This window comes from Actinomadura barringtoniae (genome assembly GCF_017573505.1).
Lineage (GTDB): Bacteria > Actinomycetota > Actinomycetes > Streptosporangiales > Streptosporangiaceae > Spirillospora > Spirillospora barringtoniae.
Genome location: NZ_JAGEOJ010000019.1, coordinates 1 through 56,028 on the forward strand (window position 1 = coordinate 1; position 56,028 = coordinate 56,028).

Genomic DNA, 56,028 nt, shown 5'->3' on the forward strand with positions numbered 1-56,028 from the left:
CTGGAGGCCAACTTCATCAACGGCATCAAGCACCTGTCCTACACGTACTGACAGCGGCTCCCACACGTACTGAAAGCGGCGCATCTTGCTACGACTCGAGCGATGGAGCGACGGAGACCTCGACCTTCTGCGGCAGAAGAACGCGCCGGAGATGAGGGAGCACCTGGGCGGCCCGGAGACCGAGGAGGCCGTGCTCAAGCGGCATCGGCGCTACCTGGAGGACGGCGATCCGCAGGTCGGGCTGATGTTCGCGATCGTGCTCGACACGGGGGAACGGGCCGGCACGATCGGCTACTGGGAACGCCCGTGGCGGGACGAGCTCGTCTACGAGACCGGGTGGGGCGTCCTGCCGGCGTACCAGGGGCGCGGCCTCGCCAGCGCCGCCGCGCAGGCGGTGATCGAGGTCGCGCGGGAGCAGCGGCGGCTGCGCTACCTGCACGCGTTCCCGTCGGTCGACCATCCCGCCTCGAACGCGGTCTGCAAGAAGGCGGGCTTCACGCTTCTGGGCGAGACGGATTTCGAGTATCCGCCGGGGACCCTCATGCGCAGCAACGACTGGCGTCTAGAACTGCACCCGACTTTCGGAGCGCGAAAGGCTACCTAGGTCGCTAGCGGTCACGGCTGAATCCGACAGGATTGTGGCCATGACCTGGCTACACCGCCGCGTCCGTGCTCAGGCGGCGCCCGGCGCCGGCGAGGCCTTCGCGCGGCCACGCGACGTCGTCGATCGCTAGCCACGGCGTGGCGGCCAGCGCCGTCGGCGTGAGCCCGGTGAACGTCTTGACCTCGCGGTGCAGGTGCGACTGGTCGACGTAGCCGCTCAAGATGGCGGCGCTCGCGGCGCTGTGCCCGCCCGCCAGGAGATGGGCGGCGTGGTCGAAGCGCACCAGCTGGGCGGCGCGCTTGGGCGTGATGCCGAGCTGGGAACGGAAGCGCGACCACAGCCGCTTGCGGCTCCAGCCGACCTCGTCCGCCATGCCCTCGACCCGTACCCGCCCGCGGCTGGCGAACGTCCGCCGCCACGTGTGCGCGACCTCCGGATCGACGTCCCGGCGACCACCCATCCGCGTGCCGAGGATCTCCGCCGCGATGGCGAACCGTTCATCCCAGGTAGCGGCGGCGCGCAGCCGGTCCTCGACCTGCCCGGCGTCGCGGCCCCAGACGTCCTCCAGCATCGCGATCTGCCCGCTGAGCTCGCTCGACGCACCGAACACCGCCGCCGCCACGACCGGCTGCAGCCGGATCTGGAGGTACGCGCCGACCCCTTGACCGGCGGCCCGGAGATCGCCGGGAAGGAGCCCGATGACGACACTCCCGCCTTCACGCCGACCCTGGGCGTCGTAGACGGCGCATTCCGCCTCGCCCAAGCCGATCAGCAGCGTCACGGAGGGGTGGGCGACCATGGCCATGTCGATCGACGCGGTGGCACGGTGCCGGAACCCGGCCATGCTGATTCCCGGCAGCCGATCCGCTGGGCGGGGGACCGCGACGTCCATCCACGCCCAGTCAGGTGGGTTCCCGGCGGGCAACACCCGTTCAGTCTACGAAGGGCCTCGTCCAGTCTACGGAGCGCCTCGTCGGCTCGCCGCGGTGAAGGCCAGCAGCAGGTCGCCGGTCTTCTCGGGCGCTTCGAGCATCGGCACGTGCCCGACGCCGGGCAGCATCTCCACCCGCGCGTTCGGCACCGCCTCGTAGCGGCGCGCGGACGCCGGGTCCCAGCGGGGATCGGCCGCCCCGAAGAGCACGAGCAGCCGCAGCTTGAGCGCGGCGAGACGATCGGGCAGGCTCCGCTCTTCGAGGTACGCGCCGTTCTCGCGCAGCACGGCCCGCACGCCCCGGTACGTGATGCCCTGGAGCCCGGCGACCATCTCGTCCGGGATCTCCACTGCGCGCTCGCAGGTCGCGCTGATCCCGCGGCGGATCATCGAGTCCGAACGGATCGACCACAGCAGCGGCCCCAGCGGCGGCGCCAGCAGGACCTTCAGCAGCAGCGGCTCCGGAAGCAACGCGTCCAGGCTCGGGCCACTGCTGATCAGCGCCATCGACGCCACCAGGTCAGGGCGCCCCTCGGCCAGCGCGGTCGCGACATAACCACCGCTGGAGTGCCCGACCACGCCCACCGGACCGGCGCCGAGGCCGTCCAGCAGGTCGGCCACCCGGCCGGCCTGGTCCGGCACGGCGTACGACGACGGCTCGGGCGACTTGCCGCAGCCCGGAAGGTCGACCCAGATGACGTGGTGATGCTCGGCGAGCGCCGGGACCACCGGGTTCCAGAAGGCCCCCGAGGCCCCCGATCCGTGGATGAGCAGCAGGGGCGGCGCCTGCCGTGACCCGGCACGGGCCACGTGCATCCCGTGCGACTGCTGGACGTCGTTCTCAGTCATGCCAGGAGCATGCACGGCCTGCCTCCCCTCGGTCTTGGACGAATGTTCCCGTCAGGCCCGATGGGCGGTTCAGCCCTGGTGGGCGGTCGCCAGCCGCACCGCGAAGGCCAGCAGCAGCGCCCCGGTCACCCGCTCGATACGGGCCTTGACCCGCGGGCGGCGCAGGAAGCGGCCGAGCCGGTCGATGGCCGAGATGTAGAGCCCGAACCACGCCACGTACAGCACCGCGAAGACGGCCGACAGCGACATCGCCTGCACCCACGCGGTCCGCGCGGGGTCGAGGAACTGCGGCAGGAACGTGACGAAGAACAGCGCGACCTTCGGGTTCAGCGCGTTCGACAGGAACCCCTGCCGCAGCGCGGCGGCCCGCCGCAGCACCGCGCGTTCGGCGGGCGCCTCCGCTCCGTCCCGCCCCTCGCGCCGCGAACGGGCCGCCGCGCGCAGCGCCTGCACGCCCATCCACACCAGGTAGACCGCGCCGACGATCTTCATGGCGGTGAACGCGTTGGCCGAGGCCAGGAGCACGGCAGACAGCCCGAAGGCCGCCGCCGTCGCGTGCACGGACAGGCCGAGCGCGCCGCCCAGCATGGTCATCAGCCCCGCCCGCCTGCCGCCCATCAGCGCGCTCTTGGTGATCAGCGCCTGGTCCGGCCCGGGGATCATGATCAGGACGAGCGAGGCGAGGATGAAGGTCATCATGGTCGGTCTCCGTTCCGTTCACATGTGGTGTCGTGAACGATGATGCGGACCCGCCAGCCTTCGGGTCTAGCGCACGTTTTCGCCGCTTTTTCGTCGAAGAAAACGAATGATCAAAACGGGGTGGGCCTCCGCGCGGTGCTGGTGTGCGCGGAGGCCCGGTCGGAGGGGCCGGTCGGAGGGGCCGGTCAGGCTTGGCCGGGGGCGGCGGGGCGCGTGCTGCGGGACTTGATCAGGGAACGGCCCAGGTCGGACGGCTTGGACGTCGAGGACTTCAGGGCATCGGCCGAGGTCGAGGTCGAGGTCGGGACGGGGACGCCTTGGCATTCGCCGTTGTCGGGCTTGCCGGAGGCGAAGTAGGCCGCGATCCTCGGGGCGCAGTCGGAGGGCATGCCGGCGACCGAGCCGTGGATGTCGTCATCGACGGTGAGCACCGAGCCACCGACGGCCGCCCGCATTTGCAGCGACCACGGATACGGGGAGGGGACCTCGTAGCGGTGCGCCGACATGACCAGCGGGGCGTCGCTGTGGCGGAGCCGTACGGGCTGGGCCGGGAGGGGCCAGCCCGCGCAGTCGTTGAGGGGCTGCCGGAGCTCGCCGGTGACGGGGTCGCGCTTCACGCCCTTCTGATACGCGGCCCAGAACGTGGCGAAGTCGCGCGGTCCGGTGTCCTCGTTGCAGAAGACCGCGTGGTTCATCGTCGGGTTGAACTGCTCCGGCAGGTCGGCCGGGGGCTCGCCGCCGTCGTCGGACCCGCCCGAGAAGACCTCCTTGACCAGCGGCGGGGCGGGCTCGCCGCTCTTGGCGGTCTGCAACTCCTTGAGCAGGCCGGCCGAGAGGGGCCAGTTGAGGCTGGGCTGGGCGGCGATCTGGGACATCAGGAAACCGTCGAAGGTCACGTCGGGAAGGTCGGAGAACGTCTTGGGATGCGCGACGAACTCCTGCTTCATCGCCGCGATCGAGGACTGGACCTCCCGTTGCGTGGAGCCGAAGCCGTAGGTGCCGTCGCGGGCGCCCATCCACGCGGCGAACCTGCCCCAGTCCAGGGTGGTCGCCCTGGAACGGCCGTCCTGGAAGGCGTCGAGGCGGAAGTCGGGGATCGCCGTGCTGTCCAGCCACATCAGCTGCACGCGGTTCGGATACAGGTTGCGGTAGAGCGCGCCCAGCCAGGTGCCCCACGAGATCCCGAGGAAGCTCAACTTCTTCTCGCCCAGCCCGGCACTCACCCGGTCCAGGTCACGGGCGACGTTGGCGGTCGTCAGCCGGCCGAGGAACGCCGGGTCGTAGTCGCCGCACGCCTTGTTCGTCTGGACCGTCCAGTCGTAGGCGGCCTTGGCGGCGGCCTCGGTGACCGGCGAGCCGAGTTCGGGGCCTCGGCCGGCCTTCGGGCAGTTCACCTTGGTGCTGTAGCCGACGCCGCGCGGGTCGAAGCCGATCAGGTCGTACCGCTGGTTGACCTTGGCGCCGGTGCCGTTCTCATGGTCCAGAACGAGCTGGATCGGCATCAGGTAGCCGCTGCCGCCGGGCCCGCCCGGGTTGACCGCCAGGCTGCCGAGCCGGTGCCCGCGGTCGGTGGCCTTCAGCCGGGTCACCGCGATGGTGATCTGCCGCCCGGACGGCTGCCGGTAGTCGAGGGGAACGCTCACCGTCCCGCATTCCATCCGGGCCAGCAGCTTTCTCAGCTCGGCTTGCTGTTCGGGAGGCGCGAGCCGCTTCAGCGTCTCGCCGGAGTAGTTCGGACAGGTGCGCCAGGCGACGCCCGAGGCCCGTTCCGCCGCTGCGGCGGGCACCATCGCGGTCGTGCCGGCGGCGGCCGCGACGGCCGCCAGCCCGGCGATCACTCGTGATCGAGTCATGCCGGCCATGCTCGCGAGCGCCGTGTTACGCGGGCATAACCACCGCGGGGCTTCTAGGTCCGGACGATGCTCAGGAAGGCGTCCAGGACGGGGGAGTGGTCGCCGTCGCCGTGGAACGAGAGGACGAGGGGCGGGAGGCTGATGCGGGGCTCGATGTCCAGGACGCGGACGTCGGGGCGGATCACGCGGCGGACGCAGACGGGGGCCAGGCCGATGCCGACGCCGCAGGCGGCGAGCCCGGCGATGGTGTGGACGTCGCGGGCGTAGATGATCCGGCCGGGTTGGAGGTTCGGGAGCGTCGTCGCCGAGACCGGCTCCTCTTCCGAGGGGGCGGTGATCAGGGTGAGGCCGCGCAGGCGTTCGCGGGCGAGGGCGCCGGTGCCCGCGAGCGGGTGATTGCGGGAGACCAGCGCGACCAGGTCGTCCTGGCCGACGATGATCGAGCGCAGTTGCTCGGCGCCCAGGCCCTGCGGCGCGCCCCTGGTGACGATGACGTCGAGCGCGCCCTTGGTGATCGCGGCGACGCACTCGGCGGTCGAACGTTCCTCCAGACGCAGCCGGACACGCGGCCGTTCGGCGCCGAAGCGCCCGAGCAGGGCCGGGAGCAGGTCGATCAGCGCCGACGCCACGAAACCGAGCCGCAGCTCGCCGGACTCGCCGCGCGCCGCCCGCCCGACGTCGCCCTGAACGGCGTCCAGCTCGGCGATGACCGTGCGGGCCCTGGCCAGCAGCGCCTCACCGGCCGCCGTGGGGAAGACGCCGCGGCCGGTACGCCGGAACAGCAGCGCCCCGACCTCCCGTTCCAGATCGGCGATCTGCTTCGACAGCGGCGGTTGCGCGATGCCCAGCGAGGCGGCCGCCCGGCCGAAATGGCCGTGCTCCGCGAGCGCCAGCGCGTACCGGAGATGCCTGGCTTCCATACCTCCAAGGTATGAGAACAGCCCCTGTGGAATCTCGGAGATATCAAGACTCGTCGGCTCTGCTGAACTTGAGCACATGACGGCCGATGCCGGAGTCGCGCAGGTGAACTGCAGGGGGGTGCGGCTCACGGCCGGCGTCACGGCGAGGTGGACGATCTCGAGGGGCTCGGGGGGTCCCTCCTGATCGTTCACCTCGTCGCCTGAACGCGGCACCTACCTGAGGGAGCTCGCCCGTCTCCTGGCCCGTCTAGGCCGGACCCCCGTCCGGGAGCCGGAAGCGGGACCGGAACCGGAAGCAGGTCGTAGGGGAGTCGCGTCACTCAGCGTGACCAAGGTCGCCGGATTCACCCGTGGAGGAGGATGCTCGGCCTTGCCTTCGCGCGGAGCGTGACCGGCATGCCAGAGAGCACTCACTACGACGTCATCGTCATCGGAAGCGGGGCGGGGGGTGGGACGCTCGTCCACCGGCTGGCACCATCCGGGCGGCGGGTGCTGCTACTGGAGCGGGGCGGATACCTGCCCCGCGAACGGGACAACTGGGATTCCACCGCGGTCTTCGTCCGCGGCGACTACCGGGCTCCCGAGTTCTGGTTCGACAAGCACGGCGACAGGTTCCCTCCCGAGGTGAACTACTACGTCGGCGGCAACACCAAGTTCTACGGCGCCGCGCTGTTCCGGCTGCGCCCGCAGGACTTCGGGGAGGTACGCCACCACGGCGGAGTGTCCCCGGCCTGGCCGCTGTCCTACGACGACCTGGAGCCGTACTACACCGAGGCGGAACGGCTCTATCTCGTCCACGGGCGGCGCGGCGAGGACCCGGCCGAGGGGCCGGCGAGCGCGGAGTACGCCCATCCGCCGGTACGGCACGAGCCCCGCATCCAGCAGCTCAGCGACGACCTGGAGAAACTCGGTCTCAGACCGTTCCACCTGCCCATCGGGGTCAACCTCGACCAGGACGCCGAGGGCAAGGCCGTCCACACCAGCGTGTGCATCCGGTGCGACCGGGTCGACGGTTTTCCCTGCCTGGTGAACGGCAAGTCCGACGCGCAGGTGATCTGCGTCGACCCGGCGCTCGCCCACGACAACGTCGAGCTCATCACCCACGCCCACGTTCAGCGGCTCGAGACCGACGGGACCGGCCGCACCGTCACCGGCGTGGTCACCACGCTCGGTGACGGATCGACGGCCACGTTCACCGCCGACATCGTCGTGGTGGCGTGCGGCGCGGTGAACTCCGCCGTGCTGCTGCTGCGTTCGGCGAACGACCGGCACCCGAACGGCCTGGCCAACGGCTCCGACGTGGTCGGCCGCCACTACATGCGCCACAACAACCTGGCGCTCATGGCGGTGTCCAGGCAGCCCAACCCGACCAGGTTCCAGAAGACCCTGGCCGTCCACGACTGGTACTTCGGCGCGGACGACTGGGACCACCCGCTCGGGGGGATCCAGATGCTGGGCAAGTCCGACGCCGAGCAGATCAAGGGCGAGGCGCCGCGCTGGGCGGGCGCGGGCCTGGCGCCGAAGATGCCGTTCGAGACGATGGCGCACCACGCCGTCGACTTCTGGCTGTGCGCCGAGGACCTCCCCGACCCCGCCAACCGCGTCACCCTCGACGGGGACGGCGGCATCCACCTGACGCTGGACGAGAAGAACAACATCGAGCCGCTGAACCGGCTGCGGCACAAGCTGCAGGGCATGCTCGACCACCTCGGCATGCACCCGCACCTGCTCGACCACAGCCTCTACCTGCACAAGATGATGCCGATCGGGGCCACCGCGCACCAGGCCGGGACGGTCAGGTTCGGCACCGACCCGGCGACGTCGGCGCTGGACACCGACTGCAAGGCGCATGAGCTCGACAACCTGTACGTGGTCGACACCAGCTTCTTCCCGAGCGTCGGTGCGGTGAACCCGTCGCTGACCGCCATCGCCAACGCGCTGCGCGTCGGCGACCACATCATCGAACGCCTCGGCGGGCCGCTCGGCGGGCACCTCGAAGAAGGACGCCTCGGCGGACGGTTGAGCGGAGGGCCCGGAGGGGCGCCATGACCGCCCACGTCGTGGTCGTCGGCGGCGGGTTCGCCGGGGTGGCGTGCGCGCGGCGGCTGGCGCGGGACGGGAACGACGACGTCCGCGTCACGCTCATCGACAAGAACGGCTACCACCAGTTCCAGCCGCTGCTCTACCAGGTGGCAACGGCGGAGCTGGCACGCCGCGACATGTCCTTCGACCTGGCGGCGATCTTCGATGGCGACGACGCCGTGCAGGTGCGCACCGGCGAGGTGACCGATGTCGACCTGGAGACCCGGACGGTCACGCTCGCGGGCGGCGGCACGGTCACCGGCGACGTGCTCGTCATGGCGGCGGGCGCGGCACCGAACTTCTTCCATACGCCCGGCGCGGCCGAGCACGCCTACCCGCTCTACAGCGTCGACAACGCCGAACGGATCCGCGAGACGGTTCTGCGGCTCTTCGCGGAGGCCGCGGCCAAGCCGGAGCTGATCGCCGAGGGAGCCCTCACCTTCGTCGTCGTCGGCGCGGGCCCCACCGGGGTCGAGACGGCGGGCGCGCTCGCCGAACTGGTGCACGACGTCATGCCGCACGTGCACGACACCCTGGTGGCCGGCGCGGCGAAGGTGATCCTCGTCGACCTGGGGCACACCGTGCTCCCCGCGTTCTCCGACGAGGCGCACGACTACGCGGCCAAGCAGCTGCGGCATCGCGGCGTGGAGCTGCGGCTGGGACAGGCCGTGAGGGAGATCGGCCCGGGCCACGTCACGCTCGGCGACGGAACGACGATCAAGACGCAGCTCGTGGTGTGGGGCGGCGGGATCAGCGCGGCGCCGCTCGCCGCGCGGTGCGGCGGGCTCACCCGCGGCCGCGGCGGGCGCATCGACGTGGCGGCCGACCTGACCGTCTCGGGATTCCCCGGCGTGTACGCGGTGGGCGACGTCGCCAACATCCCGTTCGGCGACGAACCCGCCCTGCCGCAGCTCGGCAGCGTGGCCGCGCAGAGCGGCGCGTGGGCGGCGCGCAACATCCTCGCGGACCTGCGCGGCGGGCAGGGCGGCGGGCAACGCGAGTCGTTCCACTACCGGGACAAGGGGATCATGGCGATGATCGGCCGCCGCGCCGCGGTCGCCGAGATCGGCCCGCACCGGCACGAGCTGCACGGCCGGATGGCGTTCGCCGCCTGGCTCGGCGTGCACGCGCAGCTGCTCGCGAACGCGCGCGCCGAGGTAGGCGCCCTGGACGCCTGGGCCGAGGACTTCTACCTGCGCCCGCACCACCGGTCCGCCCACCTGCTCGACCCGGAGGCGGCCGGCACACCGCGCATCAACTGGAACGGCTGACGGAGGGGCTGACCATGCCGACCTCACAGACCGACCCGCGCCCGGCCGACGTGCTCGTGGTGTTCGGGATCACCGGCGACCTCGCCCGCGTGATGACGTTCCGCTCGCTCTACCGGCTGGAGCGGCGCGGGCTACTGGCCTGCCCGATCGTGGGGGTCGCGGTCGACGACTGGAGCGACGAGCGGCTGCGCGAGCACGCCCGCACCGTGATCGAGGAGACCGGCGAGCAGGTGGACAAGGCGGTGTTCGACCGGTTCGCCGCGAGGCTGTCGTACGTGGCGGGCGACTTCTCCGACGCCGCCACCTACCGGCGGGTCGGCGCGGCGATCAGGGACGCCGGGATCACCGATCCGGTCGCGCCCGTCTTCTACCTGGAGATCCCGCCGTTCCTCTTCGGCACGGTGGTGGAGGGGCTGGCCAAGGCAGGGCTCACCAGGAACGCCCGGGTGATCGTGGAGAAGCCGTTCGGCCACGACATGGCCTCGGCCCGCGCGCTGGCCGCCGAGCTGCACGAGCACATCGACGAGTCGCAGCTGTACCGGATCGACCACTTCCTCGGGAAGATGGGCCTGGAGGAGCTGCTCTACCTGCGGTTCGCCAACACGATGCTGGAACCGCTGTGGAACCGGAACTACGTCGACTGTGTCCAGATCACGATGGCCGAGAGCTTCGGCATCGCCGACCGCGGGCACTTCTACGACCCGGTCGGAGCGCTGCGCGACGTCGTCGTCAACCACCTGATGCAGGTGCTGTCGGCCGGGGCGATGGAGCCGCCCGCCGGGCGCGACCCGACCGCGATCAAGGACGCGCAGATCGCGCTGTGGCGGGCGGTGGTCGACGCGGACCCGGTCTCCTACATCCGGGGCCAGCACGACGGTTACCTGGACGTCGCGGGCGTGGCCCCCGGCTCGACCACCGAGACGTACGCGGCGCTGCGCCTGGAGATCGACAACTGGCGCTGGTCGGGCGTGCCGTTCTACATCCGCACCGGCAAGCTGCTGCCCGACACCCAGACCGAGTTCCGGATGGTGTTCCGCCGGGCGCCGAGCCTGGGCTTCCACTTCCGGAGTGAACGGCCGGCCGTGCCGAACCAGCTCGTGATCAAGCTCGATCCGTCCACCGGCATCCGCTTCGAGCTCGACGCCCGGCGGGCGGACGCGCCCGAGCCCGAGCAGATCACGCTCGCCATGGAGTTCTCGCAGGAGGGCGGGGAGGCGCCCACGCCGTACGAGACGCTGCTGTGGGCGGCGATGGCGGGCCGCAGCATCCGCTTCACCCGGCAGGACGGCGTGGAGGAGACCTGGCGGATCATGCAGCCGCTGCTCGACGCGCCGCCGCCGGTCCATCCGTACGCGCCCGGATCGTGGGGCCCGGACGCGGCCGCCGCGCTGGTCGCCGAGCACGGCGGCTGGCACGGATCCTCCTCACCCGGTGAGCCATGACGGAGAAGCAGACGCCGGCGGCGGGCGCGCCGAGCCCGCCCTCGGCCGTTCCGCGGCGCGCGGGCCTGGTCCTGACGTCGCTCATCCTGGTCGCGGCGGTCGCCAACCTGAACCTCGCCGTCGCCAACGTCGCGCTGCCCGACATCGGGAAGGCGTTCGACTCCTCGCAGACGACCCTCGACCTGGTGGCCGTCGGCTACTCGCTGGGACTGGCCTGTTCGGTCCTCTACCTGGGCGCGGTCGGCGACCGCTACGGCCGCAAGCTGATGCTCGTCCTCGGCGTCTCGCTGTCGATCCCGGTCTGCGTGCTCGCCGCGTACGCCCCGTCGGACGAGGTGCTGTTCGCCGCCCGGTTCCTCGGCGGCCTCGCGGCGGGCATGGCCTACCCGACGACGCTCGCGCTGATCACGGCGCTGTGGTCGGGCCCGGGCCGGACCCGGTGCATCGCGCTGTGGTCGGGCGTCGGCGGCGCGATCGCCGCGCTCGGGCCGCTGATCTCCGGCGGGCTGCTGCAGCACTTCTGGTGGGGCTCGGTCTTCCTGGTCACGCTGCCGCTCGCGCTGGTGGCCCTGGTGATGTCGGTGCTGTACGTGCCGAGTCACGTGAACGAGACGACCGGCTCGGTGGACCACCTCGGCGGCGGCCTGTCGGTCCTGCTCGTGGCCGGGGTGGTGCTGTGCATCAACTTCGCGGCCGTGCCGGGCAAGCTGACCCTCGTCCTGTCGCTGGCGGTGATCGCGATCGCGGCCGGTGCCGCCTTCGTCGTCCGGCAGCGCCGCGCCGCCGAGCCGCTGTACGACCTGCGGGTGGCCGGGCGGCGCGTCTTCTGGGTGGCCGCCTGCGCGGGCATCATCGTGTTCGGCTCGCTCATGGCCGCGATGTTCGTGGGGCAGCAGTTCCTGCAGAACGTGCTCGGCTACTCGACGTTCGAGGCCGGGCTGGCGATCCTGCCGGGCGCCGCGCTGATGGTGCTGGTCGCGCCCAGTTCCGCCAAGCTCGTGGACGTCCACGGCGCCCGGGCGACGCTGCTGGTCGGGTACGGCTTCTGCCTGCTCGGCTTCGTCGCGATGCTCCTGCTGTGGAAGGAGGGCATCGCGTACTGGAAGGTCGGCCTCGGCTACGCGCTGATCGGCGCGGGCGTGGGCTTCGCGGGCACCCCGGCCTCGCACTCGCTGACCGGCTCGGTGCCGGTGAAGCGTGCTGGCATGGCGTCCGGGACGGCCGACCTGCAACGCGACCTCGGCGGCGCGATCATGCAGTCGATCCTCGGCGCCATGCTCACCGCCGGTTACACCTCGGCCATGGCGAGCGCTGTGGCCGCCTCACCCGACAAGCAGCAGGTCACCGACGACGTGCAGGCCCAGCTGGAGAAGTCCTTCACCGGAGCCGACCAGGTCGCCGCGCGCTACCCGCAGTACGCCGGTCAGATCACCGCCGCGGCCAAGAAGTCGTTCGAGGACGGCGACCAGTGGGCCTACCTGGCCGGGATCGTCGCGATCCTGCTCGGCGCCGTGCTGGTCTTCTTCCTGTTCCCGCGCAAGGCGGAGGAGGACGAACTGCTCGCCCGCTACCACGCCGAGGACACCGCATGACCGAACTCGACCTGGCGCGCCTCCAGTTCGCCACCACGACCATCTACCACTTCCTGTTCGTCCCGCTGACGATCGGGCTCGCGTTCCTGGTGGCGCTGCTGCAGACCGCGTGGACCCGGCGCGGCGACGAGGTCTACCTGCGGCTGACCAAGTTCTTCGGCACGCTGCTGGTCATCAACATCGCCATCGGCGTCGTCACCGGGCTGGTGCAGGAGTTTCAGTTCGGGATGAACTGGTCGGCCTACTCGCGGTACGTCGGCGACGTGTTCGGCGCGCCGCTGGCGATCGAAGGCCTCGCGGCCTTCTTCCTGGAGTCGACGTTCCTCGGCCTGTGGGTCTTCGGCTGGGGACGGCTGTCCAAGCGCGTGCACCTGCTGACCATCTGGGCGGTCGCGATCGGCACCGTGCTGTCGGCGGCGTTCATCATGGCCGCCAACTCCTGGATGCAGCATCCCGTCGGCTACACCCAGCGGAACGGCAGGGCGCAGCTCTCCGACTTCTGCGCGGTGATGTCGAACCCGGTGTTCGGCTGGGGGTTCGTGCACGTGCTGCTCGCCTCGCTGATCACGGGCGGGGCGGTGATGCTCGCGGTGTCGGCCTGGCATCTGAAGCGCGACTCGCACACCGAGGTCTTCCACAGGACGGCCAAGCTGTCGATCATCGTGCTGCTGCCGGCGACGCTGCTCGCCATGATGGTCGGCAGCCAGCTCGGCGTGATCGAGGACCGGTACCAGCCGATGAAGATCGCCGCCGCGGAGGCGCAGTGGGAGACCTGCCAGCCCTGCTCGTTCTCGGCGTTCCAGATCGGTGGGGGCACCCGCGACGAGAACCCGAACAAGGTCATCGCCGTTCCGCACCTCCTGTCGGTGCTCGCGACCGGCACGTGGAACGGCAAGGTCCAGGGGCTCAACCAGGTCAACGCCCAGTACCAGCAGCAGTACGGCCCCGGCGACTACGTGCCCAACGTCTTCATCCAGTACTGGTCGATGCGCGTCATGGCCTACCTGGCGACGCTGGTGCTCCTGCAGTCGCTGTGGGGCGTCTGGCTGCTCTGGCGCGGCAGGCTGCGGTCCGCCAAGTGGTTCCTGCGGATCGCGGTCTGGACGGTCGTGCTGCCGTTCGCCATGAACACCGCGGGCTGGCTCCTCACCGAGAACGGCCGCCAGCCGTGGATCGTGCAGGGACTCCAGCTGACCAAGGCCGGGGTGTCGCCGTCGGTCGGCGCGGCGACCGTGGCGACCAGCCTCGGCGTGTTCGTGGTGCTGTACGCCGTGCTCGGCGTCGTCGACGGGGCCCTCATGGTCCGCTACGCGCGGATCGAGCCGGCCCCCGCGCCGCCGGTCGGCGAGGACGGGCGGGAGACCCCCGCGATGACGTACTAGGCGCCGTGTAAGGCGCCGCGCTGGGAGCTGGCGATGGGGTTGGCGGACTTCTGGTTCTTCGTGATCGCCGTGCTGTGGACGGGGTTCTTCGTCCTGGAGGGCTTCGACTTCGGCGTCGGGATGCTGTTCGGCGTGGTCGGGCGGACCGACGCCGAACGTCGGGTCGCGATCAACAGCATCGGGCCCGTGTGGGACGGGAACGAGGTGTGGCTGATCGTCGCGGGCGCCGGGATGTTCTCCGCGTTCCCCGGCTGGTACGCGACCATGTTCTCCGCGTTCTACCTGCCGCTGGTGCTGCTGCTGGTCGCGCTCATCGTGCGCGGCCTGTCGTTCGAATACCGGGGCAAGCACGGCGGGGCGCGGTGGCGCCGCGTCTGGGACTGGCTGAGGGTAGGCGGCAGCCTGCTCGCTCCGCTGCTGATCGGGGTGGCGCTCGGCGGCCTGCCGTCGGGCGTCCCGATCGGCTCCGACCATGAGTACGCGGGGAACTTCGCCGACCTGCTCACCCCCTACGGCCTGTACGTGGGGTGCCTGCTCGTGCTGCTGTGCGCGCTGCACGGTGCCGTCTTCCTCACGATGAAGACGGACGGGGAGGTGCGTCGGCGGTCGGAGGAGCTGGCTCGCAGGCTCGCGCCCATCGGCGCGCTCGCCATGCTGGCCTTCGTGATCTGGACGCTGGCCGCGATGGACAACCGGGTCATCGCCGTGGTGATCGAGGTCGCGGCGGTGCTCGCGGCGGGCGGCGTCCTGTGGTTCGTACGCGCCGGAAGCTCCGGCCGCGCGTTCGCCCTGACCGCGGTGACGCTGGCCGGGGTCGTACTGACGATCTTCATCGACCTCTACCCGCACGTCATGGTGTCGAGCACGAACTCCGCCTACGACCTCACCGTGGGCAACACCTCGTCGGCGTCGTACGCGCTGACGGTCATGACGATCGTGCTCGCGGTCCTGCTGCCGGTGGTGCTGGTGTACCAGGGGTGGAGCTATTACGTGTTCCGCAGCCGGATCACGGTCGACGACCTGGAGCAACAGGAGGCGGAGCAGGACGCACCGCAGGTCGAGACTCCGACCGGCGACTGACGCCGTGCGTTCGCTGGATCGGCGGCTGCTGCGGCGGGCGCGCGGAGCCTTCGTCGCCCTCGGGGCGGACGTCGCGTTCGGCGTGCTCGCCGCCCTGGCCGTGCTCGCGCAGGCCGTGCTCATCGCGACGATCGTGGCCGACGCCTTCGCAGGACGCTCACCTGGCGGTGCGCTGCTCCTCCTGCTGGTGGTGGTCGTGGCGGGCCGTTCTGGGCTTTCGACGGCGATCGAGGCGGTGGGGCGCCGGGCGGCGGGGCGGGTCATGTCGGACCTGCGGATGGATCTGATTCGCCGGCGGCTGCGCGCGCCGGACATGGCGGCGCCGGCGGATGAGGCGGGCGAGGAGGGCGAGGCGGGCGAGGTGGCTACGGCGGCCGTGCAGGGCGTCGATGCCCTTGAGAGCTACTTCGCCCGCTACCTGCCGCAGCTGGCGCTGGCCGTGCTCGTCCCGGTGACCGTCCTGACGTGCACGGCCCTCGTCGATCCCGTGTCGGCCGTGATCATGCTGGTGACGCTGCCGCTGATCCCGATCTTCATGGTGCTGATCGGCCAGGTCACCGAGGCGCGCACGCGAGAGCGATGGCAGGCGCTGGCACGCCTGTCCAACCATTTCCTGGACGTGGTGCGGGGACTGCCGACGCTGCGCGCCTGGGGGCGCGGCGCGGCACAGGCCGAACGGATCGCCGCGACGAGCGAGGAGTACCGCGCCACCACGATGCGGGTGCTGCGGCTGTCGTTCCTGTCCGGCGCCGTCCTCGACTTCCTGGCCACCATCGCGACGGCGCTGGTCGCCGTCTCGCTCGGCATCCGGCTGGTCGACGGCACCGTGACCCTGCGTGCGGCGCTGATCGTTCTGCTGCTCACCCCGGAGCTGTACGCGCCGCTGCGGGCGCTGGCGGCGCAGTACCACGCCGCCGCCGACGGACTGGCCGCCGCGCAGCGGATCATCGACCTGATCGATGCCGACCCGGCCCGCCCGGAGGCCGGGCGGCTGCCCTGCCCGCCCTGCCTACCGTGGCGGGCCGTACGCCTGAACGGGGTGACGGTGCGCCATCGATCAAGGCCCGTCCTCGACCGGCTCGACCTGGAGATCGGACGCGGCGAGATCGTGGCGCTCGTCGGCCCCAGCGGCGCGGGCAAGAGCACCGTCGCGGCACTGCTCCTCGGCCTCCGCCGCCCCGACGCGGGCACCATCACCGTCGACTCCCGCACGCTCGACTCCCTGGACCCGGCCGCGTGGCGGCGGCAGATCGGATGGCTCCCGCAACGCCCGACCCTGTTCCGGGGCACCGTCCACGACAACATCACGATGGGCGCCCGGGTCCAGGTCGAGGCGGCGGCCGCGCTGACCGGAGCGGACGACTTCGTCCGCGACCTGCGGCACGGCTACGACACGGTCGTCGGGCCGGGCGGGCGCGGCCTGTCGGCGGGGGAGACGCGGCGGATCGCCCTGGCCCGCGCCCTGGCCAGGCAGGACACGAGGCTGCTGATCCTCGACGAGCCGACCGCCCACCTGGACTCCGGCGCCGCGCGCCGCGTGCTCGAAGCGATCAAGCAGGCCGCCCCCGGACGGGCCGTGCTGCTGATCGAGCACCATCCGGACGCCGCCGCGATCGCCGACCGGATCGTCCGCGTCGAGAACGGGAAGAACGGGAAGCCGGTGCCGACGTGAGGACGCTGCGCGCGCTCTTCCGGCTGATCCGGCCGCCGCTCGGCAGGACCGCCCTGTCGACCGTGCTGGGATCGCTGACCGTGCTGACCGGGATCGGGCTGATGACCACGGCCGGATACCTGATCTCGCGGGCCGCCGAACACCCGCCGATCCTCTCCCTGACGGTGGCCATCGTCGCGGTGCGCGCGTTCGGGATCAGCCGTCCCGTCGTGCGCTATCTCGAACGGCTGTCGTCGCACGACCTGGCCTTCCGGGTGCTCGCGCGGATCCGGGTGGCCTTCTACCGGAGGCTGGAGCCGCTGGTCCCGGCCCGGGCGGGGGAGTACCGGCACGGCGACCTGCTCGCCCGGATGGTCGGCGACGTCGATGCGATGCGCGATCTGCTGCTCCGGGGGATCTCACCCGTGCTGGTATGGGCGGTGACCGGTACGGCGGCGGTCGCGTTCGCGGCGTTCCTGCTGCCCGCCGCCGGGCTGGTCCTGGCGATCGGGCTTCTCGTCGCGGGACTGGGTGTGCCCGCGTTCGCGGCGATCGCCGGACGGCACACGGGCGACCGCCAGGTCCGGGCTCGTGCCGAGCTCACGGCGGAGCTGGTCGACGCGCTGCGCGGCGCTCCCGAACTGGTCGTGTACGGCGCGGACGAGGCGGCTCTCGGCAGGATCCGGCGGCTCGACGCGGATCTGGTCGCGCTCGCGCGCCGGGACGCCCGCGTGGCCGGCCTGGTCGAGGGCCTGGGCACGCTGGTGGCCGGGCTGACGGTGGCGCGCGTGCTCGCGGTCTCGGCGTCCGCGAGCACAGCGGGTCACCTGGACCGCGTGCTGGTCGCGGCGCTGGCGCTCCTGGCCATGGCCTCGTTCGAGGCGGCGGCACCGCTGCCCGCCGCCGCCCTCACCCTCGACGCGACGCTCGCCGCCGGGCGCCGCCTCCTGGCCATCATGGAACGCCGCCCCGCGGTCGCCGATCCGGACACGCCCGTCGCCGTCCCGGCCGGAGACCGGACCGTCGCGCTCGATCACGTGACGACGACGGCGGCCGAGCCCGACGACGAATGGGGCCTGCACGACATCGGACTCCGGCTGCCACAGGGGCAGCGGATGGCGCTTGTCGGGCACTCGGGCGCGGGCAAGAGCACGGTCGCCGCCCTGCTGGTGCGGTTCATCGACCCCGACCCCGACGCCGGACGGGTGACCCTTGGCGGCACCGACCTGCGCGCACTCCGGCAGCAGGACGTACGCGCGTCGATCTCGCTCGACGACCAGGACGCCTACCTGTTCGCCACCACCATCAAGGAGAACGTCCGGCTGGCCCGGCCCGACGCCGACGACGAGGCGATCCGGGACGCGCTGCGGCGCGCCCGCGTCTGGGACTGGGTGGCGTCGCTGCCGGACGGCTGGGACACCCTCGTCGGAGAGGATGGCACGCGCGTGTCCGGCGGCGAGCGGCGCCGCATCGCGCTGGCCCGCGCCTTCCTGGCCGACGCCCCGGTCCTGGTGCTGGACGAGCCCACCGCCCACCTGGACGCCCGTACCGCCGACGCGATCGTCGCCGACGTGCTGGCCTCCGCCTCCGGTGAGGCCCGTTCCGTCCTGCTGATCACTCACCGCGTGGTGGACGCCGGCGAGGTTGACGCGATCGTGCGCCTGCACCGTGGCCGTGTGGCGGACCGGCGTTCCACCTAGGCACTGGGCCGAACGGCACCCGCGCAGGCATCATGGCGGTGGCCGTTCAGGGAGCCTGGAAGCATATGGGGGAGCGAACATGGACCGGCAGCAACTGACGGACCTGCAAGCACCGTTGAAGTCCCAGTACCGCGAGGACCCGAAGACCGCGGTCGTGACGCTGCACGCCGAGGGGGCCTTGGGGGAGGACATCACATGCTCGGTGCAGACCGGCCGCGCGCTCGCGGTGGCGGGCCTGCACCCGGCCACGGGCGGGGACGGCATGTCGCTGTGCTCGGGCGACATGCTCCTTCAGGCACTGGCCGCGTGCGCCGGGGTCACGCTGCGTTCGGTCGCCACGGCGATGGAGATCGAACTGCGGGACGGCACGGTCAAGGTGGAAGGCGATCTGGACTTCCGGGGCACGCTCGCCGTCGACAAGGAGGCCCCGGTCGGCTTCCGCGACATCCGGCTGACGTTCGAGCTGGACACCGACGCCCCCGAGCCTCAGGTCGCCAAGCTCATCGAGCTGACCGAGCGTTACTGCGTGGTGCTGCAGACGATCTCCGGGTCCGCGCGCCTGTCCGTCGATTACTCCGCCTGATCAGGATCTCCACCACGATCAGGTTGACGATCCAGCCGATCGCCTGACCGATCGGGATCATCGACGACGCCTTGTCGCCGATCGAGCCCGCACTGGCGTCGGTGAACGGGACCTGCGCGAGCAGCATCAGCGGAACGAGGACACGTGAGGTGACGGCCAGGAACGTCAGGGCGTAGTTCCGCATCATCCAGTGCTGGTGGGTGCGGTAGTCGTGCCGCCGCGCCGCCCGGTAGGCGAGGCCGCCGGTGATCAGCCACAGGACGGCGGGAACGGTCAGGCCGATCTGCGTGATGATCCGGCCGGACAGCAGGGCCACCGGCACGGCGGCGATGCCGGACGGCAGGACCCCGGCGAACAGGTAACCGCGGCCGATCGTGCGGTGGACCCGCCGGTGCGCCCGGACGGCCGGGATGAACTGCGGAGGGCCCAGGACGAGCGCGATGAACGCGGTGAAGACGTGGACGACGAGCACGGCGAAATGGGCCTCGCCGCTGACGTCCAACCTGCTGCTGTCGATGTTGAGAAGCAGGTAAGGGCTGACCAGGACCACGCCGAAGACCACGGCGACGACGAACATCAGCCAGACCGTGCGAGCGCGTCGCGGGGCGGCGGCCGTTCCGGCGGTCATGGGTTCCTCATGATCGCGGCGGCGACCTGGCCGGGGTGGGAGACGAAGGACAGGTGGCGGGCGCCGGGGATGAGGGTCGGGGCCGGTGCGCCGATCAGCTTCGCGGTGTCGTACGGCGACGAACGCGAGAACACGTCGTCGTCCGTTCCGAAGATCACCTTCTTCGGGACCTTGACCCGCGTCAGGGCGGCCAGCCGGGCGGCGGGCAGGCCGACGATGCCCTTCATGCTCCACAGCGCGTCCTCGGCACCGGCGACCTGCAACGGCCGCCGCCACTGCCGCACGCCCGCGCGGTCGAGGCGGGGGCAGGCCGGGCCGCACTGGGAGCCGTAGATCTGCCGGATCACCCAGTCCGACCGGACCGCGAGCCGCAGCAGGGTCGTCCGGTACGGGTTGGGGAACACGCTCTTCAGGTCGTCGGCGCCCGCCCCGGCACCGGTGTTGAGTCCGTCCCCGTCGAGGAAGACCAGGCCACCGACCCGGTCGGGTGCCCGGAGCGCTGCTGCGGCGGCGACCGCCGCGCCCGTGGAGTGCCCCACGAGCGTGGCGCGGTCCAGGTGCAGGGCGTCGAGGAGACCGAGCAGCTGCGCCGCCTCATGCTCGGCGTCGTACGGGCCGCGCCGCTGGCTGTAGCCCCAGCCGGTCAGGTCCAGGGCGTACACCCGGTGGTCGGCGGCGAGCACGCCCGCGACCCGGTCCCAGGTGTCGGCCGACTCGGCGAACCCGTGCACCAGAACGATCGGCGGGCCGGTGGTGCCCCACTGCTTGTACCGCGTACGGATCCCGTCGGCCGACACGAACCGCAGGCCTGCCGGCTCACCCGCCCGTCCCGCCGTGGCCGCGTTGTAGCCGAAGCTGAAGAGGGTCCCCGCGACGATCAGCACCAGCACGCCCGCGAACACCCGCAGCGCCCATTTCCGCAGCCGACGCCGCTTCGGCCCCGGCTTTTCGCCCGGTTCTGCCGCAGGGGCCTCACCGGCCTCCGTGACCTGCTCCGACATGATCCCCCTCCGGCGATGCTGGTCTCGCACCATCCTCGGAGAGGAGCACCCTCGCCGTCGTCGTCTCCTGGGCGGCTTCCCGCCTACGCTCCCCGACGTACGCCGCCCTCCTCCGGCGCGTTTGTCCCCCGTGCGAGCTACCTCAGGGTGTCCACCACGCGGTGATGATTCCGGGGCCTGCTGATTCATAGCGTCATGCCGTCGCGTGAATCGTCATCAGGTCTTTCCCCGGAGGAATCGATGTTCCGCACGATCAAGTCGTCCGCTGTGATCGCGGTGTGCTGCGCCGTGGCCAGTACCGGGCTCGCCGGCTGCAAGGACGAGGACGACTGGGACCCGCTCGACTCCAACGCGGGCAAGGCCAGCGCCGACCCGTTCATCGGCACCAAGAAGTTCGACGTCGGCGGCAAGGCGGTGAACGCGTCGTGCTCGGGCAATGTGGCGAAGGGCGAGCCGGTCATCGTCCTGATGCACGGAGGCGGCGACTCGCTCGGCAAGATGGCCGCCATCCAGAAGACGCTGAGCAAGGAGAACCGGGTCTGCTCCTACGACAGGCTCGGCGCGGGCGGGAGCGACAAGCCCGATGGCCCGCAGGACTTCTCCAGCAGCGGGAAAATCCTGACCGGCCTACTCGACCACCTCGCCGGCAGCAATCCGGTCGTCCTGGCAGGGCATTCGCTGGGCGGCATCCTGGCCGCCAGGTACGCGCCTGAGCATCGGGACCGGGTGAAGGGGCTGGTCCTGATGGACGCCACCCCGCCGACGATGATCGGTGACATCTCCAAGGCGATCCCCAAGACCGCCAAGGGTCCGGCGGCCGAGGTCCGCGCGCAGAACCTCGCGATCTTCCACGGGCAGAATCCGGAGAAGCTCGTCATCACCGACGGGCCGGTCGGCTCCGCCGGGGACATCCCGGTCGAGGTGATCAGGCACGGGAAGCCGTACCTGGCGGCCATTCCCCAGTACGGGCCGCTGCTGGAGAAGGCGTGGGCGGCCGGACAGCGCACGTGGCTGGCGCTGTCCAGCCACAGCAAGCTGAGCGTCGCCGCCAAGAGCGGGCACTACATCTACCTTGAGCGGCCCGACCTCGCCGTCCGCGCCATCCAGGGCGTCGCCGCACAGGCCTCGCGTTGAATGACGGCCTTCGCCCTTTTCGTGGTGGTCGGGGCCGCTACCCTCGCCCAGTGATCGACTTTCGCCGGCCGGCCGACCTGTGGCGACGTTCCGACGTCATGGTCCGTGACCTGCCGCTGGCGCTGTTCCTGGCCGTGGGGTCGCTGATCCCGGCGTTCCACGGCCACGGGACGAAGGTCGGTGACGTGCCGGAACGCCCGTTCGACGCCCTCGCCCTGCTGGCGATCGCGCTGGAGTGCCTGCCGCTGGCGGGGCGGCGCCGGTGGCCGACCGCCTGCCTGGCGCTGGTGTCGGTCGGCTTCGCGATCGACCAGCTGCGCGGCTACCACGAGTTCGCCGGTACGGGCCTGGCGATCGCGGTGATGAGCGCGGGCGCCCGGCTGGAACGACACCGGCGCCTCACGATGATCGTGCTGGCGCTGGCGTACGTGCCGCTGGCGATCGCGCTGGACCGGCCCGACCACGCCGAGGGACTCGACGGCTTCCTGACGTTCTTCGCGGCGCTGGTGCTGGTGTGGGGGATCGGCGCCTGGTGGCGTTCGACCCGCATCGCCGACGCCGAACGCCGCCGCCGGGTGGCCGAGGTGACCCGCGCCGCCGAACGCACCAGCATCGCCCGCGAGCTCCACGACGTCGTGACCCACCATGTGACGGCGATGGTGGTCCAGGCCGAGGCGGCCCGCTACCTGACCGCCGCGCCCGAACGTCTCGACGCGACGCTGGACGCCATCACCGGCAGCGGTCGGCGCGCCATCACCGACCTGCGCCACCTGCTCGACCTGCTCAATCCCGAGGGCGACGACTCCGCCGTTCCGAGGGCGGGCAGGACGTCGCCGTCGGTCGGTGACCTCCGGGCGCTGGTGGAACAGACGCGGGAGGCCGGGCAGCCGGTGGAGTTCACGCAGGAGGGCCAGCCCGCCGAGTCGTCCGGCAGCGCCGAGTTCGTGGCCTTCCGGGTCGTTCAGGAGTCCCTGACCAACGCGCTCAAGTACGCCCACGGCAGCCGTACGGTGGTCGAGGTGTGCTTCGGCGAACGGGAGATCAGCGTGACGGTCGGCACCGAGGGCACAGGCTCGCGTGGCGGCGTGCCCGACGTGCCCGGCGTGCCCGGGGGGAGCGGGCGGGGGCTGGCCGGGCTCCGCGACCGGGTCGAGGCCCTGGGCGGCGAGTTCGGCGCGGGCGGACGGGCGGGCGGCGGCTTCGCCGTGCGGGCGCGCATCCCGGCCGGGAGCCCGTCGTGACCGACCCGGTCCGAGTCCTGGTCTGCGACGACCAGGCACTGATCCGGACCGGCTTCACGACCATCATCGGCGCCCAGCCCGACCTGGACGTGGTGGGCGAGTGCGGCGACGGGCGCACCGCGATCGACCTGGCCCGCGAGCTCACCCCGGACATCGTCGTGATGGACGTGCGGATGCCGGTGCTCGACGGCATCGAGGCCACCCGCCTGCTGGCGGGCGCGGGCGTCCCGAACCCGATCAAGGTCCTCGTCGTCACCACGTTCAACCTGGACGAATACGTCTACGAGGCGCTGCGTGCCGGAGCGAGCGGCTTCCTCCTCAAGGACGCACCGCCCGCCCAGCTCCTGCACGGCATCCGTACCGTCGCGACCGGCGCCGCACTCCTGGCGCCCGAGGTGACCCGGCGGCTGGTCGGCATGTACGCGGCCCGGATCCGCCCCGCCGAGGACAACCCCGACGACGTCCCGCTGACCCCGCGCGAGCTGGAAGTCCTGCGCCTCATCGCCGACGGCCTGTCCAACAGCGAGATCGCCGCGACGCTGATCCTGAGCCCCGAGACCGTCAAGACCTACGTCTCCCGCATCCTCACCAAGCTCGACCTCCGCGACCGCGTCCAAGCCGTCGTGTACGCCTACCGCACCGGTCTCGCGAACTGAGTTTCATGTTCGGGCGTCAGCTGCTCGTTCCGAAGAGGGGATCGTCGGCGGAGCATTGCAGGCCGTGGGCGGGCAGGCGCTGGTCGATGAGGTAGGCGTCGGTCGCCGGGCGCAAACAGCGGTTGCTCTTGCCGAGGACGGTGTGGCCCCAGCTTCGTACCTCCACGACGCCCGTGCCGGGGAAGCGCGCGGCGGCCGAGCGCATGCCGGCCAGGGACGTACGGCCGTCGTGGGTGGCGTTCACCATCAGCAGCGGCGTGGCGGTGGTGACGTTGAACGGGCCTCGGTACGCGTCGGCGCTGGAGCCGGGCCAGTGCGCGCAGGCCGAGTCGGGCCAGGTGTCGGCCGCTCCGTAGCCGGGCGCGGCCTTCTCGGCTGCCTCTGCCGACTTGATCCACGTGTCGCGGTCCTGGGGATTGGCGGTGTCGACGCACCAGATGCCGAGGGCCTGGGCCATCCCGCCGGTCACGTCTCCTGCGGCGAGGTCGCTCTCCTTTTCGTCGACGCTCGCGGAGGACTTCTTGAGGCGCGCGATGAGTCCTCCCACTTGCTGTATCTGGCTGCTGTTGGAGCCGTTGAGCTGCTGGACCTGGTCGATCAGGTGTACGGCCGACGCCCAGAGAGAGATCGTGGGGAGCGGGAGGCCGGTGATGTGGTCGACCCCGAAGGCCGACCCGGTGAGCTGCATGAACGTCTTGTCGTCCAGGGTGAGGCCCGGGAGCTGAAGCGGATGCTCTGCGAGGGAGCGTCGTACGCGCTCGAAGCGTGCGTTGGCGTTGCCCGCCAGGGGGCATCGCGCCGGGCCCGCACGGTCGCAGTGCTCCAGCGCCGTCTTCACCGCGTCCGCCGCCTCCAGGTGGCTCTTGACGCGAAGTCGTGCGGGAAGAGTGCCGTTGAACGTGGGAATGGGGTCGAGGACCGCGTCCACCGCCACTGCGCGAACCTGCTTGGGGAAGAGCGCCGCGTAGGTCTGCCCGACGATGGAACCGTAGGACAGCCCATAGAAACTGAGCTGCCGGTCCCCGACCGCCTGGCGGATCAGGTCCATGTCCCTGGCGGTGTCGGCGGTCGACGCGTGCTGAAGGATGTCCCCTGCCGTGGCGGCGCAACTCTTGCGCACGTAAGCGTCGGCGGCGAACCACTGGTCGTACTGCGCGGGGGAGGGGTAAACGCCTTCGGGTCGCTTCACGGGCGTCGTTCCCGGTGCGGCCGTACAGGAGATGGGGGAACTGCCGCCCACGCCGCGCGGGTCGATCCCGACGATGTCGAACCTGGCCTGCACGCGCGGGCCGAGCCCTGAGGCGATCGCGCCGAACGTCACCGGATCGGTGATGGCCATGCCGGGCCCGCCCGGATTGACGAAGAGCGAGCCGACCCTGTGGCGTTGATCGGAGGCGGCCTTGCGGATCAGCGCGAGCGTGACCTGTTTGCCCTCCGGCTCGTCGTAGTCGAGGGGCACCTTGGCGGTCGCGCATTCGAAGACCACCTGGCATGACGACCAGGTGAGCTTCGGGACCGAGGGCGCGTCCCCGGACGCCGACGCCAGCCCGCCGAGCCGTACCTCCGTACCTCCGAGCGTGGACACGCCCGCGGCGACCGCACCGATCGCGAGGATCGAGACGATCAGCTTGCCAACGCCGACCTGACGACGCGCCATGTCTCCTCCGGCCTGGTGAGGCCCTCGTGAGGGCTCTCGACGATGGCCGGGACGCTAGCCGGGCGCGATGAAATCCCCTTGAAACGCCATTGCATGAGGCGGAGCGGGGGTGGAGGAGGCGGAACGGGCCGGTTCAGGGGCTGGGCGTGGTGAGGATGTGCCGGAGGCCGGCGTTCAGCGCGGTCGCCTGATCGCGCGGCAGGTCCAGGGACGCCTCGACGTCGTCGACGAGCTCGGCGCATTGCGCCAGGCGGCGCCGGCCCGCCTCGGTGAGCCGTGCGGCGACGCGGCGGCCGCGTCCGAGGGAGGGGTCGCGTTCGACGAGACCGAGCTCCTCCAGGGACACCATGAGCTCGCTCATCGACTGCGGCGTGATCATCACGATCCGCGCGAGCTCGGCGTTGCCCAGCCCGGGCTTCAGGTCGAGGTGGAGCAGGACGCCGAACTGGACGGGCGTCAGGCCGACCGTGCCGAGCATCGACCAGAACCGCCGCCCGACGACGTGACCCGCCTGAACGATCGTCCAGGCGGTGATCTCGTCCGGCTCGGGGCCGGTCCAGACGCGCTGCTCGCTCACGGGGCCTCAGCCTAGCCGCATGAGAAGTATCAGGTGCCTGATGGTACGGTCGAGATCTGCCGAGCCCTGGAATCCGGAGCGTGCCCATGCGTCCACTGATCCGCGGTGTGATCTCCCGGCCGTGGTGGGTGATCGTCGCCTGGCTGCTCCTGGCGGTGGCCGGTGGTTTCGCGGCACCGCACGCGACCTCCGCCCTCAGCTATGACTTCGGGCTCCCGGACCGTCCCGGTTTCATCGCCAACCAGAAAATCCTCCAGACCTACGGGTCCGGCGGCGCGAATGCGCCCGTCCTGCTGGTGGTGGGCGACGGCCGCCGCGACCTGCCGCCACCGGCCGCCGCCCAGGCCGCGCAGCAGATCAGTGCCGCGGCCGGCCCGCTGCGCGCGAGGGTCGCCACGTACGAGCAGGCACCGGACCTGATGTCCAAGGACCGCCGGACCGGCGTCGTGCTCGTCTACCCCGCGCCGGTGCCCGGACCCGAGCCGTACGCGCGGGCGCTGCCGGCGCTGCGGCAGGCGGCCGAGAAGATTCAGGCGCAGACGGGCCTTCCGGTGACCGTGACCGGGCAGGACGCCCTGGCCACCGAGGGCGGCGGCGGGGGACCGAGCGTCCTGGTGGAGACGATCGCGGGAGGGCTCGGCGCCCTCATCGTGCTGGCGCTGGTCTTCGGGTCGCTGCTGGCGCTCACGCCGCTGTTCATCGCGGCGGCGTCCATCCTGACGACCTTCCTGATCGTCTGGGGGCTCACCGAGTTCACCGAGGTCTCGTTCATCGTCCAGTACCTGCTCGCCCTGATCGGCCTCGGCGTGGCGATCGACTACGCGCTGCTGATCGTGACGCGCTGGCGGGAGGAACGCGCCAACGGGCTGGAGAACGCCGCCGCCGTCGAACGGGCGCTGTCGACGGCGGGCCGTTCGGTGCTGTTCTCGGGCGTCACGGTCGCCGTGAGCCTGGCGGCCCTGATCCTGCTGCCCGTGCCGTTCCTGCGCAGCGTGGGCTTCACCGGCCTGCTCATCCCGCTGCTCAGCGTGCTGGCCGCCCTGACCCTGCTGCCCGCGCTGCTGGTGGTCGCCGGACCGAGGCTGAGCTGGCCGAACCGGCGTTCCGGCCAACCCGACAGCCCGCTGTGGCGGCGCATCGGCAACGGGGTCGTCCGGCACCGCTGGGCGTCCATCGCCGTGACCGTCGTGGTGCTGCTGGCGCTGGCCGCGCCGCTGCTCACTCTGCGGCTCGGCCAGCCCTCCAACGACTCGCTGGCATCCACCGGCGGACGCGCAGGTCAGGCCGTACGGCAGATCGAACAGGCGGGGCTCGGAGCCGGGCTCACCCAGCCGGTCGAGATCACCACCGACCGGCCCGACCAGCTCCGGCGGTCCGTCGCCGGGATCGAGGGCGTCGCGGGCGTTCTGTCGCCGCCGGACTGGTCGCGAGGCGGCGGCACGGTCGTCGAGGCCTGGACGAGCCAGGACCCCTCGACCAGCGAGGGCGCGGACGCCGCCGCCCGCGTCCGCGACGCGGTCCGCGCCACCGGCGCCGAGGTCGGCGGGATCCCGGCGCAGAACGCCGACTTCATCGACGCGGTCTACGGGAACGCCTGGTGGATCATCGGGCTCATCGTGATCGTGACGATGCTGCTGCTCACCCGGGCGCTGCGTTCGGTCGTCCTGCCGCTGAAGGCGCTCGTCCTGAACGTCATCTCGCTCGGCGCCGCCTACGGCGTGACGGTCCTGATCTGGCAGCACGGCGTCGGCACCGAGGCGCTGTTCGGCCAGTCCGGCTCGGACGCGATCACCGTGTGGGTGCCCATCGCGGTCTTCGCGTTCCTGTTCGGCCTGTCGATGGACTACGAGGTCTTCCTGCTCGCCCGGATCAAGGAGGAGCACGACGCCGGCCTGGGCACCGACAAGGCCACGGTCGCGGGCATCGCGCGGACCGGCCGCCTGGTGACCTCGGCCGCGCTCATCCTGTTCCTGTCGTTCGTGTCCCTCGCCCAGGTCCCGTCCACCGACGTCAAGATCCTCGCCACCGCCCTGGCGCTGGGCATCGTCATCGACGCCACCCTCATCCGCGGCATCCTGGCCCCGGCCCTGGTCGCCGCGCTGGGCCCGGCGAACTGGTGGCGCCCGAAGCTGAGCCGCGCTCGGCGCGCTCGGTCGAACGTTGAGTGAGCCCGGCCGCGGGGCAGGCCGGGCTTACGCGGGGCAGGCCGAGCTTACGCGGGGCAGGCCGGGCTTACGCGGGGCAGGCCGGGCTCAGGGGCCGGTCTCGCGGCGCGGCATCTCCGGTCGCGTCCGTGAGATCGGGATGACCTTGATGGGCGCGGAGTCGGGCTCGGGTTCGTCGGTGTCGTCCGGCATCGCGGGCGGCAGCATCGCAGCCACCTGGAGCCGGGAGGACACGCCGAGCTTGCTGAGGATGTGCTCGACGTGCGCGCCCACGGTGCGCTTGGAGATCACCAGCTGATCGGCGATCTCGCGGTTGGACAGGCCTTCGGCGACCAGCCGTGCGACCTCCAGCTCGCGCCGGGTGAGCGGGTCTCCGCCGCGTCCGGTGCGGCGCTGGCGGGGTACGGAGGGCAGGTCCTCCGAGCCCGAGATCGCCGCCTCGACGACCTGGGGGAGTAGCGCCTCCGCGCCCATGACGCGCAGTTGCTCGTAGCGTTCGTCGCCGAGCGCCTCACGGGTGGCGGTCTCGGCCGCCCGGTGAAGCTCGTCCATCTGGGCCGTTCCGCTGAAGCGGCTGCCCGCCAGCTCCCACAGCGGCTCGGTCGCGCCGAGCAGCCAGGCCGCACGAGGGTACGCGCCGTACTCGACGGCGAGGAAAAGGAAGGTCTCCAGGCAATAGGCGATGCCGATGCTGTCGCTGAGCGCCGACTTGCAGCGCAACGCGGCGCTGGCCGCCTCCGCGCTCGCCGCGAAGTCGGCGTTCCTGTAGTGGGCGACGCTGCTCACGTAGAGCAGATAGCCGCGGATCCAGCATTCCTTGCTGCCTTCAGGGAAGCGTTGCAGCCCCCGCGCGCAGTAGTCGATGGCGAGGTCGGCCTTGCCCTGCAGGTGGTAGAGGTGGCCGTCCTGGCAGTCGAGTTTGGCCAGGGCCATCTGGTCGTCGACCGCTTCAAGGCGTTCACGCGCCCGCAGGCTCACCTCGGCGGCCTCCTCGAACCTGCCCGTGAACGTCAGCACGAGGTGCTCGTACACCAGCGCACGCCCGGCGGTCTTCGTCTCGCCCAGCGCCTCGGCCATGGGCACCGCCTCGCGAACATCACCGGCGGCGGAACGGGGATCGCTCTGGAACGTCGCCAGATACGCCCGTACGGTCAGCATCCCCGCGCGTTCCGCACATTCGCCGGGGAAACGGTCCAGAACCTTGGTCAGCCAGTAACGCCCCTCGGTCAGCAGGCCCGAGATCTGCCAGTAGCCCCACGACCTGGTGGCGAGTACAGCCGCGTCCCGGTCCGAGCCGGGCAGGTCACAGGCGTACTCCAATGCGGCCCGCAGGTCGGCATGCTGGGCGAACAGCGCCAGATAGGCCGCCAGCTGGCCGTCCTCGTGGAAATGCGTGTCGAAGTCCTGCACCAGGCCGAGATACCTGGCCACGTGGCGCCTGCGCACCTCCTCCTGACCACCCGCCATGGCGAGCCGTTCGGCGCCGTACTCGCGCAGGGTGTCGAGCATGCGATAGCGGTCGCCGCCGCCGTCCTCACGCAGCAGCACAGACTTGTCCACCAGGCCGATGAGCGCGTCCAGGACGTCCTCGTCCGGCAGTTCCCCGCCCGAGCAGACCTCTTCGACAGCCGCCACGTCGAACGTTCCGGCGAAGACCGACAGCCGCGCCCACAACAGCCGTTCGCCCGGCGTGCACAGCTCGTGGCTCCAGTCGATCGCCGTGCGCAGCGTCTGATGCCGCGACATGGCGGTACGCCGCGTGCCGGTGAGCTTGAACCGCTCCTCCAGCAGCTTGGCCAGCCGTTCCAACGGAAGGGCCCGCAGCCGTACGGTCGCCAGCTCGATCGCCAGCGGCATCCCGTCCAGCCGCCGGCACAGCGTCGTCACCAGCTCGCGGTTGCCTTCAGTGATCTCGAACCCCGCCACCACCGCCGCCGCGCGCTGCGCGAACAACTCCAGCGCGTCCCCGCTGCCGGGCTGCCCGCCGCCCTCGGGCACCGGCAGCGGCGCGATCGAACGGCAATGCTCCCCGGGCACGTCCAGCGGCTGCCTGCTCGTCGCCAGCACCGTCACGTTCGGCGCCTCGTGCAACATCAGGTCGGTCAGCATCGCGCACGAGTCCAGCATGTGCTCGCACGTGTCCAGAATGAGCAGCAGCCCGGTCCGCTTGCGCAAATAGTCCAGCAGCGCGTCCAGTGCGTCCCCGGACGTCTGCTCCGGCAGCCCCAGAGCAGTGGCCACCGTATGCGGCAGCAGATCCGGGTCGCGCAGCCCCGACAGCTCGACGAAGAAGACCCCCTCGGGGAACCTTCCGGCAGACTTCGAGGCGACATGCAGAGCAAGCCGCGTCTTGCCCACCCCGCCGGGCCCGACGATGCTCACCAGACGTGCCCGTTCGAGCAGTCCGCTCACTTCGGCGAGTTCCCGCCACCTGCCCACGAAACCGGTGACCTCGGCGGGGAGGGTGCCGGTGCGCCGGTGGAAAGTGTCCATGGTCGAAAGCTCTCCCTAACCGCAGCTCACAATCGTACGCATGTGATCACGACCTGTAAGGAGAACGCCAGACCCGACACAGGCCACAGGAAGAAACAGCCACGACTATTGCGGGCCAAGGACCTTTCCGGCTACCTCCCGGGCGCGGCCGTGGTCAGCCGCCGAAGTCGGCTCGGTGGTCGGCGGCCCAGGTCGCGTAGGTGCGGGCGGGGTGGCCTGTGATCCGCTCGACGGTGTCGTTGACGGGGGCGGGCTTGCCGACGGCCGCCTCCATGAGGCTGAACAGGGCCGCCAGGAATTCGGCGTCCATGAACTGGCTCATCTGCTCGCGGACCGGCTCGGGGTCGAGGTCCTCGACGGTCAGCGGGCGGCCGAGGGCCTCGGCGAGGACGGCGACCTGGGCGGCCTGGGTCAGCGACTCGGGGCCGGTCAGGTCGTACGTCGCGCCCGCGTGGGCGGCGCCGTCGGCCAGGACGCGGGCGGCGACCTCGGCGACGTCGCGCTCGTGGATCGCGCTGAACCCGGCGCGGGTGTAGGGGGCGCGGATCACGTCGCCGCCCTGCAACTGCATCGCGAACGTCAGCGAGTTGATCGCGGGGAACAGCAGGCGCAGGAACGTCCATTCCAGCCCGGACGCCTCGACCGCTTCCTCAACGCCCCGGTGGTACTCGGCGATCACGTCCGGCTGTGCGTCGGCGGAGACGCCCCGTACGACCGCGCCCGAGGTCAGGAACACCACGCGGCGCACCCCGGCCGCGCGGGCGGCGTCCAGCAGCGGACCGACGTCCATGCCGTACCGCAGCACCAGCAGGACCGCCTCAACGCCCTCCACGGCGGCAGGGAGGGAGGCCGGGTCGGTGAGGTCACCGCGGACGACCTGGACACCCTCGGGGAGGCCCGCCTTCTCCGGTGTCCGGGTGAGCGCCCGCACCGGCTGACCTGCCGAAACCAGCTCCTCGACTGCCTGACGGCCAAAGTGTGCGGTAGCGCCAACAACCAGATACATGGGATTTCCTCTCGTCTGTCCGGTATCCACCACTCTATCAGAACGGAATGCTTCATTCCAATTTTGGAGGCCTTGGGTGACGGCGAGGATCGCGCCCGCCACGAGGATCAGGGCGCCGAGCGCCTGGAGGGGGTTGAAGGACTCGCTGAGGAGGAGGGTGGCGCAGGCGGTGCTGACCATCGGGACCGTGAACATCATCAGCGACGCCGACGCCGGGCCGACCGATCCGATGCCGCGGTAGTAGAGCAGGTTGGCGATGGCGGCGGCGCCGACGGCCAGGTACGCCACGTTCAGCCAGACGCCGGTCGGGAGGGCGGTCCACTGCACCTGGCCGAGGCCGGGGGCGGCCAGGACGGCGAGCAGCACCGTTCCGGCGCACGTCGCGTACGCCATCGCGCGCAGGGGTTCGAGGCCGGCCAGCACCCTCGGCCCGACCAGCGTGTAGGCGGCCCAGCAGACGGCGCTCAGCGCGTACAGCGCGTCTCCGGCCAGCCGCTCCGGGCTGCCGCCGCCGCCCGTGCCGAGGAAGAAGACGACCGCTCCGGCCAGGCCCAGCGCGAGCCCGGCCAGGCGTGCGCGCGAGGCCCGTTCGCGGCCGGTGAGGGTGAGGAACGCGGTGGTCAGCACAGGGCTCAGGACGGGAATGAGGATCCCGCCGTCCAGCGACGGGGCCAGCGACAGCCCCCAGAAGAAGCAGGCGTTGTAGGCGAAGACGCCCAGGACGCCTGCCAGTGCGGCACGGCGCGCGGCTCGGGGAGCGGCTTTGGTACGCGTCGTACCGGAGAACGCGACGGCCACCAGCAGCGCGATCGCGCCACCGCCGAAGCGCAGCAGCGCCGCCACGGTGTGAGGCATGTGGTCCACGACCGCTTTGGAGCTGGCGAAGGCGCTGCCCCACATCACCATGGTCACCGAGAGGAGCAGGTAGGGGCGTTTGTTCACGGGCATGCTGCGAGCCTGGCCGCCGGGCCCCGGGCTGTTCTTGAACGCACGAGCGTTCAAGAACATGCAGGCGAAAGAGGGACAATCGGTCCATGAGCAGCGTGGAGTACTGGCGGAACGACGGCCTGGGCGTGGAGGCCATGCGCGCCCGGTTCCGCCGCCACGTGTACGCGCCGCACAGCCACGAGACCTACTCCTTCGGCGTCACCGACGCCGGCGCGCAGGGCTTCCGCTGCAGGGGCGGAACGCACACCAGCAGCGCCGGCATGGTCATGGCGTTCAACCCCGACGAGGTGCACGACGGGCACGCGGCGGCCGACCTGGGCTACCACTACCGCATCGTGCACATCCATCCGCGCGTGGTCGCCGACGTCCTGACCGACGCGGCCGACGGGCGCGCCGCCGCGATGCCGCTGTTCGCCCGCCCCGTGCTCCCCGATCCGATGGCGGCCCATGCGATCAACCGCCTGTACGCGGCGGTCGGCGCCGCGAGCCCGCTGGTGGTGGACGAACGCCTCACGGCGGTCATCACCGCGCTGACCCGCAGTGGCGCCACCCGCGCGCCCCTGGTCCGCACGCTGGACGACACCTCCCAGCGCAAGGCCGCGTTCCGCGCACGAGACCTCCTGCACCAGTCCTACCTGGAGCCGATCCCCGTCGAGGCTCTCGCAGAAGCCGCCGGTTGCAGCCGCTTCGCGCTCTACCGCGCGTTCCGCGACGTCTTCGGCCTGGCGCCCAGCGACTACCAGCGCCAGCTCCGGCTGCGCCACGCCCGTTCACTCCTGGCCACCGGCACCACCCCAGCGGACGCCGCAGCCGCCTCGGGCTTCGCCGACCAGGCCCACCTGGCCCGCTGGTTCCACCGCTCGTACGGCCTCACCCCCGGCACGTTCATCCGAGCCGCCGAGAGCGCGCTTCCATCTGAAAACGCCCCTTAGCGCGAGGAGCGCTGATCCTTAGGCTGCGTCTCGAGCGGGGTCACCGCGAGGGTGATCGCTTGGAATCCAGGTGAGGAGCGGCGATGCGCGTGGGCCGGTGGCGAGGACGGGTCGGGAGATCGCGGTAGATGGGGATGGATCCGTTGCGAGCCGGCGACCCAGCCGGCATCGGCGATTATGTGCTGTTGGCCCGGCTCGGCGCGGGCGGGATGGGCGAGGTGTTCCTGGGCCGTTCTCCCGGGGGGCGGCTCGTCGCGGTCAAACGAGTCCACGAGTCGTACGCGGCCGACCCCGAGTTCCGGCGCCGGTTCAAGCGTGAGGTCGAGGCGGCCCGTACCGTCGGCGGATTCCATACCGCGCCTGTCGTGGACGCCGATCCGGACGCGGAACGGCCCTGGATGGTCACCGCGTACGTGGCAGGTCCATCGCTCGCCGAGGCGCTGGCCGAGCACGGCGCGCTCCCCGCGATGACGCTGCGCGCTCTGGGCGCGGGGCTGGCTGAGGCCTTGCAGGCGATCCACGCGCAGAACCTGATCCACCGCGATCTGAAACCGTCCAACATCCTGCTCGCCGCAGACGGACCCCGGGTCATCGACTTCGGGATCGCCCGTGCCGCGGACGCCTCGGGCGTCACCGCCCGGGCCGGGACTCCCGGCTTCATGTCCCCGGAACTGCTGGCCGGCCGGGACCTCACTCCGGCCTGCGACGTGTTCGCGCTCGGTCTGATCCTGGCCTATGCCGCCGGGGTACGCCCGTACGGCGAAGGGCCGGCGGCGGCGCTCGACTACCGGGTCGTTCACCAGGAACCCGACCTCACCGGCCTCGACCCCGGCCTGACCGGCCTGGTCTCCGAATGCCTGGCCAGGGAACCCGCCGCCCGCCCGACCCCCGCCGCCCTGCTGGCCACCCTGTCGGAGGGAAGCGACTTCGGGGCGTGGCTGCCCGCCGACCTCCAGACCATGATCGCCACCCGCGTGGTGGCGACAGAGGAACCGGTCACCGGCGGTCTCCAAGCTGAAAGCGTCGTCTTTCAGACGACCAGTCTGCGCGATCTGGCAGGCGAGGTCGGCCTTGTGCTTCTCTTCCTCGCGCTCGGTACCGCCTGCTTTTTCCCGAGACTCGTCAATAGCAGCCTTCCCGAGCCGAACAGCTTCTCTCCGCACCCGGATTGGCGTGCACTCATAGCCGGGACGCTGTTCACCGTCCTGGCGCTCGGCGGGCTTTTCGGGATTCTGCAATTCCAGGGATACCGGCGCAGGCTGGAGATCACACCGGTGGGCCTGAGCGTCACCGTCGGCAACGAGCACCACGACTACCGCTGGGCCGAGATCACCAAGATCACGCTGATGGATCGCATGGCGGTGTACTACCTGCGTCAGGCATGCCTGTACGCCCGCCCGGCGCCCGACATCGCCGCACGCCTGGCGAGCGCGGACTCACCTCCGACACGCCACGCCGACCCGGCCCGCGGATGGGTCCTGGTGTGTCGTATCGACGAGTTCGGCGCCCATCGGCAGGTCATCCTGAACACACTCGCCCGCCATGCCGGGGCGGCCTGGGAACCGCCGCCGCCGGGTCGGCTGCCGTATGCCCGTTCAGAAGGATCCTGGCCAATGGTCAGTCAGAGCCCAGGAGCCGGGAGAGGATCGTGATCAGCCGGGTCGCGAACTCCTGTGGTGGGATCGGGTTCTTGACCCAGTCGCGTTTCAGCTGTTCGAACGCGCCGACGACCGCCATCGCGGCCGATCGGTGGTTCTCAGCGGTGATGAGGCCGTTGTCGACCAGGTCCCTGGTCATGTGCAGGGTCATCTCAACGGCCTCGGCGCGCATCCGGTCGCGGCTCGCCTCGACGGTGCGGCTGATCCCGGTGGACTGCTCGAACGCCACTCGGGCCAGGAGGGGATGGTCGGCCAGGTCCTCGGCGGTCGCGACACCCGCGGCGGCGATCCTGGTGAGCACGTCGGCGTCGGGCGGTACGGCGGCGAGCCCGCGGCTCAGCGCCTGGAGATGGCGGGTGTAGGAGAGCTCGAAGATCGCGATCAGCAGGTCTTCCTTGTCGGTGAACAGCCGGTAGAAGTCCCGGGTGGAGACCGAGGACCTCGCGCAGATCTCGCGAACCGTGGTCTCGTCGAAGCCTCTGACGCCGAACAGCTGGACCGCGGCGTCGACCAGCCGGGTCCGCCTGGCCTCTTCGCGCTCCTCGTGCGATTGGCCCGCATAGACCCGCATCCGCACCTCCATCTGAGAGCTTGGGATTTCGGCCGGTCGAAGCCGCCGGGATTCAGGTGAGCTTGGGGACCGCTCGTTCGATGATGGGGGCGAGGTCTACCGAGGGCGGGAGAGTGCCGTAGGCGTGGCCCCAGTCGCCGCCCAGGCGGGTGGCGCAGAACGCGTCGGCGACGGCGGGGTGGCCGTGTCTGACCAGCAGGGATGCCTGGAGAGTGAGGGCCATCTGCTCGACGATGCGGCGGGCGCGGATCTCGATGGTGTCCAGGTCGGTGAGGGAGTCGCGGACCTGGGCGATGGCCTGGTCGAGGTGGCGGTCGGCGCCGGCGGCGGCGTCCAGCTCGGCGAAGAACGCGTCGAGCGTCTGCGGTTCCTTGGCCATCGCGCGCAGGACGTCCAGGGCGGAGACGTTGCCGCTGCCCTCCCAGATGCCGTTCAGGGGGGACTCGCGGAAGAGGCGGGGCATGCCGGACTCTTCCACGTAGCCGTTGCCGCCCAGGCATTCGAGGGCCTCGGCGGTGTGGGCGGGCCAGCGCTTGCAGACCCAGTACTTGGTGACGGCCAGGGCCAGGCGCTTGAAGGCGGTCTCGGAACGGTCGGTGGCGCCGGCCAGGCGCATCATGACGGTGGTGGCGGCCTCGGACTCGATGGTGAGGTCGGCGAGGACGTTGCGCATGAGCGGCTGGTCGATCAGGTACCTGCCGAACGCCTTGCGGTGGGTGGCGTGGTGGGCGGCGACGATGAGGCCCTGGCGCATGCCGGCGGCGGCGCCGATGACGCAGTCCAGGCGGGTCATGTTGACCATCTCGATGATGGTGCGGACGCCGCGGCCCTCGTCGCCGACGCGGTAGGCGACGGCGTTCTCGTACTCGATCTCCGACGAGGCGTTGGAGTGGTTGCCCAGCTTGTCCTTCAGCCGCATGAGGCGGAGGTTGTTGAGCGTGCCGTCGGGGAGGACGCGGGGGACCAGGAAGCAGGTCAGGCCGCCCGGGGCCTGGGCGAGCGTGAGGAAGACGTCGCACATGGGGGCGCTGGTGAACCACTTGTGACCCACCAAGGTGTAGTCGCCGTTAGGGGTGGGGGTTGCCTGGGTGGTGTTGGCCCTTACGTCGCTGCCGCCCTGCTTCTCGGTCATCGACATGCCCGCCAGGAGGGCGGTCTTGGTGAGGGGCGCGCGGAGGCCGAAGTCGTAGGACCGGTTCGCCAGGAGGGGCTCGTACTGGGCGGCCAGTTCGGGGTTCGCGCGGAGGGCGGGTACGGCGGCGTACGTCATGGAGATGGGGCAGCCGTGGCCGGCGTCCACGCGCCAGGCGTAGAACTTGGCGGCGCGGGCCACGTGAGAGCCTTCGCGGGGCGAGGTCCAGGGGGCGCCGTGCAGGCCGTGGGAGGTGGCGACCTTCATGAGCTCGTGCCAGGCCGGGTGGAACTCGACCTCGTCGATGCGGTGGCCGTAGCGGTCGTGGGTGCGCAGGACCGGGGGGTTCTCGTTGGCGAGGCGGCCCCATTCCTGGGCCTCGTGGGTGCCGGTCAGGCGGCCCAGCTCGTGCACCTCGTCGGCGGCCCAGCCCGCGCCCTCGCGTTCCAGGCCTTCGAGGAGGGCCTCGTCGGCGGCGTCGAAGCCGATCAGCGGGGGGACCTGATTGAACACCTCATGCGTCACGATTCCGATATTACACAATCTCACCGACTGTGTTAGATCTGTATTGAGGAGGCCCATCCTCCTTAAGGCTTGTGGTGATCTCGTCCGCGGGGCGGATTGCCGGGCGACGCGCGGGGCATACCTTCGAAGTCATGAGTCAGCCCAGTTCGCAGCCGGGCGGAACGCCCTCCCGGCTGGAGTCGCAGGAGCCGCAGGCGGGCCGTCCGGCGGTCCCGCCCGAGTCGGTCCGCGCCTCCGACGACGAACGGGAGACCGTGGTCGAGCGGCTGCGGGTGGCCTCGGTGGAGGGGCGGCTGACCTTCGAGGAGCTGACGCTGCGGACCGAGGCGGCCTACAGCGCCGTCACCCGCGGTGACCTGGAGAAGATCACCCACGATCTGCCGGGGATGGGCGCACCAGGCGCCGCACCGGCGCCGCTGCAGATTCAGCGGCGGTTCAGCGCGATCATGGGGGACTGCAAGGAACGGATCTCGGGCCGCATCGACGCCGAGCTCACCGCGCTGTCGGTGATGGGCGACGTGGTCCTGGACCTGCGCGGCGCCCAGGTGCCGACCGGCGAGGTCAGCATCGTGGTGACCGCGGTGATGGGCGACGTGAAGGTGATCGTGCCCGACGGGGTGGCGGTCGAGCTCAGCGGCTACGCCGTGATGGGCGACCGCCGGGTGCAGGTCCGCGACGCCGTGCCGGGCCAGCGCGTGCCGATCGTGCGGGTACGGGCCCAGGCGATCATGGGCGACGTGAAGATCGTGGACGACGAGCACCACGCGCCGGTGCGACGGGCCCTCACGTCCTGGTGGGAGGATCGCAAGGGCCCGAACGCCTAGCGGCGATCAGCGACGGCCTCAGCCCGGCGGCCCTCGGTACGAAAGCCTTCGGTCCAGCGGTCTCGATCAGTACGGCGGTCTCAGGACGACTTGCGGTTGGCGGCCGCGCGGGCGCCGAGCCACGCGGTGTAGACGGCGGTGCCGACCAGCCCGGCCTTGCGGGTCTTGTCCACCGCCAGCGCCACGCCGAGCGCAAGCTCGGTCGCGCCGTTGCGCTTGATCCACGCGTCGGTGTCGTTCGGGAACGCCAGCTTGGAGATCGGCTCGAACGCCTTCGGGGCGGCGAAGTGGGCGAGGCCGGTGGCGGCGAGGGCGATCCCGGCGGTGCGAAGAAGAGCCATCGGGGAGATTCCTTTCAGAGGGTTCACAGGGTTCAACGGGTGAATTCGTAGTCGTTCACGTCGAAGGTCCGGCTGCGGCGCCAAACGTACAGCCCGGACTGCGGGCGGACGTACGGCGCGTCCCCGTGACGATCGAAGTAGTAGGAGTTGGACCGGGCGCAGCTCGGCTGCCCGAGGATCGTGCCCTTCATGCGGGTGCGCATCTCGGCGGTGAAGTCGTCGTGCGGGCGGCGCCGGACGACCATGCGGAGGGCGCGGCGCCGGCGGGCCTCGGTGACGCAGCGGACGATGTGCGTGCTGCCCGCCTCGATGATCGAGAACCAGGACGCCCCGGTGACGGTGTACGGCCCGTTCATCAGCCAGAAGTTGGGCGCCAGGGGAGAGGCGACGCCCTCGTAGGACTGGTAGCGGTGCTCGTCCCAGTGGGCGCCGAGCTCGACCCCGCCAAGCCCCACGACCGGGAACGCGGGCATCGCGCCGAGCTGCAGGATCTTGAAGCCGGTCGCCAGCACGAGGGTGTCGATCTCGCGTTCGCGCCCGTCGCGCGTGACGACCGACGTCGGCGTGAAGCGCTCGATCGGGTCGGTGACCAGCTCCACGTCGTCGCGCATGAACGTGGGGAAGTAGCGGTTGGAGAACGACGGCCGCTTGCAGCCGAACCCGTACCGCGGCGTCAGCGCGCGCCGCAGCCGCCGGTCGGGGACCTGGCGGCGCAGGTGGGCGCGGCAGATCGCCTCGGTCGCGCGGACCAGGAACGGCGCCTTGCTGTAGTGCACGATCCCCAGCACCATGATCACCTCGGACGCGACCGTGGTGATGAAGCGGACCAGCGACTGCAGCGGCGGCAGCATCCGGAAGGCGGTCCGCACGCCGCGCGGGATCGCGAAGTCGACCTTCGGGAACACCCAGATCGGCGTGCGCTGGTAGACGTCCAGGTGCGCGGCCGCCTCGGCGAGCTCGGGGATCACCTGCAGCCCGGACGCGCCCGTCCCGATGACCGCGACGCGCTCGCCGCGCAGGTCGTGGCCATGGTCCCAGCGGGCGGTGTGGATCACCTTGCCGGTGAACGAGTCGATGCCGGGGATGTCGGGGTTCTTGGGCTGGTCCAGCGGGCCGACGGCGGCGATCAGGAACCGCGCGGTGATCTCGCCCTGGTCGGTGTGCACGTGCCAGATGTCGGCGTCCTCGTCGAAGACGGCCCGTTCGACCTTGGTGTCCAGACGCAGGTGCGAGCGCAGCTTGTACTTGTCGGCGCAGTGCTCGGCGTAGGCGCGCACCTCCGCGCCGGGCGCGAACGACCGCGACCAGGACGGGTTCTGCTCGAAGGAGTAGCAGTACGTGGCCGACGGGACGTCGACCGCGACGCCGGGGTAGGTGTTGTGCCGCCAGACGCCGCCCACGCTCGGCGCCGCGTCCAGGATCACCAGGTCGCGCACGCCCTTCTGCCGCAGCTGGATCGCCACGCACAGCCCGGAGAACCCGGCGCCCACCACGACGACCTCATGGTCGAACCCGTTCACCGCGCCCTTCCCTCGGCCGGCCCCGGTCATCGCTCTCGCTCCTCGGCCTGCTCGATGACGCGGCGGTCGTGCTCGCCGCGCGTGCCGAACGTGGACCTGTACGCGCGGTCGCCGCCCATCGCGCGCTTGGCGGCCCGTACGACCCACTCGGGCGTCACGCCCAGCACCGGCTGCGCGGCCGCGAGCCAGCCCGGCACCGGGTACTCGGCTCGCCGCCCGACGCAGCTGCGCACGATCGCCTCGGCGACCCGTTCCGGATCGATGGTCGGCAGCCCGCCGCCGAGTTTCACGCCCTCGGTGAGGCCGGTGCGCACCGCGGTGGGCAGCACGGTGCTGACGCTCACGCCCGTGCCCGCGACTTCCTCGCGCACCGCCGCGCTCAGCCCGACGGCCGCGTACTTGCCGGCGTTGTAGACCGCCATCCCCGACAGCGGCAGCTTGCCCGCCATCGACGCCACGTTCACCACGTGACCCCGGCCGCGCTCGATCATCCCCGGCAGGACGAGCCGCATGCCCAGCAGCGGGCCCCAGACGTTCACGTCGAGCGTCGCCGCGCTCACCGCGTCGCTCTCGTCGAGGAACGGGCCGAGCGGCATGATCCCGGCGTTGTTCACCAGGACGTCGACCGGCCCGGCCGCCTCCAGGAAGGCCGCGAACGACGCCCGGTCGGTCACGTCCACCGCGACCCCGCGTACACCCAGCTCGGAGGCGGTGCGCGTCACCGCGGCGCCGTCGCGGTCGCCGATCCAGACCTGCGCGCCGCGGCGGGCGAACGCCTCGGCGGCGGCCCGGCCGATGCCGCGCGCGCCGCCGGTGATGGCGACGACCGCGCCGGGCCGCGCCACGGGCGGATATCTCATCCCCACCTCCGGCTCATTTGGGATACCGAAGGTATTTGGGTCTTGGACAGGGTGTCAATACATGCGTACTCGCCCACGGGGCATGATTGAATACCGCCGGTATCCGGATACCGAGTGCCTTGAGGGAGGGCGAGATGGCACGGCTGACCAGGGCGGAGAGCCAGGCGCGCACCCGCGAGCTGCTGCTGGCGACCGCCCGCCGGCTGTTCCTTCGTGACGGATATCACGCGACCTCGCTGGAGAAGGTCGCCGAGACGGCGGGCTTTTCCAAGGGCGCCGTCTACTCCAATTTCGGTACCAAGGACGAGCTCTGCCAGACCGTCATCGAGTCCGTTCGCGCCGAGCAGGTCCGCGCCATCATGGACGCGTTCCTGGGCGAGGGCTCCGACGAGGACCGGCTGGCCGTCTTCGAGGCCTGGGCGGAACGCACCATCGGCGACCCCGGCTGGACGCTCCTGGAGGCCGAGTTCGCCATCCACGCCACCCGCCGCGACCCCGGCCTGCGCGACCAGGTCGCGGTCAGCGGCCGCAGCTGGGTGAGCGCGCTTCAGCTTCTGCTGGAGAACGAGGCGAGCCGCCGCGAGGTCGCCCTCCCGCTGCCCGCCGCCGAGCTGGCCGACGCCCTCCTCAGCCTGGGCGTCGGCCTGGGCCTGCGCCGTGCCGTCGACCCCGCCGTCTCGCCGCGCGCCCTCACCGACATGATCCGCCTGCTCCTCGCCCGCTGACCAATACGCCGATCTTGCTCTCAGCGCCCTCACTTCGCCCCGCAAAGGGCGCTCAGAGCAAGATCGGCGAACCTGAGACGCCTCGCGTGGCCGTCAGGCGGCGGGTCAGACGGCGGCGGCGACTTCGTGGGTGGTCGCGAGGGCCTCGGTGTAGCGGTGCAGGACGAGGTCGGCGAGCTCGGGGGCGGCGCCGAGCACCGGCGAGACCGCGCTCGCACCGGCCGCCAGCGCCTCCGTACGGACCTTGTCGGCGAAGTAGCCGGGCGCCAGGAAGTACGACGCGACGGCGACGCGTGGGGCGCCGGCGTCCAGCAGCGCCGACACCGCCTCCGCCGGGGTGGGACGGGAGGCGGACGCGAACGCGGGGACCACGCCGCGCCAGCCGCGGGTGCGCCACTCGCGCGCCATGGCCCAGATCGTGGCGTTGGCCGACGGGTCACTGGAGCCCGCCGACACCAGCACGACCGCCGTGTCGGGGTCGCCGAGCGCCACGCCCGCCTCGCCGAGCCGCCGTTCGAGCGCGGCCATGAGCAGTGGGTGCGGGCCGAGCGTCGCGGCCGTGCGCGTGCGCAGCCGCGGGTGCAGGCCCCGGACCTCGTTCAGCACGCCGGGGATGTCGGTCTTGCTGTGGTACGCCGCCGTCAGCAGCAGCGGCAGCACGACCGCGTCCTCGGCGCCCCGCTGCGCCAGCCCGTCCAGCACGCGCACCGGCGTCGGCGGCGCGTGGTCCAGGAAGGACGTCAGGACGTCCAGGCCCGGGCGGCTGGCCCGGACCTTCGCCATCAGCTCCGCGACGGTCGCGGCGGCGCGCGGGTCCTTGCTCCCGTGCGCCACCGCGACCATCGGCGGGCTCAGATGTGGATTCCGCATTCCGTCTTGCCCATCCCGGCCCAGCGGCCGCTGCGGGGGTCCTCGCCGGGCGCGACGGGACGGGTGCAGGGTTCGCAGCCGATCGAGGGGTAGCCGTCGTAGTGCAGCGGGTTGACCAGGACGCCGTTGTCCTCGATGTAGTCGTCCATCTCCTGCTGCGTCCAGTCCAGGATCGGGTTGACCTTGACCATCCCGCGCTTGCGGTCCCACTCGACGACCCTGCGGTCGCGGCGGCTCGCGGTCTCCTCGCGGCGGATGCCGCTGAACCACGCCATGTAGCCCTCGAGCGCCTTGCCGAGCGGTTCCACCTTGCGCAGGTGGCAGCACAGGTCCGGGTTGCGGCCGTTCAGCCGGGGGCCGAGCGCGGCCTCCTGCTCGGCGACCGTACGGGACGGGGTCACGTTGATCACGTTGACGGGGTACACGGCCTCGACGGCGTCACGGGTGCCGACGGTCTCGGCGAAGTGGTAGCCGGTGTCGACGAACAGCACGTCGATGCCCGGCTTCACCTTGGACACCAGGTGGATGAGGGCCGCGTCGGACATGGAGGAGGTGAGACAGATCCGGTCTCCGAAGGTGGCCGCCGCCCAGCGGATGACCTCGAGGGTCGGGGCGCCCTCGAGCGCGGCGGCGGCCGATTCGACGATGTCTTCGAGGTCGAGTGTCGGTCTGTCGGTCTCCAGCAGAGTCACTGGGAGGTCTCCTTGCGTGGTGGTTGGGGCGCTCCAACACCGAGGAACTTCAACTTGAAGGAACGGACGCAGTCACGGCAGAACCACGCCCCCTCCTCCTCGCGGGGCTCGAGATGCTCGTCCCCGCAGTAGGGGCAGTAGAACGGCGCGGCACGTTCAGCCATTCCGACCAGTCCCTACTTGAGATCGGCGTCGTCGGCGCGCTGCACCCAGGCGGCGAAGGTCTCGCCCTCCTCGCGCTGCGCGTCGAAGGCGCGCACGACGCGCTCGACGTAGTCGGTGAGGCCGTCGGAGGTGGTCTTCAGGCCGCGGACCTTCTTGCCGAACGTGGCGCCGACCTGGCCGCCCAGATGGATCTGGAAGCCCTCCACCTGGTCGCCGTTCTCGTCCACGACCAGCTGGCCCTTCAGGCCGATGTCGGCGACCTGGATGCGGGCGCACGCGTTCGGGCAGCCGTTGACGTTGATGGTCAGCGGCTGGTCGAAGTCGGGCAGCCGCTTCTCCAGCTCGTCCATCAGGTCCATCGCGCGCTGCTTGGTCTCGACGATCGCGAGCTTGCAGAACTCGATGCCCGTGCAGGCCATGGTCTGGCGGCGGAACGTGGACGGGTGCACCTGCAGGTCGTGCTCGGCGAGGGCGGCGGCCAGCGGCTCGGTGTTCCCCTCGGGCACGTCGAGAATGATCATCTTCTGCTCGACGGTGGTGCGGACCCGGCCGGAGCCGTACCGCTCGGCGAGATCGCCGATGACGCCGAGCAGGTTGCCGTTCACCCGGCCCACACGCGGCGCGAAGCCGACGTAGAAATCGCCGTCCTGCTGGGGGTGGATCCCGACGTGGTCGCGGCGGGGGAGCGGCGCGGCGGGCTCGGGCCCGTCGGGCAGGACGAAGCCGAGGTACTCCTTCTCGAGCACGTCGCGGAACTTCTCCGGGCCCCAGTCGTTCATCAGGAACTTGATCCGGGCGCGGTGGCGCAGCCGCCGGTACCCGTAGTCCCGGAAGATCGAGATGATGCCCTTCCACACCTCGTGCGCCTGCTCGGGCCGCACGAAGACGCCCAGGCTCTTGGCGAACATCGGGTTGGTGGACAGGCCGCCGCCGACGAACGCCTGGTAGCCGACCTCGCCCGCCTCGTTCACCACGCCGACGAACGCCACGTCGTTGATCTCGTGGACCGTGCAGTGCGCGGTGCAGCCCGAGAACGCCGACTTGAACTTGCGCGGCAGGTTGGAGAACTCGGCCGAGCCGATGTAGCGCTCGTGCACCTCGGCGATCTGCGGGGTGGCGTCGATGACCTCGTCGGCGGCGATGCCGGCCACCGGACAGCCGATGATCACGCGCGGGGTGTCGCCGCAGGCCTCCATGGTGGACAGCCCGACCGACTCCAGGGCCTCCCAGATCGCCGGGACGTCCTCGATGGCGATCCAGTGGTACTGGATGTTCTGCCGGTCGGTGATGTCGGCGGTGCCGCGGGCGTACTTGACCGCGATGTCGGAGATGACCCGCAGCTGCTCACCCGAGAGCTGGCCGCCGTCGATGCGCACCCGCATCATGAAGTAGCGGTCGTCGAGCTCCTCGTCCTCCAGGACCGCGGTCTTGCCGCCGTCGATCCCGGGCTTGCGCTGGGTGTAGAGCCCGAACCAGCGGAAGCGGCCGCGCAGGTCGGCGGGGTCGATCGAGTCGAAGCCGGCCTTGGAGTAGATGTCGATGATGCGCCGCCGGACGTTGAGCCCGTCGTCGTTCTTCTTGTTCTCTTCGTTCTTGTTCAGAGGTTCGCGATAGCCGAGGGCCCACTGGCCCTCGCCCTTCTTGGGCTTGCTCTTGATGGTCGCTGGTGGCACGGCGAGCGTCCTCATCCATTCGTGCGGAAGGGAACGCGCAGCGCACCGGCAGCCTGAAAACGGCCGGCTCGACGGTGAGCGTAAGACGGTTCAAAGGTGACGCCGATGCGCCACGCGCCCGCGAGATCAAACGGGGCGTGGTCGGGGCGTCACAGACAGATCGCGCTGCGGACGCGCTGGAAGTCCACGTGCCGGCGCATTACCAGCAGGGGATCCGCAGCTGCAGCCATACGCTCATTGTGACGTCCGGTCTCGCGGACTGTCCAGTTGCGTCCGGCATGCGGACAAGTGAGAAGAGTCATCATCCCTGCCGCTTCCAGTTCACCTTGGGCTCGGCAGGGCCGCTCCGTGCGCCCTCGTCCCGCCGGCCGGGCGTGGCGGGGTCCTTGGCGTGCTGGCAGTCGCACCACGAACCGCCACGGCATTCCTCGTGGTGGCGGTCGCGGCAGGACTGGCAGATCATGACTCCATTGTCACCGATGCACGTCAATGCATGCACCGCCGCGTGGCGGGCATGACCTGGCCGTGGCTCACCTGGCCTTTCGCTGGAGCAGGATCCGGCCCGCCACCATGCACGCACCCAGTGCGAGCAGGGCGACGGCGCCGCGCTTGGCCACCGTGCGGTCGCTCACCTCCCCGGCTTCTTCCCCGGTGGCGTGGCCGGTCCCGGCCGCCGCGGAGCCCGGGCCCTCGTTGATCATGGGCGGTTCGCCGCTGCGCAGCGTCAAAGCCTTCATGAACGGGAGTGCCATGCGGATGTCCCTTCCGTCACCGCGTGCGCGGCCGGCATCGCGAACGTCACCGCGGCCGGAGTCCGCGGTCACTCCCGGTGATACCCAGGAGCTCGGGACGGGAGCGTCCGACGCGCGGAATGGATCACTGAAATGGGCGATCAGGCATGTTCCGGACGGCTGACGCTCTACGGTTGGTCGGTGTGACCACAGTCTCGGACGCCGCGGGCGTGGCGGGCGGCTCCGCCGACGAGCCGGCGAACGGGGAGAAGACCCCCGCGCGGCGCCCCATCGGCCCGATCCTGTGGGCGCTGACCCGGGACACGGCCGTCGCCGCGTTCCGCTACCGGGTGACGGGCCTGGCCGCCGAGGCGGCGTTCTTCGCGCTGCTGTCGCTGCCGCCGCTGGTCCTCGGGCTCATCGGCACGATGGGCCACTTCCGCGGCGCGCTCGGCGACGACACCGTCGCCGACACCCGGGCCTGGCTGATCGAGCGGGCCCAGACCGTCCTCACCGGCCCGGCCGTGGACTCGGTCGTGGTGCCGCTGATCAACGACGTGATCAAGGGCGGCCGGGTCGACATCGTGTCGGTCAGCTTCCTGATCTCGCTGTGGGCGGGGTCGCGCGCGACCAACGTCTACGTCGACACGATCACCATCGCGTACGGGCTGTCGGGCGTGCGCGGGGTGATCCGCACCCGGATCCGCGCGTTCGTGCTCTACCTGATCGGCCTGCTGGTGATGGTGATCGTCATCCCGTTGCTGGTGGCCGGGCCCGCCCTGGTGCGCAAGGCGCTGCCGGAGAGCGCCGGGCTGGTGCAGGTGTTCTACTGGCCGGTCGTGGTGTCGCTGTCGATCATGTTCCTGGCGATGCTCTACCACAGCAGCGTGCCGGTGCGGACGGCCTGGTGGCGCGAGATCCCGGGCGCCGTGGTCGCGCTGATCATCTGGATCGTGGGCAGCGTGGCGCTCCGGCTCTACCTGGCGGGCTCCCTGGCCGGGGTGTCGGTCTACGGCCCGCTGTCGGCCTCGATCGCGATCCTCGCCTGGCTGTACGTGGCGGCGCTCGCGGTGCTGATCGGGGCCGCGCTGAACGCCGAGATCGATCACATGTGGCCGAGCACCGACACCGCCCGCGCCCGTGCGGCCCGCGCCGTGCGCGCCGCCGACGCCGCTGACGCGGCCGCGGCGGCCGCCGACACGGCTGCGGCCGAGGCGCGCGAGGCGGCCGCGCGCACGGCCGCCGCGGAGCGCACCGCGGTGGAACGGGACGGCGCGAAGGCCGAACGTAAAGCCGAACGTAAGGCGGGCCGCAAGGCCGAGGAACGGACGGCGCGGCGCTCCGACGAGCAAGACGGCTAAACCGGACTGAATGGTAAAAACTATCCCCATTAGGCGCCTGAAAAGCTCAAACATGTCGTAGCCTCGCGTTGCATGACCCCCCCTGAGGAGACCGGGCGGCTTCGCACCGTGACCGGCACGATCGCCACGTCCGTGATCACGGGCGCGGTGATGACGCACGAGCACCTTCAGCTCGACCTGCGCTGGCCCGCGCGGCCCGCCCAGGTGGACTCCGACCCCGGCCGCTGGCTGGACGAGGAGAAGGCGGTCACCGGGGAGCTTTCGGCGCTGCGCACCGAGCAGGAACTCGGGCTCGTCGTCGACCTCACCTGCGGGGGAATGGGCCGCAACGCGGCCGCGCTGTCGCGGATCAGCGCCGGGGCGCGGGTCGCCGTCGTCGCCGGCACCGGCTTCTTCACCGAGCCGTTCCACCCCGACTTCGTCGCCTCCTCCGACATCGACAAGCTCGCCGAGCGGCTGCTCGCCGAGGTCGGCTTCGGCATGGACGGCACCAACTCGCTGCCCGGCGTGATCGGCGAGATCGGCACCTGGGGCGACGCCCCCACCGAGACCGAGGAGCGCTGCCTGCGCGCCGCCGCGCGCGCCTCCCGCTACTCGGGACTGCCGGTCGCCACCTACGGCCGGGCCGGGGTGACCCAGCTGGACATCCTCATGGCCGACGGCCTGGACCCGAGCCGGATCGCGGTCGGCCAGCAGGACCAGGTCGACGACCCCGCCGCGCACCGCAAGATCGCCGAACTGGGCGGCTACGTGTCGTTCGGCACGCTGGGCCTGGCCGGGGACGACCCCGCCGCCCTCGGCACCCGGGTCCGCGGCGTCATGGAGCTGCTGGAGGCCGGCCACGCCGAGCGCGTGCTGCTCAGCACGGGCGTCTCCCGCATGGAGCAGGTCAAGCGCTACGGCGGCACCGGCTACGGCTACCTCTTCGAGACCTTCCTGCCCGCCCTTCAGGCGGCGGGCGCCGACGAGGCCACGGTCCGCACGCTCACCCACGACAACCCGCTGCGCTGGCTCACCGCCGCCTGACGCACGCCACCGCCCCGTGGTGTGCGGTGGCTCACCCGGCACCTGATGTGGATATGCCCCGAAGTGGGTAGGTCGTAAGGGCTGGCGACTTCCGCGACCCCAGGAGGGGGTGGCGCCGGTGCCCTGGAACAGGCCTTTTCGGGAGGATTCCTCGGCCCTGAAGGGGGCCTGGGAGGCTCGCGGGGGACGGACCGTCCGCCTGCCGTTCACCGATCGCGCCGAGGCGGGGCGGGTGCTCGCCGAACGCCTCGTGCCGCTGGGCCTGGAGAACGCGCTGGTGCTCGCGCTGCCGCGCGGCGGCGTGCCCGTCGGCTACGAGATCGCCCGCCGGCTCGCCGAGCCCGGCCGTCCCGCAGCCCTGTCGGTGCTGGTCACGCGCAAGATCGGCTACCCGCCGCAGCCTGAGCTGGGCGTGGGCGCGATCTCCGAGGGCGGCGAACCGGTGTTCGACCACAGCCTGCTGCAGCGCCTCTCGCTCGACGAGGGCGATCTGGCCGCGACCGTGACGGCCGAACGGGCCGAGCTCGCCCGCCGCGTCAAGGCCTACCGGGGCGACCGCCCGCCGCCGCCCGTCGAGGACAGGCCGGTGATCGTGGTGGACGACGGCCTGGCCACCGGCGGCACCGCGCGGGCGGCGTTGCGCGCCGTACGGTCCCAGAAGCCCTCCCGGCTGGTCCTGGCGGCGCCCGTGGGGGCCGCGGAGACCGTCCGGGCCATGGAGGCCGAGGCCGATGACCTGGTCGTTCTGGCGGCGCCCTGGGCGTTCCGGGCGGTGGGGCAGTGGTACCGCGACTTCGACCAGCTCTCCGACGCCGACGTGGTCGCCTGGCTGGCCCGTGCCGAGGCCGTACGCCCGCCCAAGGGCCGGGGGTGAGCGGCATGACCGTGCTGCACCTGCCCGCCGGAGACGTGCGGCTGGAGGGGGAGCTGTCGGAGCCCGTACGCCCCAGAGGCGTGATCGTCTTCGCCCACGGGAGCGGCAGCGGGCGCAACAGCCCCCGCAACAAGCAGGTGGCCGCCGACCTCACGGATCAGGGGTTCGCGACCCTGCTGTTCGACCTGCTCACGCGGGACGAGGAGCTGGACGACCTGCGGACTTCGCATCTGCGGTTCAACGTGCCGTTGCTTGCCGGGCGGCTGAGCCGCGTGGTGGCCTGGGCCCGTTCGGAGGGCGCGAGCACGCTGGCGCACCTGCCGGTGGGGCTTTTCGGGGCCAGCACGGGGGCCGCGGCGGCGCTGGTCGCGGCGGCCCGCAACCCCGATGACGTGGCGGCCGTCGTGTCGCGGGGCGGGCGTCCCGACCTCGCCGCGCACGCCCTGGAGGCCGTCAAGGCGCCGACGCTGCTGATCGTGGGGTCCCTGGACACCGAGGTTCTGGCGCTCAACGAGCGGTCGCTGGAGCGCATGGATCCCGACGCCGGGCACCGCCTCGCGGTGGTCAAGGGGGCGGGACACCTGTTCGAGGAGCCGGGGGCGCTCGGCGAGGTGGCCAGGCTGAGCGCGGAATGGTTCGGTTCGAATGTGCCGGAATAGCCACCGGAACGGTTCGCGATCATGTAATAGGGGGTCGAACTCCGTGGTCATCCGTGACGCACATGTGACGCATATGTGACCCCTGGATCCGGGGGTGGAAACGGTGGAAACGCAAACGGCCCCGCAATTGCGGGGCCGTACGTTTTCAGGTGGCGTGCCGGGGTGCGCGATCGGGACCGCAGGAGGACCTTTGCGGCTGCCTTGTGTGGCGTTCGAACGACCTTAGGCGGCGTTGGCGCGGCGCATGCGGCGGCGACGCTCGGAGGCGCGCTCATCCTCGTTCAGACCGCCCCAGGTGCCGTACTTCTCGGGCCTGGACACCGCGTAGTCCAGGCACTCTGAACGGACCGGGCAGCCCATACAGATCTGCTTGGCCTTCCGCTCGCGAATCTCGCGCTCGGGCTGACGCTCGCCGTCGGGACCGAAGAAGAGCACAAGGTCTTCCCCCCGGCACGCCGCGGCGTCCTGCCAGCCCCAGCTGGGACGAGGGAGGTTTGCCTGCCGACGTACCTGAGCCATGGAACACCCACCTTGATTGGTATTACTGAGCAATTTCGGACATGGACGCTCGACGTCATGCAGTAGCGCCGAAAGGTCCAACGTCTGGAGTTGCCGCTCTGTTCCCCGCCCGGTTTGCTCCGGGACCAGAGGCCGTGCGGCAAGGGAGACCCGCGAATGGGGCCTCCGTGAGATTACACGAGCGCCGCCTCGTTGAGAAGGGTGAGGTCCCTAACAATGTAGGTCTCGAGGTTCTCTTGGCACTCCGCGCCGCACGGATCGCCCGGCACGCTCTCCACGGTGACCCGGTAACGGCTCCCGTGTACTTGAACAACCGCTTCGTAGGTACTTGTTCCCGAAACCGACTCCACGGTGACCGCGTCCACCGCGAGAGCGCCCTCGTGGGCGCGAACGTGGTGCTCAGCGGCCTGCGCCGGCTCCGGAAGTCCCGCCCGGCCGCGCAGCCGGGCCAGAGTCACCTCGCCGCGGAGATAGGCCTCCACCGCCGCGACGGCCTCGTCCACGCCCAGATCGCCGTAGTAGAGGCCGTGGGGGAGGCAGACGAGGTTGGCCGCGTAGCGGTCACCGCCGACATGCGTGGTCTCCCAGACCAGGCCGCCGTAGCGGCTCGTCAGATCCCGCGCGAGCGGCGCGCCGGTGCGGGCGCAGCAGGCGTTGCGGCGCCCGTGCGTGCAGACCAGCAGGACGGGCTCGTTCACAGGCTCACCGAAGCCGGGCCGGCGCCCGGCCGCCACGGAGGCAAGGTCGAGCCCGGCCAGCTCGGCCGCGCTCCCTGCCTCGCGGCCCTCCAGCCAGACGTCCTCGCCCGCCGAGTAGCCCACGTAGACCTGAAAGGGCGGCGTGGGGCGCCGTCTCCCCGAACGCCGGATGAGCTGTGGCCGTACGCCCGCGGCCTGCGCCGCGCGGACGACCTCTCCGAGGGGCCCGGTGAGCTGCTCGACGCGCTCGGGCCAGGGCCCGGGGTGTTCGATCAGCAGCCAGGCGCGCGCCTTGGTCGTGGCGGTCGCGAAGCAGGACCGCTCGCCGGAGTGACTCCCCGGGCAGTGGTCACAGCTGGTCACACGCGCCAAGACGTCAGGCCCCCGTCGTTCCGTTCACCAAGTCGATCCGTGCAGAGAATTAGGTCAGGCTAACCTAATCCAATGCTCCCCGCCCAGCACAAGTGACATGCCTCATACCCGCGATCGGCTTCTTGATCACCCGACTTCGGCGGGCGCCCGCAGCGCCGCCTCCGCGGCGGGTCCGGCGGCCTCGCGGTCGGCAGTGACCAGGCCGATCCGGGTGCGCCGGTCCAAGAGGTCGGATGTGTCCAGGGCACCCTCGTGCCGTACGGCCCAGGCCAGCTCCGCACCGATGACGGGAAGGCCCGGGACGACCGGCTCCAGCAGCGTCGCGTCCTCCCGCGCCAGCGCCGTCAGCAGCGGCGCCTCGGTGCCGTAGCGCTGCACCAGGCGGCGCGGCGCGTTCAGCCCGGCGAGCTCGCGCTGCGGCGCCGCGCCGACCAGCGGGATCCGCGCCGTACGGCTGGGCGCCGCGTCCGGGAAGGCGGCGTCGACGGCGTCCTCGGCCATCCGGCGGTAGGTGGTCAGCTTGCCGCCGACGATCGTCACCACGCCGTCGGCGGAGGTCAGCACGGCGTGCTTGCGGGAGATGTCGGCGGTCGCGCCGTCGGCGTCCAGCAGCGGGCGCAGGCCGGCGAACGCGCCGATCACCTCCGCGCGCTTGATCGGCACGTCGAGCGCGGAGTCCAGGGTGTCCAGCAGGAAGCCGATCTCGGCCTCGGTCGGGGTCGGCACGTCGGGGATCGGCCCATCGGCGGGCTCGTCGGTGAGGCCGATGTAGACGCGCCCGTCGCCCTGGGGGAGCACCAGGATGAAGCGGCTCCTGGCGCCCGGGATCGGCACGTGCATCCCGGCGGTCAGGCCGCGCAGCGCCTCGGCCCGCACGACCAGGTGGGTGCCGCGCGAGGGGCGCAGCGCCACCCCGTCCACCAGCCCGCCCGCCCAGACCCCGGCGGCGTTGATCACGCGGCGGGCGCGGATCGTGTGCTCGGTGCCGGTCAGCTCGTCGCGGACGAGGGCGCCGTCGCCGGAGAGGGTGAGGGCGCGGCAGCGAGTGAGGATCGTGGCGCCGTGCGCGGCGGCGGTCCGGGCGATCCCGGTGACCAGGCGCGCGTCGTCGCAGAGCTGGCCGTCCCAGGACAGGAACCCGCCGCGCAGCCCGTACGGGCGCAGGGCGGGGGCGAGCCGGAGCGTCTCGACGGCCGACAGGCGGCGCGGGCCCGGCAGCACCGTGCGGGGCGTGCGCGCGGCCATCCGCAGCCCGTCACCGGCGATCAGCCCGGCGCGAGTGATCGCGGCGGCGCGGCGCGACACCATCGGCGTGAGGGGCATGACGAAGGGGAGCGCGCGGACCAGGTGCGGTGCGGTGTTCCGCATCAGGACGCCGCGTTCGACCGCGCTCTCGTGGGCCACGTCCACCAGCCCGGAAGCCAGGTAGCGCAGGCCGCCGTGGATGAGCTTGGAGCTCCAGCGCGACGTGCCGAACGCCAGGTCGTGCGCGTCGATCGCCGCGACGGACAGGCCGCGTGAGGCGGCGTCCAGGGCGACCCCGGCGCCGGTCGCGCCGAGGCCCACCACCAGGACGTCGACGACCCGGCCGGGACCGGCGGTCAGCTCGGCCAGCTCGCGTTCGCGCCGGGCGGCGTTGAGCGAGGACCGTACGGGCGTGATGGCGTTCATGGTGCGAGCGTCCTCTCCAGGATGTGGCGCAGCTCGGTGTCGAGGGCGTCGGCGTTCAGCTCGGGGTCGTCGGCGTCGGTCATGGTCGGCCCGGACAGGGCGAACGACTGGACGACCAGCAGCACGGTGCGGGCCTGGAGGTCGGCGTTGCCGGGACGCACGGTGCCGTCCTCGTGCCCGGCGCGGATCGCCGCCTCGAAGATCTCCAGGAAGGCGTCCTGGCTGGCGCCCCTGCGGTCGAGCATGTAGGGCAGCAGCAGCTCGGGGTCGACCTCGACGATCTTGCGCAGCAGCGGATGGCCGCGGAACGTCCTGACGCCCGCGACCAGGCTGTTGACCAGGCGCTCCAGCACCGGCGAGCCGTCGTCGGGCGGCCGTACGTCGACGGCGACCTCGATCCACTCGCGGGTCATCAGGTCGGCGACGATGGTCCGCACGTCCGGCCAGCGCCGGTAGAGCGTCATCCGCGAGACCCCGGCGCGGCGGGCGATGTCGGTCAGCGTGGTGCGGCGCACGCCGACGGCCAGCACGCAGTCGCGCGCGGCGTCGAGCACGGTGTCGTCCGCGGTCCTGTTGTGACGATTCGACGTCATGTGTCACAGTGTAAGCCACGAACGTTCGACAAGGGAGGGCGCGGTGACCGGGGACATGCTGTGGAGCGGCTGGGGCGACCCGGCCAAGGCCACGCCCCTGCCGGACTCGGTGGTCGGTCTGCTGCGCGACCTGCTCGGCGTGAAGCCGGTCGAGGCGCCGCCGAAGGCGCTGGAGGAGATCGAGGTCGCCGCGACCCGGCTGTCCGGCGGCGACCTGGCCGCACTCGGCGCCGAGGTGGGCGCGGCGAACGTGCTGACCGGCGTCGAGGCCCGCGTCCGCCACACCCGGGGCAAGTCCACTCCCGACCTGCTGCGCATCCGCTCCGGCGAGACCGCCGACGCCCCGGACGCCGTCGTGCTGCCCGGCTCGCACGACGAGGTCCTCGCGGCGCTGCGCCTGTGCTCGCAGCGGCGGATCGCGGTCGTCCCGTTCGGCGGCGGAACCTCGGTCGTCGGCGGGCTCGCACCCCAGGGCGTGACCTCGTTCGTCGCCCTGGACCTGCGGCGGATGGACGCCCTGGTCTCCATCGACGAGGTGTCGCGCACGGCCGTTCTGCAGCCGGGCCTGCGCGCGCCGCAGGCCGAGGCGCTGCTGCGCGAACGCGGCTACACCCTCGGGCACTTCCCGCAGTCCTACGAGTGGGCCACGATCGGCGGCTTCGCGGCGGCCCGTTCCAGCGGCCAGGCCTCGGCCGGGTACGGGCGGTTCGACGAGATGGTCGTCGGGCTCACCGTCGCGACCCCCGAAGGCGACCTCGACCTCGGTCGCGCGCCCCGCTCGGCCGCCGGGCCGGACCTGCGCCAGCTCGTGCTCGGCTCGGAGGGCGCGTTCGGCGTGATCACCTCGGTCACCGTGAAGATCCATCCCGTGCCCGCGTCGGCCGCCTACGAGGGCTGGCGCTTCGGCTCGTTCGAGGCGGGCGCCGCGGCGCTGCGGCGGATCGCCCAGGACGGCCCGATGCCGGTCGTGCTGCGGCTGTCCGACGAGACCGAGACCATGATCGGGCTCGCCGACCCCGGCGCCGTCGGCGGCGGCCTGCCGGACGCGGCCGGATGCCTGGCCGTGATCGGCTTCGAGGGCACGCCGGACGAGATCACCGAACGGCAGATCAAGGTGCGGGCCGCACTGCGCGAGGCGGGCGGCGAGCTCCTCGGCGACGAGCCGGGGGACAAGTGGCGGCACGGGCGCTTCAACGCGCCCTACCTGCGGGACGCGCTCCTGGACGTCGGCGCGTTCGCCGAGACGCTGGAGACCGCGACGTTCTGGTCCGGCATCCCCGCGCTGTACGAGGCGGTCAAGGGCGCGCTCACCACGACGCTGGCGGGCGCGGGCACGCCGCCGCTGGTGATGTGCCACATCTCGCACGTCTATCCGGCCGGCGCCTCCCTCTACTTCACCGTCGTCTCCGCGCAAGGTGAGGACGCCCTGGCGCACTGGGAGAAGGCCAAGCACGCGGCCAACGACGCGATCATCGCGGCGGGCGGCACGATCAGCCATCATCACGGGGTGGGCACCGACCACCGCGACTGGTACGCCCGGGAGATCGGCCCGCTCGGCATGGACGTGCTGCAGGCCGTCAAGGACCGGCTCGACCCCGCCGGGATCCTCAACCCCGGCGTCCTGATCGTTCCGGAGCACGAATGAGCGAGCGGAGCGAGCGTCCCGGGAGGCGTGGGGGGTCGTCCCCCCACAAGGAGGAGAGATGAGCCGAACGTTCACCGCGGTCGTCAACCCGGCCGCGGGCGGATCCGCCTCGGCCGCGCGGCTGATCCCGCTCGCCAAGCTGCTGCGCGAGGCCGGCGCCGAGGTCGTCGTGGAGTACAGCTGCGGTCTTGAGCACGCCACCGCCCTCGCCCGGGGCGCGGCGGCGAACGGGCACGTGGTGCTCGGCGTGGGCGGCGACGGCATGGTCGGCTGCGTCGGCGGCGCGCTGGCCGGATCCGAGGCGATCCTCGGCATCGTGCCCGCCGGGCGCGGCAACGACTTCGCCCGCCAGCTCGGCCTCCCCAAGAAGACCGAGGAACTGGCCGCGCTGCTGCTGGAGGGCGAGCCGCGCGCCGTGGACGCGATCGAGGCCAACGGCGTGCCCGTGCTCGGCAGCGTCTACGCGGGCGTGGACGCGGTCGCCAACGACAACGCCAACAAGACGCGGATCTTCAAGGGGCAGGCGGCCTACACCGTCGGCGCGCTGCGGGCGATCCTCGGCTGGCGTCCCGCCGCCTACCGGGTGACCATCGACGGCCAGGTCCACGAGGAACGCGGATTCACGGTCGTCGCCGCCAACTCGGGCTACTACGGTTTCGGACGCCATATCGCCCCGGACGCCCGGCACGATGACGGGCTGCTGGACGTCGTCATCATCGGGCAGGCGCGCAAGACCCTGTTCGTCCAGGTGATGCGGGAGCTGGAGGACGGCTCGCACGTACGGCGCCCGCAGGTCACCGTGCTGCGCGGGCGCGAGGTCCGGATCGAGCTGACCGAGCCGGGCCGCAGGCTGCCCTACGGCGCCGACGGCGAGCTGCCGGGCGAGCTGCCCGTGACGGCCAAGGTCATGCCGGGTGCCCTGAGGGTCCTCGCACCCTGAGAAATGCCCCGGAACGAAAGCTTGGCCCGGGCATTCTGGTCAGTTTGCAAACCCATTACGGATGTCCTTATAGCGTTCCTGTACGTCCCGATTTCGGGACCCGTGGTTGTCTGCGTCGACATCATGAGAGGCGATGGCTAGGCCTCGCCGTTCTGGGGGGACTCATGATGTCCGCAGACGCCCGAGCCGTGGTGGCGCCGGTGTCTACGGGGGTGGCCCCGGCGTCCACCACAGCTCCAATTCCCAGCGGCTACTCGGGCGGCGCTCCTTCTCCGGGCGCCGCTTCTCCGCTTCTCACACTCTTTC

General features: G+C 71.5%; 50 protein-coding genes. 24 read left to right on the forward strand and 26 right to left on the reverse strand.

Annotated elements, in window-relative coordinates:
• Positions 1–85 precede the first annotated feature (85 nt).
• The gene (locus J4573_RS38680; protein WP_243774277.1) at positions 86–604 is read left to right on the forward strand and encodes a GNAT family N-acetyltransferase; all 519 of its coding nucleotides are present in this window, start codon (positions 86–88) and stop codon (positions 602–604) included.
• A 49-nt stretch (positions 605–653) separates the two neighbouring features.
• On the opposite strand, the gene J4573_RS38685 is transcribed toward J4573_RS38680, so the two are convergent.
• From J4573_RS38685 to J4573_RS38705, 5 genes are all read right to left on the reverse strand, one after another.
• Positions 654–1,532 (reverse strand): AraC family transcriptional regulator, encoded by an 879-nt coding sequence (locus J4573_RS38685; RefSeq protein ID WP_307797253.1) that lies wholly within the window; start codon positions 1,530–1,532, stop codon positions 654–656.
• Between the two features lie 30 nt (positions 1,533–1,562).
• Complete coding sequence (locus J4573_RS38690; RefSeq protein ID WP_243774278.1) at positions 1,563–2,384, reverse strand: alpha/beta fold hydrolase; 822 nt, start codon at positions 2,382–2,384, stop codon at positions 1,563–1,565.
• Between the two features lie 69 nt (positions 2,385–2,453).
• Positions 2,454–3,083, reverse strand: coding sequence for a LysE family translocator (locus J4573_RS38695; RefSeq protein WP_208261104.1), 630 nt, complete (start codon positions 3,081–3,083; stop codon positions 2,454–2,456).
• Positions 3,084–3,268: 185 nt separating this feature from the next.
• Positions 3,269–4,936, reverse strand: coding sequence for an alpha/beta fold hydrolase (locus J4573_RS38700; protein WP_208261105.1), 1,668 nt, complete (start codon positions 4,934–4,936; stop codon positions 3,269–3,271).
• Positions 4,937–4,989: 53 nt separating this feature from the next.
• Positions 4,990–5,856 (reverse strand): LysR family transcriptional regulator, encoded by an 867-nt coding sequence (locus J4573_RS38705; RefSeq protein ID WP_208261106.1) that lies wholly within the window; start codon positions 5,854–5,856, stop codon positions 4,990–4,992.
• Between the two features lie 396 nt (positions 5,857–6,252).
• Here J4573_RS38705 and J4573_RS38710 point away from each other — a divergent pair, with 396 nt between their 5' ends.
• The 9 genes from J4573_RS38710 (at position 6,253) to J4573_RS38750 (ending at position 18,639) form a co-directional block, all read left to right on the forward strand.
• A complete protein-coding gene (locus J4573_RS38710; RefSeq protein ID WP_208261107.1) occupies positions 6,253–7,905 on the forward strand; it encodes a GMC oxidoreductase in 1,653 nt (550 codons plus the stop codon).
• Positions 7,902–9,209 carry an NAD(P)/FAD-dependent oxidoreductase gene (locus tag J4573_RS38715; protein ID WP_208261108.1) on the forward strand — a complete coding sequence of 436 codons (1,308 nt, stop codon included), beginning with the start codon at positions 7,902–7,904 and terminating at the stop codon, positions 9,207–9,209. The genes J4573_RS38710 and J4573_RS38715 overlap by 4 nt, the downstream gene beginning before the upstream one ends.
• 14 nt (positions 9,210–9,223) lie before the next feature.
• Positions 9,224–10,651, forward strand: coding sequence for a glucose-6-phosphate dehydrogenase (zwf, locus tag J4573_RS38720; RefSeq protein ID WP_208261109.1), 1,428 nt, complete (start codon positions 9,224–9,226; stop codon positions 10,649–10,651).
• Positions 10,648–12,243: an MFS transporter gene (locus tag J4573_RS38725; protein WP_208261110.1), complete on the forward strand. Its 1,596-nt coding sequence runs from the start codon at positions 10,648–10,650 to the stop codon at positions 12,241–12,243. Before zwf ends, J4573_RS38725 begins: the two co-directional genes overlap by 4 nt.
• Entirely contained in the window at positions 12,240–13,625 is a 1,386-nt protein-coding gene (locus tag J4573_RS38730) for a cytochrome ubiquinol oxidase subunit I (RefSeq protein ID WP_208261111.1), read from the forward strand. The genes J4573_RS38725 and J4573_RS38730 overlap by 4 nt, the downstream gene beginning before the upstream one ends.
• Before the next feature lie 33 nt (positions 13,626–13,658).
• Positions 13,659–14,705 carry a cytochrome d ubiquinol oxidase subunit II gene (gene cydB / locus J4573_RS38735; protein ID WP_208261112.1) on the forward strand — a complete coding sequence of 349 codons (1,047 nt, stop codon included), beginning with the start codon at positions 13,659–13,661 and terminating at the stop codon, positions 14,703–14,705.
• A gap of 4 nt (positions 14,706–14,709) precedes the next feature.
• Complete coding sequence (gene cydD, locus J4573_RS38740) at positions 14,710–16,377, forward strand: thiol reductant ABC exporter subunit CydD (protein ID WP_208261113.1); 1,668 nt, start codon at positions 14,710–14,712, stop codon at positions 16,375–16,377.
• Positions 16,374–18,056 (forward strand): thiol reductant ABC exporter subunit CydC, encoded by a 1,683-nt coding sequence (gene cydC, locus J4573_RS38745; RefSeq protein WP_208261114.1) that lies wholly within the window; start codon positions 16,374–16,376, stop codon positions 18,054–18,056. The genes cydD and cydC overlap by 4 nt, the downstream gene beginning before the upstream one ends.
• 79 nt (positions 18,057–18,135) lie before the next feature.
• Positions 18,136–18,639: an OsmC family protein gene (locus J4573_RS38750; RefSeq protein ID WP_208261115.1), complete on the forward strand. Its 504-nt coding sequence runs from the start codon at positions 18,136–18,138 to the stop codon at positions 18,637–18,639.
• On the opposite strand, the gene J4573_RS38755 is transcribed toward J4573_RS38750, so the two are convergent.
• Positions 18,557–19,267: a DUF2306 domain-containing protein gene (locus J4573_RS38755; RefSeq protein WP_208261116.1), complete on the reverse strand. Its 711-nt coding sequence runs from the start codon at positions 19,265–19,267 to the stop codon at positions 18,557–18,559. The two genes, J4573_RS38750 and J4573_RS38755, sit on opposite strands and share 83 nt — an antisense overlap.
• A complete protein-coding gene (locus J4573_RS38760) occupies positions 19,264–20,268 on the reverse strand; it encodes an alpha/beta fold hydrolase (RefSeq protein ID WP_208261117.1) in 1,005 nt (334 codons plus the stop codon). The genes J4573_RS38755 and J4573_RS38760 overlap by 4 nt, the downstream gene beginning before the upstream one ends.
• A 240-nt stretch (positions 20,269–20,508) precedes the next feature.
• Between J4573_RS38760 and J4573_RS38765 the strand changes: the two genes are divergently transcribed.
• From J4573_RS38765 to J4573_RS38775, 3 genes are read left to right on the forward strand one after another with little or no spacing between them, the layout of a single operon-like run.
• The gene (locus J4573_RS38765; protein ID WP_208261118.1) at positions 20,509–21,402 is read left to right on the forward strand and encodes an alpha/beta fold hydrolase; all 894 of its coding nucleotides are present in this window, start codon (positions 20,509–20,511) and stop codon (positions 21,400–21,402) included.
• A gap of 50 nt (positions 21,403–21,452) precedes the next feature.
• Positions 21,453–22,643 carry a sensor histidine kinase gene (locus J4573_RS38770; RefSeq protein WP_307797254.1) on the forward strand — a complete coding sequence of 397 codons (1,191 nt, stop codon included), beginning with the start codon at positions 21,453–21,455 and terminating at the stop codon, positions 22,641–22,643.
• Entirely contained in the window at positions 22,640–23,299 is a 660-nt protein-coding gene (locus J4573_RS38775) for a response regulator (RefSeq protein WP_208261119.1), read from the forward strand. The genes J4573_RS38770 and J4573_RS38775 overlap by 4 nt, the downstream gene beginning before the upstream one ends.
• Before the next feature lie 16 nt (positions 23,300–23,315).
• Here J4573_RS38775 and J4573_RS38780 read toward each other — a convergent pair whose 3' ends face one another.
• Both J4573_RS38780 and J4573_RS38785 read right to left on the reverse strand, forming a co-directional pair.
• Entirely contained in the window at positions 23,316–24,956 is a 1,641-nt protein-coding gene (locus tag J4573_RS38780; RefSeq protein WP_208261120.1) for an alpha/beta hydrolase, read from the reverse strand.
• 133 nt (positions 24,957–25,089) lie between these two features.
• Complete coding sequence (locus J4573_RS38785; protein WP_208261121.1) at positions 25,090–25,533, reverse strand: MarR family winged helix-turn-helix transcriptional regulator; 444 nt, start codon at positions 25,531–25,533, stop codon at positions 25,090–25,092.
• An 86-nt stretch (positions 25,534–25,619) separates the two neighbouring features.
• On the opposite strand from J4573_RS38785, the gene J4573_RS38790 reads away from it, so the two are divergent.
• On the forward strand, positions 25,620–27,701 hold the full coding sequence (locus J4573_RS38790) for an MMPL family transporter (RefSeq protein WP_208261122.1): 2,082 nt from the start codon (positions 25,620–25,622) through the stop codon (positions 27,699–27,701).
• An 84-nt stretch (positions 27,702–27,785) separates the two neighbouring features.
• On the opposite strand, the gene J4573_RS38795 is transcribed toward J4573_RS38790, so the two are convergent.
• Both J4573_RS38795 and J4573_RS38800 read right to left on the reverse strand, forming a co-directional pair.
• Positions 27,786–30,191, reverse strand: a complete 2,406-nt coding sequence (locus J4573_RS38795; protein WP_208261123.1) for an ATP-binding protein — start codon at positions 30,189–30,191, stop codon at positions 27,786–27,788.
• 154 nt (positions 30,192–30,345) lie between these two features.
• On the reverse strand, positions 30,346–32,145 hold the full coding sequence (locus tag J4573_RS38800; protein ID WP_208261124.1) for an EamA family transporter: 1,800 nt from the start codon (positions 32,143–32,145) through the stop codon (positions 30,346–30,348).
• An 86-nt stretch (positions 32,146–32,231) separates the two neighbouring features.
• On the opposite strand from J4573_RS38800, the gene J4573_RS38805 reads away from it, so the two are divergent.
• Together J4573_RS38805 and J4573_RS38810 are read left to right on the forward strand one after the other, a co-directional pair.
• Positions 32,232–33,077: an AraC family transcriptional regulator gene (locus tag J4573_RS38805; RefSeq protein ID WP_208261125.1), complete on the forward strand. Its 846-nt coding sequence runs from the start codon at positions 32,232–32,234 to the stop codon at positions 33,075–33,077.
• A gap of 134 nt (positions 33,078–33,211) precedes the next feature.
• Positions 33,212–34,729, forward strand: coding sequence for a serine/threonine-protein kinase (locus tag J4573_RS38810; protein ID WP_208261126.1), 1,518 nt, complete (start codon positions 33,212–33,214; stop codon positions 34,727–34,729).
• On the opposite strand, the gene J4573_RS38815 is transcribed toward J4573_RS38810, so the two are convergent.
• Together J4573_RS38815 and J4573_RS38820 are read right to left on the reverse strand one after the other, a co-directional pair.
• The gene (locus J4573_RS38815) at positions 34,695–35,306 is read right to left on the reverse strand and encodes a TetR/AcrR family transcriptional regulator (RefSeq protein ID WP_208261127.1); all 612 of its coding nucleotides are present in this window, start codon (positions 35,304–35,306) and stop codon (positions 34,695–34,697) included. The genes J4573_RS38810 and J4573_RS38815 overlap by 35 nt on opposite strands.
• Positions 35,307–35,358: 52 nt before the next feature.
• Positions 35,359–37,020, reverse strand: coding sequence for an acyl-CoA dehydrogenase family protein (locus J4573_RS38820; protein WP_208261128.1), 1,662 nt, complete (start codon positions 37,018–37,020; stop codon positions 35,359–35,361).
• A 74-nt stretch (positions 37,021–37,094) separates the two neighbouring features.
• Here J4573_RS38820 and J4573_RS38825 point away from each other — a divergent pair, with 74 nt between their 5' ends.
• On the forward strand, positions 37,095–37,787 hold the full coding sequence (locus tag J4573_RS38825; RefSeq protein ID WP_208261129.1) for a DUF1707 SHOCT-like domain-containing protein: 693 nt from the start codon (positions 37,095–37,097) through the stop codon (positions 37,785–37,787).
• 80 nt (positions 37,788–37,867) lie between these two features.
• On the opposite strand, the gene J4573_RS38830 is transcribed toward J4573_RS38825, so the two are convergent.
• Genes J4573_RS38830 through J4573_RS38840 form a run of 3 tightly spaced genes read right to left on the reverse strand, consistent with a single transcriptional unit; the run spans position 37,868 to position 40,508 of the window.
• Complete coding sequence (locus J4573_RS38830; RefSeq protein ID WP_208261130.1) at positions 37,868–38,128, reverse strand: DoxX-related protein; 261 nt, start codon at positions 38,126–38,128, stop codon at positions 37,868–37,870.
• 32 nt (positions 38,129–38,160) lie between these two features.
• Positions 38,161–39,678, reverse strand: a complete 1,518-nt coding sequence (locus tag J4573_RS38835; RefSeq protein WP_208261131.1) for a flavin-containing monooxygenase — start codon at positions 39,676–39,678, stop codon at positions 38,161–38,163.
• Positions 39,675–40,508 (reverse strand): SDR family oxidoreductase, encoded by an 834-nt coding sequence (locus J4573_RS38840; RefSeq protein ID WP_208261132.1) that lies wholly within the window; start codon positions 40,506–40,508, stop codon positions 39,675–39,677. The genes J4573_RS38835 and J4573_RS38840 overlap by 4 nt, the downstream gene beginning before the upstream one ends.
• 134 nt (positions 40,509–40,642) lie before the next feature.
• On the opposite strand from J4573_RS38840, the gene J4573_RS38845 reads away from it, so the two are divergent.
• The gene (locus tag J4573_RS38845) at positions 40,643–41,233 is read left to right on the forward strand and encodes a TetR/AcrR family transcriptional regulator (protein ID WP_208261133.1); all 591 of its coding nucleotides are present in this window, start codon (positions 40,643–40,645) and stop codon (positions 41,231–41,233) included.
• A gap of 105 nt (positions 41,234–41,338) precedes the next feature.
• On the opposite strand, the gene J4573_RS38850 is transcribed toward J4573_RS38845, so the two are convergent.
• The 6 genes from J4573_RS38850 to J4573_RS38875 all read right to left on the reverse strand — a co-directional run bounded on the left by J4573_RS38850 (position 41,339) and on the right by J4573_RS38875 (position 45,385).
• Complete coding sequence (locus tag J4573_RS38850; RefSeq protein WP_208261134.1) at positions 41,339–42,103, reverse strand: sirohydrochlorin chelatase; 765 nt, start codon at positions 42,101–42,103, stop codon at positions 41,339–41,341.
• A complete protein-coding gene (locus J4573_RS38855; RefSeq protein WP_208261135.1) occupies positions 42,085–42,795 on the reverse strand; it encodes a phosphoadenylyl-sulfate reductase in 711 nt (236 codons plus the stop codon). Before J4573_RS38855 ends, J4573_RS38850 begins: the two co-directional genes overlap by 19 nt.
• The gene (locus J4573_RS38860; protein ID WP_208261136.1) at positions 42,792–42,959 is read right to left on the reverse strand and encodes an Insertion element protein; all 168 of its coding nucleotides are present in this window, start codon (positions 42,957–42,959) and stop codon (positions 42,792–42,794) included. Before J4573_RS38860 ends, J4573_RS38855 begins: the two co-directional genes overlap by 4 nt.
• Before the next feature lie 12 nt (positions 42,960–42,971).
• Positions 42,972–44,648, reverse strand: coding sequence for a nitrite/sulfite reductase (locus tag J4573_RS38865; RefSeq protein WP_208261137.1), 1,677 nt, complete (start codon positions 44,646–44,648; stop codon positions 42,972–42,974).
• 286 nt (positions 44,649–44,934) lie between these two features.
• On the reverse strand, positions 44,935–45,096 hold the full coding sequence (locus tag J4573_RS38870) for a hypothetical protein (protein WP_208261138.1): 162 nt from the start codon (positions 45,094–45,096) through the stop codon (positions 44,935–44,937).
• 67 nt (positions 45,097–45,163) lie between these two features.
• A complete protein-coding gene (locus J4573_RS38875; RefSeq protein WP_208261139.1) occupies positions 45,164–45,385 on the reverse strand; it encodes a hypothetical protein in 222 nt (73 codons plus the stop codon).
• A gap of 182 nt (positions 45,386–45,567) precedes the next feature.
• On the opposite strand from J4573_RS38875, the gene J4573_RS38880 reads away from it, so the two are divergent.
• The 4 genes from J4573_RS38880 (at position 45,568) to J4573_RS38895 (ending at position 49,284) form a co-directional block, all read left to right on the forward strand.
• The gene (locus J4573_RS38880) at positions 45,568–46,725 is read left to right on the forward strand and encodes a YihY/virulence factor BrkB family protein (RefSeq protein ID WP_307797257.1); all 1,158 of its coding nucleotides are present in this window, start codon (positions 45,568–45,570) and stop codon (positions 46,723–46,725) included.
• A gap of 72 nt (positions 46,726–46,797) precedes the next feature.
• Positions 46,798–47,751 (forward strand): phosphotriesterase family protein, encoded by a 954-nt coding sequence (locus tag J4573_RS38885; protein ID WP_208261141.1) that lies wholly within the window; start codon positions 46,798–46,800, stop codon positions 47,749–47,751.
• A 118-nt stretch (positions 47,752–47,869) separates the two neighbouring features.
• On the forward strand, positions 47,870–48,625 hold the full coding sequence (locus J4573_RS38890; RefSeq protein ID WP_307797258.1) for a phosphoribosyltransferase: 756 nt from the start codon (positions 47,870–47,872) through the stop codon (positions 48,623–48,625).
• Positions 48,626–48,630: 5 nt separating this feature from the next.
• Positions 48,631–49,284 carry a dienelactone hydrolase family protein gene (locus J4573_RS38895; RefSeq protein ID WP_208261142.1) on the forward strand — a complete coding sequence of 218 codons (654 nt, stop codon included), beginning with the start codon at positions 48,631–48,633 and terminating at the stop codon, positions 49,282–49,284.
• A 222-nt stretch (positions 49,285–49,506) separates the two neighbouring features.
• Here J4573_RS38895 and J4573_RS38900 read toward each other — a convergent pair whose 3' ends face one another.
• The 4 genes from J4573_RS38900 to J4573_RS38915 all read right to left on the reverse strand — a co-directional run bounded on the left by J4573_RS38900 (position 49,507) and on the right by J4573_RS38915 (position 53,137).
• Positions 49,507–49,803 carry a WhiB family transcriptional regulator gene (locus tag J4573_RS38900; RefSeq protein WP_081640018.1) on the reverse strand — a complete coding sequence of 99 codons (297 nt, stop codon included), beginning with the start codon at positions 49,801–49,803 and terminating at the stop codon, positions 49,507–49,509.
• 173 nt (positions 49,804–49,976) lie between these two features.
• Positions 49,977–50,864 (reverse strand): ferredoxin family protein, encoded by an 888-nt coding sequence (locus J4573_RS38905; protein WP_307797259.1) that lies wholly within the window; start codon positions 50,862–50,864, stop codon positions 49,977–49,979.
• Between the two features lie 135 nt (positions 50,865–50,999).
• On the reverse strand, positions 51,000–52,544 hold the full coding sequence (locus J4573_RS38910) for a glycerol-3-phosphate dehydrogenase/oxidase (protein WP_208261144.1): 1,545 nt from the start codon (positions 52,542–52,544) through the stop codon (positions 51,000–51,002).
• Entirely contained in the window at positions 52,541–53,137 is a 597-nt protein-coding gene (locus J4573_RS38915; protein ID WP_208261145.1) for a TetR/AcrR family transcriptional regulator, read from the reverse strand. Before J4573_RS38915 ends, J4573_RS38910 begins: the two co-directional genes overlap by 4 nt.
• A gap of 55 nt (positions 53,138–53,192) precedes the next feature.
• Here J4573_RS38915 and J4573_RS38920 point away from each other — a divergent pair, with 55 nt between their 5' ends.
• Both J4573_RS38920 and J4573_RS38925 read left to right on the forward strand, forming a co-directional pair.
• On the forward strand, positions 53,193–54,782 hold the full coding sequence (locus J4573_RS38920) for an FAD-binding oxidoreductase (protein ID WP_208261291.1): 1,590 nt from the start codon (positions 53,193–53,195) through the stop codon (positions 54,780–54,782).
• Positions 54,783–54,840: 58 nt separating this feature from the next.
• Positions 54,841–55,722, forward strand: a complete 882-nt coding sequence (locus J4573_RS38925; protein ID WP_208261146.1) for a diacylglycerol/lipid kinase family protein — start codon at positions 54,841–54,843, stop codon at positions 55,720–55,722.
• Positions 55,723–56,028: the final 306 nt, after the last annotated feature.

Excerpts from the sequence above, each read along its gene's own strand:
- J4573_RS38715 (WP_208261108.1), top strand. The coding sequence starts at position 7,902 with ATGACCGCCCACGTCGTGGTCGTCGGCGGCGGGTTCGCCGGGGTGGCG.
- J4573_RS38895 (WP_208261142.1), top strand. The coding sequence starts at position 48,631 with ATGACCGTGCTGCACCTGCCCGCCGGAGACGTGCGGCTGGAGGGGGAG.
- J4573_RS38710 (WP_208261107.1), top strand. The coding sequence starts at position 6,253 with ATGCCAGAGAGCACTCACTACGACGTCATCGTCATCGGAAGCGGGGCG.
- J4573_RS38915 (WP_208261145.1), bottom strand. The coding sequence starts at position 53,137 with ATGACGTCGAATCGTCACAACAGGACCGCGGACGACACCGTGCTCGAC.
- J4573_RS38795 (WP_208261123.1), bottom strand. The coding sequence starts at position 30,191 with ATGGACACTTTCCACCGGCGCACCGGCACCCTCCCCGCCGAGGTCACC.
- J4573_RS38885 (WP_208261141.1), top strand. The coding sequence starts at position 46,798 with ATGACCCCCCCTGAGGAGACCGGGCGGCTTCGCACCGTGACCGGCACG.
- J4573_RS38750 (WP_208261115.1), top strand. The coding sequence starts at position 18,136 with ATGGACCGGCAGCAACTGACGGACCTGCAAGCACCGTTGAAGTCCCAG.
- J4573_RS38730 (WP_208261111.1), top strand. The coding sequence starts at position 12,240 with ATGACCGAACTCGACCTGGCGCGCCTCCAGTTCGCCACCACGACCATC.
- J4573_RS38860 (WP_208261136.1), bottom strand. The coding sequence starts at position 42,959 with ATGGCTGAACGTGCCGCGCCGTTCTACTGCCCCTACTGCGGGGACGAG.
- zwf (WP_208261109.1), top strand. The coding sequence starts at position 9,224 with ATGCCGACCTCACAGACCGACCCGCGCCCGGCCGACGTGCTCGTGGTG.
- J4573_RS38825 (WP_208261129.1), top strand. The coding sequence starts at position 37,095 with ATGAGTCAGCCCAGTTCGCAGCCGGGCGGAACGCCCTCCCGGCTGGAG.
- J4573_RS38800 (WP_208261124.1), bottom strand. The coding sequence starts at position 32,145 with ATGCCCGTGAACAAACGCCCCTACCTGCTCCTCTCGGTGACCATGGTG.
- J4573_RS38755 (WP_208261116.1), bottom strand. The coding sequence starts at position 19,267 with ATGACCGCCGGAACGGCCGCCGCCCCGCGACGCGCTCGCACGGTCTGG.
- J4573_RS38865 (WP_208261137.1), bottom strand. The coding sequence starts at position 44,648 with ATGAGGACGCTCGCCGTGCCACCAGCGACCATCAAGAGCAAGCCCAAG.
- J4573_RS38840 (WP_208261132.1), bottom strand. The coding sequence starts at position 40,508 with ATGAGATATCCGCCCGTGGCGCGGCCCGGCGCGGTCGTCGCCATCACC.
- J4573_RS38910 (WP_208261144.1), bottom strand. The coding sequence starts at position 52,544 with ATGAACGCCATCACGCCCGTACGGTCCTCGCTCAACGCCGCCCGGCGC.
- J4573_RS38920 (WP_208261291.1), top strand. The coding sequence starts at position 53,193 with ATGCTGTGGAGCGGCTGGGGCGACCCGGCCAAGGCCACGCCCCTGCCG.
- J4573_RS38790 (WP_208261122.1), top strand. The coding sequence starts at position 25,620 with ATGCGTCCACTGATCCGCGGTGTGATCTCCCGGCCGTGGTGGGTGATC.
- J4573_RS38810 (WP_208261126.1), top strand. The coding sequence starts at position 33,212 with ATGGATCCGTTGCGAGCCGGCGACCCAGCCGGCATCGGCGATTATGTG.
- J4573_RS38830 (WP_208261130.1), bottom strand. The coding sequence starts at position 38,128 with ATGGCTCTTCTTCGCACCGCCGGGATCGCCCTCGCCGCCACCGGCCTC.
- J4573_RS38870 (WP_208261138.1), bottom strand. The coding sequence starts at position 45,096 with ATGATCTGCCAGTCCTGCCGCGACCGCCACCACGAGGAATGCCGTGGC.
- J4573_RS38805 (WP_208261125.1), top strand. The coding sequence starts at position 32,232 with ATGAGCAGCGTGGAGTACTGGCGGAACGACGGCCTGGGCGTGGAGGCC.
- J4573_RS38820 (WP_208261128.1), bottom strand. The coding sequence starts at position 37,020 with ATGGGCCTCCTCAATACAGATCTAACACAGTCGGTGAGATTGTGTAAT.
- J4573_RS38780 (WP_208261120.1), bottom strand. The coding sequence starts at position 24,956 with ATGGCGCGTCGTCAGGTCGGCGTTGGCAAGCTGATCGTCTCGATCCTC.
- J4573_RS38850 (WP_208261134.1), bottom strand. The coding sequence starts at position 42,103 with ATGCGGAATCCACATCTGAGCCCGCCGATGGTCGCGGTGGCGCACGGG.
- J4573_RS38705 (WP_208261106.1), bottom strand. The coding sequence starts at position 5,856 with ATGGAAGCCAGGCATCTCCGGTACGCGCTGGCGCTCGCGGAGCACGGC.
- J4573_RS38845 (WP_208261133.1), top strand. The coding sequence starts at position 40,643 with ATGGCACGGCTGACCAGGGCGGAGAGCCAGGCGCGCACCCGCGAGCTG.
- J4573_RS38875 (WP_208261139.1), bottom strand. The coding sequence starts at position 45,385 with ATGGCACTCCCGTTCATGAAGGCTTTGACGCTGCGCAGCGGCGAACCG.
- J4573_RS38760 (WP_208261117.1), bottom strand. The coding sequence starts at position 20,268 with ATGTCGGAGCAGGTCACGGAGGCCGGTGAGGCCCCTGCGGCAGAACCG.
- J4573_RS38900 (WP_081640018.1), bottom strand. The coding sequence starts at position 49,803 with ATGGCTCAGGTACGTCGGCAGGCAAACCTCCCTCGTCCCAGCTGGGGC.
- J4573_RS38695 (WP_208261104.1), bottom strand. The coding sequence starts at position 3,083 with ATGATGACCTTCATCCTCGCCTCGCTCGTCCTGATCATGATCCCCGGG.
- J4573_RS38835 (WP_208261131.1), bottom strand. The coding sequence starts at position 39,678 with ATGACCGGGGCCGGCCGAGGGAAGGGCGCGGTGAACGGGTTCGACCAT.
- J4573_RS38815 (WP_208261127.1), bottom strand. The coding sequence starts at position 35,306 with ATGCGGGTCTATGCGGGCCAATCGCACGAGGAGCGCGAAGAGGCCAGG.
- J4573_RS38700 (WP_208261105.1), bottom strand. The coding sequence starts at position 4,936 with ATGACTCGATCACGAGTGATCGCCGGGCTGGCGGCCGTCGCGGCCGCC.
- J4573_RS38690 (WP_243774278.1), bottom strand. The coding sequence starts at position 2,384 with ATGACTGAGAACGACGTCCAGCAGTCGCACGGGATGCACGTGGCCCGT.
- J4573_RS38765 (WP_208261118.1), top strand. The coding sequence starts at position 20,509 with ATGTTCCGCACGATCAAGTCGTCCGCTGTGATCGCGGTGTGCTGCGCC.
- cydB (WP_208261112.1), top strand. The coding sequence starts at position 13,659 with ATGGGGTTGGCGGACTTCTGGTTCTTCGTGATCGCCGTGCTGTGGACG.
- J4573_RS38925 (WP_208261146.1), top strand. The coding sequence starts at position 54,841 with ATGAGCCGAACGTTCACCGCGGTCGTCAACCCGGCCGCGGGCGGATCC.
- J4573_RS38725 (WP_208261110.1), top strand. The coding sequence starts at position 10,648 with ATGACGGAGAAGCAGACGCCGGCGGCGGGCGCGCCGAGCCCGCCCTCG.